Raw genomic sequence first — 57671 nt, 5'->3', positions numbered from 1 at the left:
AAGGCTAAGGAATGTGGCATGAAGCCAAAGGATTATGTCGATGGAATTGTAAAAAACATCAAAAAACTTTGGAAGACTATGGATATTGACTACGACTATTTTGTTAGATCCACTGATGAGGACCACGAAGAAGATGTTAAAAATATTTTCCAAAAACTTTATGACAAGGGAGATATTTATAAGGGCGAGTACGAAGGTTATTATTGCACTCCTTGTGAATCTTTTTGGACTGAGGCACAACTTGGCGAAAACAAAACTTGTCCTGACTGTGGAAGGGAAACTCAGTTAACTCACGAGGAATCTTATTTCTTTAGACTTTCTAAATATAAAGATAGACTTTTAAAATATTACGAGGAGCATCCTGAATTTATTGAGCCTGCCTTTAGAAAAAATGAAATGATAAAAAACTTCTTTGAAGGCAAGGATGGTCTTGAGGATCTTTCTGTATCTAGGTCTACTTTTGATTGGGGAGTTAAGGTTCCTTTTGACGACAAGCATGTTGTCTATGTGTGGATTGACGCTCTTGCTTGCTATTTGACAGCTATTGGTTATGGCACTGATAAGGAAAAATTTAATTCTTATTGGCCAGCTAGTGTCCATTTTGTTGGAAAGGAAATAATGAGATTCCACGTTATTATTTGGCCAGCTCTTTTAATGGCACTTGATTTACCGCTTCCCGATAAGGTTTTTGGTCACGGATGGATTTTATTTGACAACGACAAAATGAGCAAGTCTAAGGGAAATGTTATTTACCCTGAACCAATTATCAAGCTTTATGGCGTTGATGCTCTTAAATATTTTTTACTTCGTGAATTTTCTTTTGGTTCTGACGGTTCCTTTAATATTGAAAAATTTATGCAAAGACTTAACTCTGATTTGGCAAATGACCTTGGAAATCTTCTTTCAAGAACTGTTTCTATGATTGACAAATACAATAATGGTTTGATAGAAGACATGGGCGTAAGAGAAGATGTTGATGATGATTTGGAAAATCTCGCTGTTTCTGTTGTGGATGAAGTCGAAGCAGCAATGGAACACTATCAGTTTTCTGTTGCTCTTGAGTCAATTTGGAAATTAATTAGAAGATCCAATAAATATGTTGATGAAACTGAACCTTGGAAGCTAGCTAAAGATGAAGATAAAAAAGACAGACTTAACACTGTTTTATATAATTTGGCGGAAAGCTTAAGAATAGTTTCTGTTTTAATTTATCCTTTCATTAAGGATACTTCTATAAAGATTAGGGAGCAACTTGGTTTAAGTGATGAAATTAATTGGGAAGATTCAAGAGTCTTTGGTTTATTAGAAGACGGTACAAAGGTCAACAAGGGTGAAGTTATTTTCCCAAGACTTGATATTGAGGCTGAAATCGAAAGATTTAACGAAGAGAACACCGCTCTTTTAAAATCAAGAACTATGACTGAAGCTAAAGAAGAGGTTAAAGAAAGTATAAAAAAGGAAGTTAGTATAGAAGATTTTGCAAAACTTGATATAAGAGTTGCAGAAATTGTTGATGTTGAAGATCACCCTAATGCAGATAAGCTCTATGTTCTTAAATTAAAAATAGGAGATATGGATAGACAAATTGTTTCTGGAATTAAGGAATACTACAAAAAAGAAGATTTAGTTGGAAGAAAAATTTTAATGATTTTAAATCTAAAGCCAATTAAATTAAGAGGCGTTGAATCTAATGGCATGCTACTTGCAGCAGCAGATGACGAAGGAAATTTAACACTTGCATCAACTTTATCTGACATTAAATCGGGAGCAAAAATTAGTTAGGAGAAAATATGATAGATTCGCATGTACACTTAGATGATGAAGCTTTTGACGAGGATCGTGATGATTTAATTAAAGGTTTAAGTGAAAATGGAATAGAACTTGTAATAAATAATTCTTCAGACTTGCCATCTTCAGAAAGGTCAGTGGAATTGGCTAATAATTATGAAAATATTTACGCCGCCATTGGAGTGCATCCTCATGATGCGATAACCTATGACGATGATGTAGAAAAAAGGCTTATTGAGCTTTCAAGGGACAAAAAAGTTGTTGCAATTGGAGAAATTGGACTAGATTATCATTACGACAATTCACCGAGATATGTGCAAAGGGTAGTTTTTAAAAGACAAATTGAGCTTGCAGTGAGTTTAAAGAAAAACATTGTAATTCATTCTCGTGATGCAGCTAAGGATACCTTTGATATTTTAAAAGAAGCCCACGAAAAATATGATTTCAAAGCCTTGATTCATTGCTTTTCTCAATCTGTGGAAATGATGAGAGAATATATAAAAATGGGCGATTACATTGCCCTTGGCGGTGTAGTTACTTTTAAAAATGCAAAAACTCCTAAGGAAGTTGCAAAGGAAGTACCACTTGATAGACTACTTCTCGAAACAGATTGTCCATATATGACTCCAGTTCCTTATAGAGGAAAGAGAAATGAGCCAAAGTTTGTGAAATTCACTTGTCAATACATTGCTGACCTTAGACAAATGGAAGCATCTGAAATTGAAAAAATTACAGCAGAAAATACAAAGAGGTTTTTTGGAATATGAAAATGACAATTAAAGAAGTAATTGTCGCAGAGGGCCGTGATGATGAGATTGCTATCAAAAAGGCTGTGGATGCTGAGATTATCACAACTCATGGCTTTGCCTTTGGCAAAAAATTAATAAATCTTTTAAAAGAAATAGAAAAGAAAAAGGGAATAATCATCTTCACAGACTCAGATTATATGGGTTCTCAAATTAGAAAGAGAATTGCAGATGAAATTCCAAGTGCAAAACACGCCTACCTTTCTCAAAATGTTTCCACAAAGCATGGAGATATTGGAGTGGAAAATGCGTCGCCTGAAGAAATTTTAAAGGCATTAAAGGCGGCACGAGCTACAAAAACAAAGGTAGTCAGCGAATATACTATGAGTGATTTAATTGAAAATCGACTTATAAATTCTGATGATGCCAGCGCTAGACGTGAAAAACTTTCTGAAATCTTAAAAATAGGATATGGAAACGGAAAAAAGACTCTACACAAATTAAATTCCTTTGGGATTACAAGGGATGAATTTGAAGAGGCCATGAAGGAAGTGAATTCTTATAGATAGATTATATAAACCAAGCAAACTTTCAGAAATTCTTTCAAAGTATGGATTTAGATTTACAAAGTCCTTAGGACAAAACTTTTTAATAGATGGAAATATTGTCAGAAAAATTGCTGATGCAGCTGAAATAAGCGAAGAGGACAATGTACTTGAAATTGGTCCTGGAGTTGGAACTTTAACAGAAGAACTTGCCCTTCGTGCAAAAAAAGTTGTGGCAGTAGAGATTGACGAAAAGTTAAGAGAACTTCACAAGGAAACTCTTAATATAGAAAATGTAAAAGTAATCTACGGAGATTTCCTCGACTTAGATCTAAAAAAGCTAACAAAAGAAGAGTTTGGTGACGAGGGTTTTAAAGTAGTTGCAAACCTACCTTATTACGTTACAACACCTATAATAGAAAAGTTAATTTTAGCAAATGTAAATTTAATTTCCATTACAGTAATGGTACAAAAGGAAGTTGCAAAGAGACTTTCGGCGGAACCTGGCAGTAAGGATTATAGTTCACTATCTGTTTTTATAAATTATTACACAGATTGCAAGTATAAATTTCAAGTGCCAAGTTCAGTTTTTATGCCAAAGCCAAATGTTGACTCAGCTGTTGTCAACTTGAAAATGAAAAAAAGAGAAGAAGTGGATACGGAATTCTTATTTAAAGTTGTGCGTGCTTCCTTTACTACAAGGCGAAAGACTATTTTGAATTCTCTTTCCAATTCAAAATTAAATTACACTAAAGATGAAATAAAAAGGGCTCTTGAATTAAGTGGCATTGATGAAAGAAGAAGAGCAGAAACTCTTAATCTTGAAGAGTTTATTATTTTAAGTGTAAATTTTAAAAGTGTGGGGTAAATAAAAATGAATGATAAGTATATAGATGAAATTCCCAAAAAAATGGAGAAAGATATTTTTAATTTTAACAAGGAAGAGGATTTAATAGAAATAATTTCTCAAATATTCAAAGCTTTATCTGATCCGACAAGGATTAAGATTATTTATGCGCTCATGAATGGACCATTATGTGTATCTGATATTGCAATTTTACTTGATATGAGTCAATCTTCAATATCACATCAACTTGCACTTTTGAGGAACCAAAACTTAATAAAAGTGAAGAGAAAGGGCAGAAGAGCCTATTATTCATTAGACGATGAGCACGTCCTATGCATCTTTAAAGATGGATTAGACCATGCAAAGCATAAATTATAAGAATATTAAATGTTTGTAAATAATTTTAAATAATTTGATTCACTTATACTATTGGAGTATAATAAAAGAACTGATGAGGAGGAATAAAATGAGTAAAATAACAGTATATACAAGTAATACTTGTCCTTATTGCACAATGGCAAAGGACTATTTAAAAGAAAGAGAAGTTGAATTCGAAGAAAAGAATGTTCAAACTGACAAAGAAGCAAGAAATGAATTAATGGCAATGGGATACACTGGAGTACCAGTAATCTGCGTTGGCGACGAACAAATTGTTGGATTTGATAAAAACAGATTAGATGAATTAATTAAATAATTTTTTGAAATTAGAAGTAAAATAGATGCTGAAAGGCATCTATTTTTTTGGGAGTGAAGATGAATTTAGTATCAGTATTTTTTATTGGAGTTGGGCTTTCTATGGATGCCTTTGCAGCAGCAATATGTAAGGGGCTTTCCACAAAGAAAAATTTTTTAGAAAAGTCTTTTGTGATTGCACTGTTTTTTGGAGTTTTCCAAGCAATAATGCCCTATATAGGTTATTTATTGGGTTCAATTTTTGCGGAAAAGCTTCAAGCTGTGGATCACTGGATAGCTTTTGTACTTTTGTCAATTATTGGGGTTAATATGATAAGAGAATCAAAAGACAAAACCTGTGAATTTGAAGAAGATAGACTAGATTTTAAAAATTTATTAATGCTTGCCATTGCAACATCAATTGATGCACTTGCAGTTGGAGTGTCCTTTGCTTTTTTGAAAATAAAAATATATCTTGCGGTTTTTGTAATTGGTATTACAACTTTCGTAATTTCATTTTTGGGAGTGAGAATAGGAAGAGTTTTTGGAATTGCTTTAAAGGACAAGGCACAAGTAGCAGGTGGATTAATACTTATTCTACTGGGATTAAAGATTTTAGTGGAACACCTTGGACTTATTACATTTTAATTATTATAATTTCATAGAAATCATTTTAAATATAAAATATCTGTTGGAGAATAAATCTATAGCAGATATTTTTGTTTGCGAATATTGCTCATATAAAAATAATCCTAAGCCAAAAAAAATATTACCTAAATACAAAAAGTGAAATTATAAATTTGTCTGCTTAAAAAAATGATTTTATCTTACTTGAAATTGAGAATAAAAATTTTAACTTTCAATAAATAAGGCGATTTATTAATTATCATATTATATATAACAGCTCTTTTATAAAACAATTACAAGTACAAAAAATTTATAAAACATAAAAATAAATTTTATTTATTTTAGAGAAAAATCAAAGTTTCATATAGTCAAAGATTTTGCTTCAAAAATTAAATTTTCTAAAAAAATAAATTATAATTAACTCTTTTTTTAACAAATGTAATTATAATTAAAAAATAGTTAAATATTTTTTATTTTAGTTGAATAAATAAAAAGGGTTTCCTTTATTTTACTCATTTTTTCATGTATAATTAACTTAGAAAAGATTTAGATTAATTAATCATACATAGATATTTTAATTGAATTAATCCTAGGTCTTTGTTATAATAATCTTAAAAGCTGGAATGGATTCCGCAATATGAAACCACATTGGGAGGTGTTATAATGTTAGGAGATGTTACTCTTACCCTTGGAGAAGCCTTTGGTGTAGCATTGACAGGACTTACAGTAGTATTCTTGGCCCTTATTTCTTTGTTAATAGCAATAATGATAATTAGTAAAGTAGTTGGCGGTATACAAGGTAAACAAGAGCCAAATCAAAGTGCAGCGCCTGCGAAAGCAGTACCGCAAAAGAAAGTAGTTGATAATTCAATGGATCCTGCGCTATTAGCAGCAATCATTGGAGCTATTAGCATGGAAGAAAGATCAAGAGTTGAAAGTTTTAGAATTGTTTCTATAAACGAAAAAAAATAAATTATTTTAAATTATTCTATTATTTATGAAAAGGAGAAATTAATGAAATATCAAGTTAAAGTAGATGGAAAAGTTTTTGAAGTAGAAGTAGAAAAAGTTGGCGCTGGTTACCAAACACTTACACCAGGATCACTTACATCAGCACCAGTTCAAGCTGCACCCGTAGCTCCTCAAGCTCCAGCAGCACCAGCTCCTCAAGCAGCACCTGCACCAGCTCCTCAAGCTCCAGCAGCACCTGTGGCATCAGGCGGAAGTGGAGATGTAATTTCACCAATGCCAGGAACTGTTCTTAAAATAAATGTTAAAGATGGAGATACTGTAGGAGCAGGAGATGTAATTCTTATTCTTGAAGCTATGAAGATGGAAAATGAAATCGTAGCTCCATGTGCTGGAAAAGTAACACTTAACGTAAAAGCGGGAGAAACAGTAGATACTGACGCATTACTAGCAAGTGTTCAATAATAGGAGGTCGAAATATGTTATTAGAAACATTACAAGGGATTCTTGGTGAATCAGGGTTTGCAGCATTACAGTGGCAAAATGTAGTAATGTTTATCGTATCTTTTATTCTTATTTATTTAGCAATAAAAAAAGAATTTGAACCACTATTATTACTCCCAATTGCCTTTGGTATGCTTTTAAGAAATTTACCATTAGCAGGCTTAATGGAAGTTGGAGATCCATGGCAAAGCTCTGGAGTTTTAGCTATTATGTATAACGGAGTTAAGTCAAACTTATTCCCATGTCTAATTTTTATGGGCGTAGGAGCAATGACTGACTTTGGACCACTTATTGCTAATCCAATTTCATTACTTTTAGGTTCAGCAGCACAATTTGGTATTTACGTTGCATTTATCGTAGCTGTAAAACTTGGATTTACTGGACCAGAAGCAGCATCAATTGGTATTATCGGTGGAGCAGATGGACCTACAGCTATATTTACAACATCTCAACTTGCACCACATCTATTAGCACCAATTGCAGTAGCAGCTTATTCATACATGGCACTTATTCCAATGATTCAACCGCCTATTATGAAGGCACTTACTACTGAAAAAGAAAGAAAAACTGTTATGACATCACTAAGAAAGGTATCTAAACTAGAAAAAATAATTTTCCCAGTTGTAGTAGTACTTTTCACATCACTACTTCTTCCAGACGTAGCACCACTTCTTGGTATGCTTATGCTTGGAAATCTATTTAAGGAATCAGGAGTAGTTAATAGATTATCTGACACTGTACAAAATGCGTTAATGAATATTGTTACTATTATGCTTGGTACAACAGTAGGAGCAACAGCAGACGGAACAACTTTCCTACAACCTGCAACTATTAAAATTATTGCTCTAGGACTTATGGCATTCTGCTTTGCAACAGCAGGCGGTGTTATTTTTGGAAAAATTTTATACATTGTAACAGGTGGTAAAATCAATCCGCTTATTGGATCAGCTGGTGTATCAGCAGTTCCAATGGCAGCACGTGTATCACAAGTTGAAGGTAGAAAATATAATCCTACTAACTTCTTACTAATGCACGCAATGGGACCTAATGTTGCGGGAGTTATTGGCTCAGCCGTAGCAGCAGGTGTATTCTTAATATTATTTAGTCATTAATTAATTTATTCAGCTCCACCGTGGGCTGAATATTTATGCAATCAAGTTATATTTAACAAAAGGAGGTTTTAACTTGAGTAAAGTAATGAAACTTAAAGACGCCATAGCAAAGTATGTTGAAGATGGCGATGTAATTTCACTAGGGGGATTTACAACTAATAGGAAGCCTTACGCAGCAGTAAATGAAATTTTGCGTCAAGGTCAAAAGGATTTTATCGTTGAAGCAGGACCTGCAGGAGGAGACTGGGACACATTAATTGGAGCAGGCAGAGTAAAGGCATACATAAATTGCTATACTGCTAACTCAGGATACACAAATGTTTCAAGAAGATTTAGAGCAGCAGTTGAAAAGGGAGAACTTCTTATGGAAGACTATTCTCAAGATGTTGAAATGCAAAGAATTCACGCAGCTGCACTTGGTCTTCCATACTTACCATGTAGATTGATGATGGGTTCAAGTTTAGTTGACGAATGGGGAATATCTAAAGAAGAAAGACAAAAGATTGACAAACTTCCAGATGACAAATTTATATATGTAGAAAACCCATTCAAAAAAGGCGAAAAACTTGTTGCAGCACCAGTTCCTGAAATTGACACTGCAATAATCCACGTACAAATGGCTTCTCCAGATGGAACTACAAGGATTCTTGGAAACACATTCCATGATGTTGACATTGCAATTGCAGCTAGAAAAGTTATTGTAACTTGCGAAGAACTTGTTTCTGACGAATACATCAAAAACTTTGATGCAGCTGACAACAAAATCCCAGGATTCTGTGTTGACGCAGTAGTTCACGTACCATTTGGAGCTCACCCTTCACAATGTTATGAATATTATGATTACGATGCTGATTTCTACAAGATGTACAATGTTAAATCAAAGACAGAGGAAGATTTCAACGCATTCTTAGATGAATGGGTTTATGGTGTTGAAGATCATGATGCATACCTTAACAAACTTGGAGCTACAAGAATAATTGGTCTTAGAAATGTTCCAGGATTTGGTTACGCAACAGACGTACTAAAGAAGGGAGAAGAAAAATAATGGCTAGATACGATAATTATACAAATAAGGAAATGCAAGCAGTAACAATTGCTAGACAAATTAAGAATGGTCAAATAGCAATTGTTGGAACAGGACTACCTCTAATTGGCGCTTCTCTTGCAAAAGCAGTTTACGCTCCTGACTGTTATCTAATCGTAGAATCAGGACTTATGGATTGTGACCCAATTGAAGTTCCAAGATCCGTTGGTGACAATAGATTTATGGCACATTGTGGAGTTCACTGGACAAATGCAACTTATGTTGGTTTCCAAGCTAATGAATGGAGACATGACAAGAAGAGAATGATCGCATTTATCGGTGGAGCTCAAATCGACCCATTTGGAAATGTTAACTCAACTGTAATTGGCGATTATCATCACCCTAAGACTAGATTTACTGGTTCAGGTGGAGCTAATGGTATTGCAACTTATGTAAATACTATTATCATGATGCAACATGAAAAAAGAAGATTTATAGAAAAAGTTGATTATATTACTTCTCCTGGTTGGATAGATGGTCCTGGTGGAAGAACTAGAGTAGGTATTCCTGAAAATGTTGGACCACAAATGGTTGTAACAGATAAGGGTATATTAAAATTTGATGAAGATACTAAGAGAATGTATCTTGCTGGATATTATCCTTCTTCTTCACCAGAAGATGTTCTTGAAAACACAGGATTCGATATTGATGTGTCTCGTGCAGTTGAACTTGAAGCACCAGACGAAAATGTAATTAAATTAATAAGAGAAGAAATAGATCCAGGCGAAGCTTTCATTAAGAGACCTGTAGAATAATAAGGAGGACTTATGACTCAATATTCACTTGCTTCATATTTTCAAAATATGAAGACAATTGGAAAGCCATTAAAAGCAGTTGATGAAGACAATTTTAATCAATTAAGAGAAATTGAAGAAGAAATTAGAGAGTTTGCAGAAAAAGCTCTTGCTGCTGGAAAACCAGATGAAAAAGTAAATGAACGTGGTGAAATGACAGCACTTCAAAGAATTGCTGATCTCATCGATGAAGGTACATGGTGTCCACTTAACACTATTTACAACCCTGGAGATAATGACCACGGCACAACTGGTGTTATTAAAGGACTTGCAAAAGTCGATGATAGATGGGTATATATTGTTGCTAGCGACAACAAAAAGCTTGCAGGTGCATGGATTGCTGGACAAGCTGATGACCTTTTAAGAGCATCAGATACAGCTGAAAGACTTAGAATTCCACTAGTTTATATACTAAATTGTTCAGGTGTAAAACTTGATGAACAAGAAAAAGTTTATCCAAATAGACGTGGAGGCGGTACTCCATTTTATAGAAATTCAAGACTTAACCAATGTGGCGTTCCAGTAATAGTTGGTATTTATGGTACTAACCCTGCTGGTGGTGGATATCACTCAATTTCACCTACAATTATAGTTGCACATAAGGATGCAAATATGGCTGTTGGTGGAGCTGGAATCCTTGGCGGTATGAATCCTAAGGGATATATCGATGAAGAAGGGGCAAATCAAATTGCAGATCAAACTGCAAATGCTAAAAAGACTACTCCTCCAGGATCAGTTGGAGTTCACTTTGCACAAACTGGTTTTATGAGAGAAGTATATGTTGAAGAAGAAGGAGTTCTTGAAGGAATTAGAAAATATCTTTCAATGCTTCCAAAATACCAAAGAGAATTCTTTAGAGTAGATGATCCAAAGAACCCGCTATACGATCCTAACGATATGTATTCACTAATTCCTCTTAACGGTAAAAAAGCTTACGATATTTATGATGTAATTGCTAGACTTTTTGACGGTTCTGAATTTATGGAATATAAAAAGGGTTACGGAAGAGAAATGGTAACTGGACTTGCAAAAGTTAATGGACTTTTAGTTGGTGTTGTAGCCAATGTACAAGGTCTATTGATGGGTTATCCAGAATACTACAATGATCCAAAGCATATTTCTATTGGTGGTAAACTTTATAGACAAGGTCTAATAAAGATGAATGAATTTGTAACACTTTGTGCTAGAGATAGACTTCCTATAATCTGGCTACAAGATACTACTGGTATTGATGTAGGCGATGATGCTGAAAAGGCTGAATTACTAGGACTTGGTCAATCACTTATTTATTCAATACAAAAATCTGATTTGCCACAATTGGAAATCACAATGAGAAAGGGAACTGCAGCTGCTCACTATGTACTTGGTGGACCACAAGGAAATGATACTAACGCATTTTCATTAGGAACTGCAGCTACTGAAATCAATGTAATGAATGGAGAAACTGCTGCTACTGCAATGTATTCTAGAAGACTTGCAAAGGATAAGAAAGCAGGAAAAGATCTTCAACCAACTATTGATAAGATGAATGAATTGATTCAAGATTATGCAGAAAAATCAAGACCATTCTCTTGTGCTAAATATGGTTTAGTTGATGAAGTTGTAAATATGAACCTTTTGAGAAATTATATAATTGCATTTACTGAAAGTGCATATCAAGATCCAGATTCAATTTGTCCAGTTCACCAAATGCTTACTCCAAGAATTATTAGAGATTACGACAGATTAAATAACATTAAATAATACAAAATATGACATTTTATTGGATAATCTGTAAAAGGATTATCCAATATTTTTATTGACTTCAAATTTGTTTACTATAAGTAAATTATACTTTTTAAAAGTAATAAATAGTAAAACATAAAAGCTCTTAAAACATTGAAAAATCAACTATCTTGGCTTGCTATTTTTGACAAAGATACATAATTATAGTAGAATTAAAAAGAGAAAGATATTTTTGTTAAATTAAAGAGGAGATTGTATGGCAGAAGCTATTTATACAATGGGAGTTGACATTGGCTCAACTGCTTCAAAGAGTATTATTTTAAAAGATGGTAAAGAAATTATTTCAACTTCAGTTATTGATGTAGGAGCTGGAACAAGTGGTCCATCAAGAACTATTAGTGAGACTCTTAAAAAGGCTAACATGAAGAAAGAAGACATTGCTTATGTTATGGCAACTGGTTATGGTAGAGCTGCTCTTGAAGAAGCTGACTTCCAAATGTCTGAACTCTCTTGTCACGCTAAGGGTGCTTACTTCTTATTTCCTAATGTTCGCACAATTATTGATATCGGTGGGCAAGATGCCAAGGCTTTAAAAATTGGAGACAATGGTATGCTTGAAAACTTCGTTATGAATGACAAATGTGCCGCAGGGACTGGAAGGTTTTTAGATGTAATTGCAAAGGTTCTTGAAGTTGATGTTTCTAAACTTGAAGAGTTAGATAAATTGTCTACAAAAGATGTAACTATTTCTTCTACTTGCACTGTTTTTGCTGAATCTGAAGTTATTTCGCAACTTGCAAGTGGAACTAAGATTGAAGATATAGTAAAGGGGATTCACGACTCCATTGCTGCAAGAGTTGGCTCTCTTGCAAAAAGAGTTGGATTAAATGATGACGTAGTATTCACAGGTGGCGTTGCTCTTAACAAGGGTATGGTTAGAGCTCTTGAAGAAAACACTGGTCATAAAATATTGACTTCACCACTATGTCAGCTAAATGGTGCATTAGGAGCAGCGCTATTTGGATATCAAAAATGTAAATTGCAAAAATTAAAAGAAGAAAAGGCTAATGTATAATTTATTTTAGGAGGTAAACTATGGCTGAACAAATTCAAAAAATACCTGGTAAAAAACCAAGACCAATCGAAGGACATATCCCAGCAGCTCAAGCTCTAAGAAATGTTGTTGATAGAGTTTATGGAGCAGCATGGGATGCAAAAAAAAGAGGAGAACTAGTTGGATGGTCATCATCTAAATTCCCTATTGAACTTGCAAAGGCTTTTGGATTACACGCAGTATATCCAGAAAACCATGCAGCTACTACTGCAGCTAAAAAAGACGGACTAAGACTTTGTCAAGCTGCTGAAGATATGGGATACGATAACGACATTTGTGGTTACGCAAGAATTTCACTTGCTTATGCAGCTGGAGAACCAACTGACTCAAGAAAGATGCCACAACCAGATTTTGTACTTTGCTGTAACAATATCTGTAACATGATGACTAAATGGTATGAAAACATTGCAAGAATGCACAACATTCCAATGATAATGATCGACATTCCTTTCCAAAATACTGTTGATGTTCCTGAAGAAAAAGTTGATTATTTAATGGGACAATTTGAATACGCTATTCACCAACTTGAAAAATTAACTGGAAAGAAATTTGATGAAAAGAAATTCGAAGAAGCTTGTAAAATTGCCAATAGAACAGCTGCTGCATGGCTTAAAGCTTGTTCTTACATGGCTTATCAACCATCTCCACTTTCTGGATTTGACCTATTCAACCACATGGCAGATATAGTTGCTGCAAGATGTGAAATTGATGCAGCTGAAGGATTTGAACTTCTAGCAGCTGAATATGAGCAATCAGTTAAAGAAGGAACTTCTACTTGGGAATATCCTGAAGAACATAGAATTTTATTTGAAGGAATTCCTTGCTGGCCAGGACTTAGACATTTGTTTGAACCACTAAAACAAAATGGAGTTAATGTAACTGCAGTTGTATACGCACCTGCATTTGGATTCCAATACACTACTGTTAGAGAAATGGCTGCAGCTTACTGTAAGGCACCTTGTTCAGTATGTATCGAAGATGGTGTTGAATGGAGAGAAACAATGGCAAAAGAAAATGGAGTTTCTGGAGCACTTGTTAATTACAACAGATCATGTAAACCATGGTCAGGAGCAATGCCTGAAATCGAAAGAAGATGGAGAGAAGACCTTGATATTCCAGTAGTTCACTTTGATGGAGACCAAGCTGATGAAAGGAACTTCTCACAAGAACAATACAAGACTAGAGTTCAAGGTTTAGTAGAAATTATGAATGAAAGAAAAGCTGATAGAATTGCTAAAGGCGAAGAAATCTACACTAATTTCGAAAACACTAAAGAAACTGACTGGTCTAAGACTACAATTTAATTGAGGTGCAAAATGACTGATATAAAAGAATTATTAAAAGAATTTAAATATATTGCAGAAAACGGAAGAGAACAAATTGACAAATACCTTGCTGAAGGCAAAAAAGTTGTTGGTGTATTCCCTTACTACGCACCTGAAGAAATTATTTATGCAGGTGGACTTGTACCTTACGGAGTATGGGGAGGTCAAGGTCCAATTGATAAGGCCAAAGAATATTTCCCAACATTCTATTATTCACTAGCTCTTAGATGTTTGGAAATGGGTCTTGACGGATCTCTTGATGGACTTAGCGCATCAATGATCACAACTCTTGATGACACTTTAAGACCATTCTCTCAAAACTATAAAGTTTCTGTTGGTAGAAAAATTCCAATGGTATTTTTAAACCATGCACAACATAGAAAAGAAGATTTTGGTAAAATATACAATGCAAAAATTTTTAAACAAGCTGCAAAAAGATTAGAAGAAATTTGTGATGTTAAAATTACAGATGAAAATCTAAAGAAAGCTTTTGAAGTTTACAATGAAAATAGAGCTCTAAAGAGAGAATTCATCAAACTAGTTGGAGATCATTCAAAGACTATAAAAGCATCTGACAGATGTAATGTTTTAAAATCTTCTTACCATATGCTAAAAGATGAACACAATAAAATGCTTAAAGAACTTGTAGAAGCATTAAAGGCAATGCCAAAAGAAGAATGTACAGGACCAAGAGTAGTAACTTCTGGTATTATCACTGACAACCCAGCACTTCTTGAAGTTCTTGACAACTTTAATATTTGTGTAGTAGCAGATGACGTTGCAAGTGAATCAAGAGGACTTAAAGTTGATGTTGATACATCAATTGAAGATCCATACATGGCTCTAGCTGATCAATTTGCAAGAATGGATGAAGACCCAATTCTTTACGATCCAGATATTTGGAAAAGACCAAAATATGTTGTCGACCTAGCAATTGATAATAATGCTGATGGATGTCTAGTATTTATGATGACATTTAACGATACAGAAGAAATGGAATATCCATCACTTAAGAATGCTTACGAAAAAGCTGGCATTCCTCTAATTAAAATGGGTTATGACCAACAAATGACTGACTTTGGTCAAGCTAAAACTCAACTTGAAACATTTAGCGAAATGGTTGAACTTAACAGAATGTAATAAAAATAAAAATAGATTTTGACGCCGAGTAATCGGCGTTTTTTTATTGTTTTTAAACTTTACATTTCATTTGTTATAATAAAAGATATAGAAAAATTTTTAGGATTAAAATAGAAATAAATTTGGAGAGAAGGTTGAAATGGAAATATTAATTTTAAAAGAAAGAGATATTTTAGAGGCTGTAAATATAAAGGACATTATTGAGGCAGACAAAGAGGCGCTAAAAAATTATAGTGAAGGAAAGTGCGACATTCCTCTTAGGACTATAATTGACGTTGATAAAAAAAGTTCTAGCACGGCAATTTTTATGCCAGGCTATGTGGAAGATAAGAATGCCCTTGGAATGAAAATAATCGACATATATCCACAAAATATTGAAAGGGGCTTAGTAACATCGCCATCAACTATGATCTTAATAGATAAAGAAAATGGATTTGTAAAGGCAATTTTAGATGGAACGATTTTGACTAGGCTTCGCACAGGAGCAGTATCAGGTGCCGCTACGGAAATTTTATCAAATAAGGATGCAAATAAATTTTTGCTCATAGGAACTGGAGGACAAGCAGAAACGCAACTTGAAGCAGTCCTAGCAGTTAGACCAATTGAAAAAGCATATGTATATGATTTGAATTTTGAAAGAGCAAAAGAATTTGCAAAAAACATGGAGGAAAAATTAAGAGATTACAGCGCAAAAATTATTGCAATAGAAAAAACTGAAGAAGTAATAGAAGATGTTGATGTCATTACAACTGTTACTACTTCAAAAAAGCCAGTCTTTGATGGCAAAAAAGTTAAGAAAGGAGTTCATGTAAATGGAGTTGGCTCCTACACCCCTGATATGCAAGAGACTCCAGAAGATTTTTTAATTCGCGCCGATAAAATTTTTACGGACACAAAGGAAGGAGTTTTAAAGGAGTCAGGCGATGTAATAATTCCAATTAAATCGGGAATATTAAAAAGAGAGAAAGTTTCACACGAACTTGGAAATTTAATTTTAGGTAGAGAAATTGGAAGAACAAGTGAAAATGAAATCACTTGGTTTAAAACAGTTGGATTTGCAGGGCTTGATTTGGTAGCAGCAGAAAAAATTTATGAACTAGCAGTAGAAAAAAACATTGGTACAAAAATAGAAATGTGATTTTGAATATTAAAAAAGCTGTCACTTATGTGGCAGCTCTTTTTTTTAAAACTGCTGCTTAATAGCAACAGCTAAAAATAAATTTAATTATACTCTTTTAACAACAGTATTTTCTTCGAATGCTCTTTCGTCAAATTTTTCCATACCAGCAGGTACTTCAACTTCCATTATGTTATTTTTTCTGAAAGCATACATGTCAATTTCCTTGATGTTTTTAGGTAATTTAATTTCTTCAAGTTTATTTTTGTAGAAAGCACTTACGCCGATAAATTCAACTGAATCAGGAATATCAATTTCTCCAATTTCGTTTAAAGAAAAAGCATTGTCGCCAATGTATTCTAAGTTTTTAGGCAACTTAACATCAGTTAATTTGTTTCTGTAAAATACATAAGCATCAATTTTTTTAACTGAATCAGGAATTTCTACTTCAGTTAAATTGTTAACTCCAAAAGCTTCATATTGAATTTCTTCAACAGTATCTGGAATTACAATAGAGTTAAGTTTTCTTCTGAAAAAGCATTGTTCTCCAATAACTCTAATTTTAGTTCCATCTGGGCCTTCCGCAGGCACTACAATATCAAATAATTCTTCGTTTTTGATTTTGTCTTTGCCCTTTCTTGTCATTCCTTTAAGCACATCGCCATCAAATATAAAATCGTCAAACTCCCAAGATTTTTCCATAATATGTATCCCCCTCCACATAAATTTTTCTTAATTACATTATAACATAGTGGCGAGAATTTATAAAGGAAGGTTGTAAAATAGAGAAAGGATAAACATTTTTCAAAAATAAAAAGAAGTTTTTTACTAAAAGTTTGAATTAAATAAAATATGTTACGAAATATAAATAATAGATTGTTTTATTGGGTAATATTAATATAGAAAAAGAATTTGAATGTAATTCGTGTCAAGGATAGCTAAAATTTAAAATATTTTAAGGGAAAAGGTAGTCCTCATTTGACTACATAAAAATTTATTGTTATACTTTATTAAAGTATAAAATCGTGAAATATTAGTGGAATAATATTTAAAAGGAGGAAAAAAATGGCAAATAAAAACTTTTTTGAAGAAATGATGGATATGCAAAAAAATATTTTTGAAAACCAAAAGGAAGCTTACAACAAATTCATGGAATCTTTTAAGTTCGGAGACTTTAAACCCTTTGGTGCAAATATGTTTTTGAATAACTTTAAAAATCCAATGGAATTTTTTAATAATTACAAAGAAATTAATGAAAAATTCCAAGATAATTTTAAAGAATTTTTTTCACAAGTTCCAGGATATGAAGATTCATTGGAAAGCTACAAAAAAAATATGGAATTTTTAAATAAACTTTATTTTGCATATGACGATTTTTACAAGGATTTAGACCTTGTAGCTGCACAAAATAAATTAATTGAATTGTTTGAATTGTATAGCGATGAATTAGTTGAAATGTCTAAAAAATATTTCTATAAATTAATTCCAGATAGCTATTACAGAATTCTTGAAAACTTTAATTTGGAAAAATTCATTAAACCAGTTATTGAAAATTCAAAGAGATCTATTGACTTTTATGAGAATGCTGTAAAAAGTAGACCAGAACTTTTAGTGTCAGATGTAAAAGATTTTTATCAAGGAATTTTAGATAAGATTTTTGAAATGCCAACTATTGGTGTAAGTCCTGAAGAAAAGGAAAAATCAAAAAGAGAATTGCAAAATTATCTTGACCTTGAACTTAAACTTTTAGATTTCAATTTGTTCCTTGAAAAGAAAAATCAAGAAACAGCATTAAAGGCACAAAGAGCTTATATTGATGGACTTGAAACTGAAGCTTCATTAGAAGATTTTGCAGATTTTTACAAATTCTATATGGACAATTTTAAGAAAGCTTACGCAGAACTCGTTAATTCAGAAGAATATAAAGAAAAAGCACAAGAAATTTTAGATATAGTTGAAAAAAATAAAGAGGCATATAAGGAAAGACTTGTTGAAAAATTAGCAGATTTTCCAATTGCAACTGAAAAGGATGCAGAAAATTTAACTAGTGAAGTTGAGGGACTAACTAAGAAATTTGATGACGAAAAAAGAGCTAAAACAAGCTTAGAAAGAAAAGTTACTAAGATTAAAACAGATTCTGAAAAGGAAATCAAGGCTCTTAAAGAAGAAGTAGAAAAATTAAAAGAAGAAAATGCAAAGAAAAAAGTAGAAGCTGATGAAGCAGTTAAAAAGGAAATCGAAGAATTAAAGAAAGAAATAGCTGCTCTTAAAAAAAATAAGTAAAATAATTGAATAGAAAATAAAAATCTTCTCCTAAAAAGTCTGTGGAATATTCTGCAGACTTTTTTGTTTTTAAATTTATATTTTAATAAAAAGTTTTATTAAAAGACATAATGAAAAGTCAATAATTATTAGAGAAACTTGTAAAGAGATAATGCTGGTAGTGATTTTGAAGATATTGGTAAAATACGCAATAATTTTGCTTTAGAAAATAAATTAATAGAGCTTGATAAACCTATTTTTTAAAAGGTAGTTTGTTTTATGAGAATTTATCGAAAAACAATAAATAATTATTGAGAAACATAAAATAACGTGGTATATTTATGAAAAGGGAGGCAATTATGAAATCACTTAGAGTTAAATTTATAAAGTCACTTTTAATCATTGCAATTGTAATTTTGGCTGCGGCATCCTATGGAATTTTTAAATTTGCAAAGGTCATGGGAGAGATTTATCCAATGTTTATGAATATGAAATATCCAATGCTATTTTTGTGCGAAGGGATAATTTTGGCATTAATTTTTGCAATTTTATTTGGAATTTTTGCCCTAAAAAAATATGAAGTTGGAAGTATTTTTGAAAAGAAAATGCTTTTTGACCTTCAAGTCATTTCATTATGCTTTATTGGAATTTTTTTCCTTTCTATTCTTTCGATAATTTACACAAATTTTAACTTAGAGGGCTCAATTACAAATTTAATTTTCATAGGTTGTGGAATTCTATCCATGTTAATTGCACAAATTTTTCTTCTTCTATGCGATTTAATAAAAGAAGGCATTGCCTTAAAAGAAGAAAATGATCTTACTATTTGAGGTGCAGTATGGGAAAAATAATTGTTGATTTAGATGTTGAACTTGCAAAAAATAAAATGTCTCTCACAGAATTATCTGATCGCGTGGGCATAACTATTGCAAATTTATCTATTTTAAAGACAAATAAGGCAAAGGCAATAAGATTTTCCACTCTTTCAGAAATTTGTAGAGTGTTAAATTGCGACGTAGGCGATATTTTAAGGTATCAAGGAGATAAAGATGAGTGATAAAAGTTTTAAAAAAGTTTTGATTTTAATGTTTGCAGTTTTTTTAGCTTTGATTCCTATTTTATTTTTACTTTCTGACAATAGAGAACAGTCTGTAAAAGAGGTGGAAAATGAGTTTAAAATTAAATTTCCATCTAGTGTAAAGAGAATTAGAGAACTAAGAAAAGAACCAAGTTTTCATGGAGATGGCGAGGCTGCAATTTTATTTTCAGTAGATAAAAATGATATTGACAAAATAAAAAGTGAACTAAAAGATTACAAAGTTACGAGGGATAGCTACAAAATTGATGTAATAGAAACGTGCTATAATAGTGTTAAGAAGAGGGGATTTGACACTTCAATAGATCTAAGTAATGAGAAATATTTTAAATCTACCAATGATAATAATTTATATGGAAATTACATTGCTCTTGTAATTGACAATGAGAAGTGCGAGATTTTATTTTTACAATGGGATACTTGATAAAAGACCATCATGGTCTTTTTATTTTATAATTTTATATTTTAACAAAAATTCTTCCACAGAGTAAAACATTGTTAAAAAATAATCTATTATTCAAATATAATCATTATGAGTTTTAAATTAGTTTTGAGGGGTATTTTTTATATGTAAGCTTTTTATGATGTATTAAATTAAAAATAAGGAGTGTATTATGAGTAGACCAAAAATTAATTTAGATAAAAAATACGAACTATTTATAGGTGGAGAATTTGTCCCAGGAGAAAGTGGAGAAATGCTTGATGTATATTGTCCAGCTGATGGCGAGCGTTTAGCTAGCATTACACAAGCATCTGAAAAGGATGTGGACAATGCAGTTAAGGCTGCTTGGGAAGGATTTAAAGAGTATAAAAAGACTAATAAATATGAAAGAGCAAAAATTTTAAATAAAATTGCAGATATAATTGACGAAAATGCTGAACATCTTGCAATGGTTGAGACATTAGACAATGGCAAGCCAATTAGAGAAACTCGAAATATAGATATTCCACTAGCATCTGAACACTTTAGATATTTTGCAGGTGCAATTTTAGCGGAAGAGGGAACTGCAAATGCAATTGATGAAAACACGCTTTCAATAGTTCTTCGTGAGCCACTTGGAGTTGTAGGTCAGATTATTCCATGGAATTTTCCATTTTTGATGGCAGCATGGAAATTATCTCCAGCTCTTGCAGCGGGAGATGCAGTTGTTATTAAACCATCTTCAACAACTTCTCTTTCACTTCTTGAATTAATGAAGCTAATTAAAGATGTTGTGCCAAAGGGAGTTATAAATGTTGTAACTGGATCTGGTTCAAAATCTGGCGAATATTTGCAACACCACAAGGGACTTTCTAAACTTGCCTTTACTGGTTCAACTGAAGTTGGGTACAAAATTGCAAGTGCTGCAGCAGAAGGACTAATTCCAGCGACACTAGAGCTTGGCGGAAAGTCAGCAAATATCTTTTTCGATGATTGCGACATGGATCTTGCAATAGATGGACTTGCTATGGGAATTTTGTTTAACCAAGGTCAAGTATGTTGTGCAGGTTCAAGAGTTTTTGTTCACGAAAATATTTACGATGAATTTATTGAAAGGGCAATTGAGAAATTCCAAAATATTAAAGTTGGACTTCCTTGGGAAGAAGATACTCAAGTAGGTGCACAAGTAAATAAAGCTCAAATTGAAAAAGTCTTAGGCTATGTTGAAATTGCTAAGAAAGAAGGAGCAACAATTGCCGTTGGTGGCGAAAAAGCTACAAAGAATGGTACAGAAAATGGATACTTTACAATGCCAACTCTTATAACAAATGTAAGGAACGACATGAAAGTTGCAAGAGACGAAATTTTTGGACCAGTTGCAGTTGTAATTAAGTTTAAAGATGAAGATGAAGTTATAAAAATGGCAAATGATTCAGATTATGGTCTTGCAGGTGCTGTTTGGACTAAGGACATCAATAAGGCAATTAGAGTTGCTAGAGGAATTGAAACTGGAAGAATGTGGGTTAACACTTATAACCAACTTCCAGCAGGAGCACCTTTTGGCGGATATAAAAAATCTGGTATAGGTAGAGAAAATCACAAGATGATGCTTGATGCTTATTCACAAGTTAAAAATATTTTTATAAATATTTCTGAAAAACCATCAGGACTTTATTAATACAAAATAAAAAGTAAAATTTAAATAAAGGGCTAGTAGTCTAAACTATTGGCCCTTTTAAAATGTTTGAATTTAATTTTAAAATCTTTTTCCTCATAAAAATATTTGGAGATTCATGATAAATATAATTATTAGTTATTTTATCGAAAATTTTAATCATAAAGCAACAAAATAATATGCAAAAAAAGATGCCAATTAATTTAATATAAAATTATAAAAATACTTTCACTTAATACTATACAAAAGTACAAAAAGTAAAGATTATGTGATAAAATAAAAATAAAATAAGTACAAAAAATAAAAATAGGAGTGATATCATGAGTATAGTTAAACCTTCAACCCTTCCGGGATTTATGGAACTACTCCCAAAAGACCAAATGCTTTTTAACGAGATGAGAGATATAATAAGAGAAAATTTTGAGAAGCACGGTTTTTTGCCAATAGATACGCCAGTTATAGAAAAATCTGAAGTTCTACTAGCAAAGGGTGGCGGAGAAACTGAAAAACAAATTTATAGATTTAGCAAGGGCGACACTGACATGAGTCTTAGATTTGACCTGACAGTTCCACTAGCTAGATACACTGCAGAACACATGAACGACTTGTCCTTTCCTTTTAAAAGATACCAAATAGGAAAAGTGTATAGAGGTGAAAAGGCTCAAAAGGGACGTTTTAGAGAGTTCTACCAATGTGATATTGACACAATTGGAATGGGAGAGTTGTCCCTTGTAAATGACGCAGAATTTCCAGTTGTAATATATCATACCTTTAAGGATTTAGGATTTACTGATTTTACAATTCACATTAACAATAGAAAAATTTTAAAGGGCTTTTTTGCTTCTCTTGGCATTGAAGACTCAATGAATGTTTTAAGAGTTGTGGATAAAATCGACAAAATTGGCGAAGAAAATGTGTTATCTGAGCTTACAGAACTTGGCGTTGACAAAGAATCTGGCGAAAAAATTCTAGATTTTATAAAAATTAAGGGAAGCGTAGACGAAATTATTAAATCATTAGAAGATTTAAAGATTGAGAATAAAATTTTCCTCGAAGGACTTGATGAAATAACACAAGTAATTGGTTATATGAGGGATTTTGGAATTGATGAAAATTGCTTTGACATAGATTTAAAAATTGCAAGGGGATTAGATTATTACACTGGAACGGTTTATGAAACTACCCTTGATAATTATCCAAAGATTGGCTCAGTTTGCTCTGGTGGAAGGTATGAAGACTTAGCAAGTTACTACACAGATAAAGTTCTTCCAGGAGTTGGACTTTCCATTGGACTTTCAAGACTTTTTTATCAGTTAAATGAAGCAAAGATTATTTCTAGTGAAGAAAAATCTTTAGTCGATCTTTTAATAATTCCAATGGATGATTGTATACATGACGGGATAAAACTACTAAGTGAACTAAGGGAAAAGGGACTAAAAGTTTCTGTGTATACAGAATTTGCGAAGCTAAAGAAAAAATTTAAGTATGCCGATCAAACTAAGGTTAACTATGTAATTGTTCTTGGCGAAGAAGAAGTAAAAAATAGAAGATACAGTTTAAAGAACATGAAGAGTGGAGAGCAAGTTGAAGTTTCTTTTGATGAATTAGTTGAAAAATTTAAAAATTAATTGGGACTAATTTTAATAAAATCCCAAATTATACAAGAAAAGCTGCAACTTTTGTTGCACTTTTTTTTATTTAAGATTAAAATAGGATAGAAGTTTGAAGAAATGAGATGAGATTTTGAAAAGAGAAGATATTAGAAATATAGCAATTATTGCCCATGTCGATCATGGCAAGACTACACTTGTAGATGCACTACTAAGACAATCAGGCATTTTTAGAGAAAATCAACAAGTAAATGACAGAGTTATGGACTCTAACGACATTGAAAGGGAAAGAGGTATTACTATCCTTTCCAAAAACACTGCCGTAAATCACAATGGTGTTAAGATTAACATAATTGATACTCCAGGACACGCTGACTTTGGGGGAGAAGTTGAACGTGTGTTAAAGATGGTTAATGGCGTTGTTTTATTAGTTGATGCCTTTGAAGGTCCAATGCCACAAACTAAATTTGTGTTGAAGAAAAGTTTTGAACTAAACCTTCCAGTAATTGTCTGCATAAACAAAGTTGATAGACCAGAAGCGAGACCACTTGATGTTGTAGATGAAGTTTTAGATTTATTTATTGAACTTGGTGCAGATGGCGACATATTGGACTGTCCTTTTGTATTTGCATCAGCAAAGCAAGGTGTGGCTGCACTTGATTTAGATGATAAGATGGAAAACATGGATCCACTTTTTGAAACTATTATAAAATACATTCCAGCACCAGAAAATAGAGACGACGAACCTTTTAAACTATTAATTTCAACAATTGACTACAATGAATATGTTGGAAGAATTGGCATTGGAAAAATTGAACAAGGCGTTATAAAAGAAAATGACAAACTTGTTAGAGTAAATAAATTAAAACCAGACTTCAAAGAAAATATTAAAATTGCACAAATTTATGAATTTGAAGGGCTAAATAGAGTAGAAGTTAACTCATCAAGATCTGGATCCATTGTTGCAGTTACAGGAATTGAGGGAATCAACATTGGAGATACTATTACATCAACTGAAGATACTGAAGGACTTGAATTTGTAAAAATTTCTGAGCCAACTATATCTATGAATTTTTCTGTAAACAATTCTCCTTTCGCAGGAAGAGTTGGAAAATTTTTGACATCAAGACAAATCAAGGCAAGACTTAATCGAGAACTGCAAACTGATGTAGGACTAAGAGTTGAAGAAACAGATACTACTGATTCTTTTAAGGTAAGTGGCAGAGGAGAACTTCATCTTTCTGTACTAATTGAAAATATGAGACGTGAAGGTTACGAATTTCAAGTTTCTAAACCACAAGTTCTTTATAAATATGACGAAAATGGTAAAAAGCTTGAACCAACTGAAAGAGTTACTATTGACGTAGATAGTGTTTACGCTGGATCTGTAATAGAAAAACTTGGAAGAAGAAAGGGCGAACTTGTAAACATAGTTGAACCTAATGGAGGTTATCAAAGACTTGAATTTATAATTCCTTCAAGAGGACTTATTGGTTATAGAACAGAATTTATGACTGATACAAAGGGAAGTGGAATTTTAAATTCTATATTCGAAGGTTATGTACCTTTTAAGGGCGAAATTCCAAGAAGAGTTAATGCGTCAATTGTATCCTTTGACACAGGTGTTGCGTCAACTTATGGACTTAACAATGCACAAGAACGTGGAACTTTATTTGTAGAACCAGGCGAAAATGTATATGAAGGTCAAGTTGTGGGCGAATCTCCAAAGGGAATTGAAATAGAAGTTTCCGTTACAAAGGCAAAGAAACAAACTAATGTCAGAGCTTCAGGTTCTGATGATGCCTTAAGACTTTCTCCAGTTAAAAAGATGAGTCTTGAAGAAGCGCTTGAATTTATAGAGGATGACGAATTAATAGAAATAACGCCAAATGAATTTAGACTTAGAAAGAAAATTTTAGATTCACAACAAAGATATAAATCAAAGAAAAACAAATAATAGAGGTGTTTAATGTTTAGTGCCTATTTTGGAATGTTAAAAAACTTTGCTCAGATATATTCTTTACTATTTATAGCAAATGTATTAATTTCAGCATTCATAGTTTTATACGACAATAAAAAGCCAGTTTCCACATTACTTTGGGTAATGGCGATAAACTTTTTGCCAGTAATAGGATTCATCTTATATCTATTTATAGGGCAGGACATTTCAAAATCTAAGATATTTGCTGGAAAAAGCATAGCCGATAAAATTTTGGAAAAGGAATCAGTGGCACAGCTTAAAGCAATAAAAGATGGGACCTTTGTCTACTCTAAGGAGAGGACAAAGAATCACGTTGACATGATTGAGATGTTTAATCGTGCAGAAGGGGAAATTCTTTACACAAATAATAGAGTAAAAAAATATAACGAAGGCAAAAGTAAATTTAAAGATTTATTCGAAGATTTGAAAAATGCAAAACATACAATTTATGTTCAGTATTATATTTATAAATCTGATGAGCTTTCCACTGAGTTTACAAATATATTAAAAGCAAAAGCAATAGAGGGCTTAGACGTCTATCTTTTAATTGACGGAATGGGCATTAGGAAAATGACACTAAGGGATAGAAAAGATTTAAGAAAAGCAGGAGTAAAGCTTGCAATATTCTTTCCAGGGGTTTTTTATAAAATTAACACTCACATGAATTATAGAAATCACAGAAAAATAGTAGTTATAGACAAGAGAATTGGCTATGTAGGTGGTTTTAATGTCGGCGATGAATATGTCTCAAAGGGGCCAATGGGATTTTGGAGAGACACACATCTTAGAATTGAAGGACCGGCAGTAAATGGACTTGCATGGAGATTTTTCTTAGATTTCAAATTTGCATCAGATGATTATACAAAGGGATTTACCACAGAACTTTTCCCTGAAATAGAAGATGGCATCGATATAAACATTGTTACAAGTGGACCAGACACTAAGGCAGACTCCATAAGAAATGGATACGAAAAGTTAATAACATCAGCTAGAAAGGAAGTATATATCCAAACGCCATACTTTGTGCCTGACGAAGGACTTTTAAAAGCCTTAAAGGTTGCGGCATTAAGTGGAGTTGAGGTTCATCTAATGTTTCCAAAAAAGAGAGATCATGTATTTGTACATTGGGCATCACTATCCTTTATGGGAGAACTTTTAAAATGGGGAGCACATGTATACCAATATGAAGGTGGATTTCTTCACGCAAAAGTAGTTATATCAGACGATTATCTAGCAAGTGTTGGTACTGCAAATTTTGACATAAGATCCTTTGAACTAAATTTTGAAGTAAATGCCTTTTTATATGATGAAGAATTAAATAAAAAATTAAAGGAAGACTTTAAAGAAGATTTAAAATCTTGTACAGAAATAACTCCAGAAATGTATAACAATAGGTCGAGATTCACAAAGTTTAGAGAGTCCATATCAAGACTATTGTCTCCGATTTTATAAAATGGAAATAGAAATAAATAGAAAAGATATAAAAAACCTTCGAATAAAAGTAGAAGATGGTATAATAAAGGTATCAGCACCAAAAAAAACAAGTGAAAGAGAAATAAAAAGTATTATAAAAAATAATTTAGATACAATTGAAAAACTAAAGGAAGAGGACTCTAGTAAAAGTAGATACAAAAACCACTTGTTTGGAGAAAAATTAGAGGCAAAATCTGAAAAAGAAATAGAAAAAATTTATCGCTTAGAACTAAAAAAAGTGCTAGAGGGTATTTTTGAAAAATACGAAAAAATCACGGGACTTTCGCCAAAAACAGTTCAAATACGAAAAATGAAAGTAAGATGGGGTACATGTTATCCAAAAAGTGGTAACATAAAGATAAATCTTTATCTTGCAGAAAGACCAATCGAACAAATTGAAGCAGTGGTGCTACACGAACTTGTGCATTTAAAATATTTTTATCACGACGAAAAATTTATTAGTGAGTGCAAAAAGTATATGCCAAATTATGAAGAAATTGAAAGAGAATTAAAGAGATAGGTGATAAAATGAAAAAAGCATTGAAAATATTAGCAATAATTGCGATAGTGATAATACTTATGAAACTTTTTAATATTTCAATATTTATTGGCAATCAAAAAGTTGATAAACACCTAATAATCCAAAGCATAAGAAATTTTAACCTTGGCGACCTCTTTGATAAAATATCAAATTTTTTAAGTGAGCTTGTATCTGGTATAAAAAAAGCAATAAATAGTTTATAAAATAGCACGCGTGTTGTGCTGTTGGGGCTCTACAATGTCTGTTGAAATAACGGACATTGTAGAGCTCTTTTAATTAAACTTAAAATATTGGGGGAGTAATCGCAAAAATTATAGAACATGTATCTGAATTTGGATTTCTCCATTTATGTTTTGTTCCTTTTTTTATGCGAACACTATCACCCTTTTCTAAAAGGTAAATATTGCTTTCTAAATGTAGTTCAATTTCTCCGAGAATGCATACAGCTACTTCCTCTCCTGCGTGAGAATTAAAATCCTCAGAATTTTTTTGATAGGATGCGAGTGTCATTTCACATAGTTGAATGTCACCTTTTAAATCGGGGCTTAAAAGATCATAACCTAGCTCGTATTCTTGACTTTTTGAAGATCCACTTCTAATTCTGATTCTATCATTTTTTCTTACAATTATTGTATTATTGATATCATCATCTACAAACAAGCTAAAGATTGGTACATTTAATGTCTTAGATATTAAATGTAGAGTATTTAAAGAAGGATTTGCTAGTCCTCTTTCTATTTGACTAAGCAAAGAAGAAGATACATTTATTTTTTCAGCAAGTTCTTTTATTGATAAATTTTTTTCTATTCTAATACTTTTTATTTTTTTTCCTAAATTTTTGATTTCTATTTTTATTCACCTCTCTATTTATATTTTAGCATAAAATAATTAATCAGTTGATAAAACAATAAAAATATTTTTTCACATAGTATTGCTTTATCACGTAACAAATAGTATAATTAAATTAAATTTAATCAAATTAAATATAATTTAACAAAAATTGAAAGGAGGATCAAGTGAATTTAAAAAAATTTATTAAAAAAGAACCAGTTTTAAGAGATGTGAAAGACTTAAAGGAAACAGTATGGATTAATCCCAATAAAATACTTTATGGGGATAAGGTGTGGCAAAATATTGACTTAGATGAGAGCGATATAAAAGATGCGGAAAAAAGATTACAAAGATTCGCTCCACTTATAGAAAAATATTTTGAAGATACTAAAGAGACCCATGGTATTATTGAATCTCCACTAAAAAAAATTCCCAAAATGGAGAAATTGTTAAAAAGAAGTACAAATTTTAGAGGCAGTTTGTATTTAAAAATGGATTCACACTTAGCTATTGCAGGTTCAGTTAAAGCAAGAGGAGGAATTTATGAAGTTCTTTATCATGCTGAGAAACTTGCACTAGATGAAGGATTTTTAACACTAGATGATGATTATAGAAAACTCGCAAGTGATGAATGCAGACGATTTTTTAAAAATTATACAATTCAAGTGGGGTCAACAGGTAATTTAGGACTTTCTATTGGTATAAGTTCAGCTGTCCTTGGATTTAATGTAGTTGTTCATATGTCTAGAGATGCGAAACAATGGAAAAAAGATTTACTTAGATCAAAAGGTGCAATAGTAGTTGAATATGATGGAGATTTTTCAAAAGCAGTTGAAGAAGGTAGAAATAAATCTAGCAAAGATCCAAATAGCTATTTTATAGATGATGAAAATTCTATAAATTTATTTTTAGGTTATGCAGTCGCTGCAAATAGATTAAAAAAGCAAATTAAAAGATGGAATATAGAAATTGATGAAGCCCATCCTTTATTTGTTTATATACCATGTGGAGTTGGGGGTTCACCAGGAGGGATAACTTTTGGACTAAAAAAAGTATTCGGAGATAAATGTCATATTTTCTTTATTGAGCCTACACATGCACCAAGTATGTTAATAGGAATGGCGACAGGACTTAATGAAAAAATAAGCGTTCAAGATTTTGGAATCGATGGAAAAACCGAAGCTGATGGTTTAGCGGTTGGTAGACCTTCAAGTTTTGTTGGAAAAGTAATGAAAAATATTTTATCAGGTATTTTTACAATTAATGATAATAAGCTATTTGATTATATGAGAGATTTAGATAAAAGTGAAAACATAAGAATTGAACCATCATCTTGCGCTGCATTTGAAGGACCAGTAAAACTTTTTGAATATGAAAATTGCAAGAAATATTTGGAGGAGAATAACTTGTTAGATAAAGTTGATAATATAACTCATATTTCATGGGCTACTGGAGGAAATCTAGTGCCTAAAGAAGTTATGGAAGAATATTTAAAAAGAACTTGAAAATTCGATATGATAGGAGAACAAAATGTTAGATTTGATATTTAAAAATGGAACAATAATCGATGGTAGTGGTAAAAAATCTTATAAAGGTGATGTTGGAATTAAGGATGGAAAAATTGTACTTAATTGTACAAATGTTGAATCGAAAGAAGAAATTGACATTGAAGGATTTGTAATAACACCAGGATTTATAGATGCTCATTCACATGGAGATTTAATTTTAGGAACTAAAGACGCAGCTTTATTTAAAATTACACAAGGGATAACCACTGAATATACTGGACAATGCGGTTTATCTATAGCACCAATTAAAGAAAAAAACTTAAGAGATATACAAAATATGCTGTCTATGGGGACTACCTTTTTCCCAAAGGAAATGAAAAACTGGGAGAAATTTTCAAACTTTATTAATTATGCAGATAGTCTAGACCTATACTTGAATAGTAAAATTTATGTAGGTCATAGTACATTAAGAATTTCTGTTATGGGCATGGAAAACAGACCAGCTACAAAATTAGAATTAGATAAAATGAAAGGAATTCTCAGAGAAGCTATGGAGTCGGGAGCAGCAGGTTTTTCTACTGGATTAATTTATACTCCATCAGTCTATGCTACTGAGGATGAAATTATAGAATTAGCAGAAGTAATTGAACCCTTTGATGGAATTTATGCTAGTCATATGCGAAATGAGTCCAATAAAATAGTAGAAGCAGTTAAAGAAACAATAAATGTAGGAAGACAGTCAGGTGTTAGAGTAGATATTTCACATCATAAAATGTTAGGAAGGCCAAATTGGGGAAAACAAAAAGAAACACTTAGACTAATAGATGAAGCAAATAATGAAGGTATTTTTGTTTTTCACGATCAATATCCATATACAGCAAATATGACTACTTTAAATGCGACAATGCCACCATGGTATTTATCAGAAGGATTTGACGCGATGACAGAAAAATTAAAGGAAAGAAAATTCAGAGAACAACTAAAATTAGAAATGCAAGATCCAAAAACAGATTATGACAATTATTACTTAAATGCAGGTGGTTGGGATGGAGTATATGTTTATTCATCTCCTAAAATGCCAGAAGCAGAAGGAAAATTCATAAGTGAATATGCAAAAGAATTAAATAAAGATCCTTGGGATTTGTTCTTTGATATTTGTGTAGAGAATCATTGTGAAACGGGTGGTGTATATTCCAGTATGTCAGAAGAAGATGTTTGTGAAATTATAAAAAACAAATATTGTATAGTAGGAAGTGACGGATTAACGAGAGCTTGGTCAGAAAAAGGACATCCAAGAGCAAGCGGAACTTTTCCACATGCAATTAACTATTTTGTAAAAGAAAAGAAAATTTTAACTCTTGAAGAAATGATAAATAAAATGACGGGAAAGTCTGCTGATTTTTTGAGAATGCTAAATAAAGGGCTAATAAAGGACAATTATGATGCTGATTTAGTTATATTCAAGTATGATGAATTAAAAGATACAGCAACTTACGCGAAATCTAATAGTATAACTGAAGGTATAAAATATGTTCTGGTGGACGGTAATATTGTATATAAAGACAAAGAATTCACTGGTTTAACACCAGGTAAATTATTAAGACATTAAATCTAAGGAGTAAAGTATGAATACATTATTAACTTTTTTTATGGTTATGATAATATTATTTATAGGATTAATAGTGTTCAAAATTAGTCCAGGGATAATGCTTTTTGTTAGCGCAATTCTTATGGGAATATTAACAAAAATGGAGATTTCAGAAATACTTAAGTTAGTAACAAGTGGTTTTGGAAATATGATGACAAGTATAGGACTTTTGATTATATATGGGGGTGTTTTTGGCTCTATGCTTGGTGATTCTGGTGGAATGGAAGAATTGGCTAAGGGATTTTTAAGAAAATTTGGAAAAAAGTTTGATATGTTAGCCTTAAATTTGACAGGTTTTATTATCTCAATACCAGTATATTTTGGTTCAGCTTATATTACCTTAAGTCCATTATTAAGTAGCTTACAAAAACTAACCAAAAAAGACACCTCAGCATATGTTGCAGCTTTATTTACGGGTCTTTTGTTAACTCATTGCATAGTAGCTCCTACACCAGGACCATTGGCAGTTGCAGGTCAACTTAATGCTAATATAGGATGGTTTATAATATATGGAATATTGGTAGCGTTACCAGCATCTTTAATTTGTGGTTGGAAATATGGAGATTTATTAAATAAAAGAAATCAAAAAAACGAGAAAATTATTGGAGGTCAAATTTCTGAAGAACTAATAAAGGCTGATAAAAACAAGCCTTCCGCAACATTGGCACTTTTATTAATTGGTCTTCCCATTATGTTAATAGTAATAAAATCTATTGTTACTTTAATTTTAGATAAGCAAAATTTGATATATAAAATATTTTTATTTTTGGGGGATAATAATATTGCTTTATTTATAGCTATGATAATTTCAGGATTAGTACTTCAAAAATATCTAGTGAACGATAGTGTTGAAAGTTTATGGAAATATATTGATATTGTGTCAGATAAAGTAGGAAATATTTTATTAGTAATTGGAACAGGCGGAAGTTTTGCAAGTGTTCTTCAAGCTAGTGGAGTAGCAGATTCGCTAGTGGATCTATTAACAAGTATGAATTTACCAATATTAATACTAGCGTTTTTACTAGCTATGATAATACGTGCAGCAGTTGGGTCTGCAACAGTAGCAATGTTGACAACAGTAGCTATAGTAGGTCAAGGTGCTGTAGCACATGGTTATTCACCAATTATTGTAGGTCTAGCAATTTGTATAGGTACTGTAGGTCTTACATTGCCAACGGATGCTGCATTTTGGTTGCCAGCAAGATATAATGATTTAACAGTTAACCAAGCTATTCAAGGCTCAACAATACCAAATACAATTGCTAGCTTTGTAGCTTTTATAATATTAATGATATTACAAAATTTTGCAACTCAATTACCAGGAATGTTTTAAGTTTCATAATTTATAGTATTATCTAAAAATTAATTAGATTATTCATTATTAGAATGAAGTAATATATGGGTGTAAAAAAACACAAAAAACTGACCACCAAAAAGTTGGACTAAAAATCAACTATGAGAGGTCAGTTTTTTTATGGAAAAAATATATTAATAATACAAATTTATAAAAAAATTTTAAATATCAAAGGTTTTCATGAAAATTTAGCCTTGTCTTTTGCAAAACTATTCATTATAATTAATACAATTTACTTTTTTACTTAAGTAAATAATTTTGAAAGAGGAGGACGAAATGAAAAAAATTTATAATTTTTCTGCAGGACCATCTACTCTACCAGTAGAAGTTCTAGAAAAAGCACAAAAGGAAATGTTAGACTATAAAAACTCAGGAATGTCAGTTATGGAGATGAGTCACCGCTCCTCCCTTTATGACGAAATTCATAATGAAGCTAAAGAGGACTTAATGGAATTAATGGGTCTTGATGAGGACTATGAACTTTTATTCTTGCAAGGTGGAGGGTCAACTCAATTTGCAATGATTCCTATGAATTTGTTAAATAAAGATGATATTGCATCTTATTTAATCACTGGTTCTTGGGCTGACAAGGCTTATAAAGAGGCTAAAAAATTTGCAAAACCTGAAATTCTAGCATCTTCTAAGGAAGATATTTATACCTATATTCCAGAAATTGATGAAAGTAAAATGAATGAAAAGTCAAAATTTTTATATCTTTGTGTTAACAACACAATTTATGGAACGAGAATTTCTCCAGAAAAAATTGGGAAGCTAAACAAGCCACTTGTTGCAGATATTTCTTCAAATATTTTGTCTGAAAAATACGACTATAATAAATTTGATTTAGTATTTGCAGGCGCTCAAAAAAATCTCGGGCCTGCAGGCGTTACAATTGTAGCTCTAAAAAAAGACTTAATTAAAGAAACTAGGGAAGAGATTCCTACAATGCTTTCTTACAAAACTCATGCCGACAAAAACTCACTTTACAATACGCCTCCATGTTTTGCAATTTATGTTACAGGACTTGTGGCTAAGTGGATAAAAAAAATGGGTGGAGTGGAAGCAATGGAAGAGATAAACAAGGAAAAGTCAAAACTTCTCTATGATTTTATAGATAATTCTTCTCTTTACAAAAATAATGTTAAACTAGAAGACCGCTCACTTATGAACATTGTATTCGTAACAGGAGATGCTGAACTAGATGCGAAATTTGTCAAGGGAGCAAAGGAAAAGGGGCTTGAGAATCTAAAGGGACATCGCACAGTTGGTGGGATGAGGGCAAGTATTTATAATGCCATGCCAATAGAGGGCGTAAAGGCTCTTATAGATTATATGAAGGATTTTGAGAGGGAGAATAGGTGATAAAATTGGGACAAATTTACAAAATTAAAACAATAAATAATATTTCTAATAAGGGACTTAAACTTTTGCCAGAAAATTTTAAATATAGTGCAGAGGAAGAAAATCCCGATGCAATATTAGTTAGAAGTGCCGACCTTCACGATGTAGAATTTCCTAAAAGTGTGAGATACATTGGTCGTGCTGGAGCTGGAACAAATAATATTCCAGTAGATAGATGTGCTGAAGAGGGAATTGTAGTTTGCAATGCTCCAGGTGCTAATGCCAATGCTGTAAAAGAACTTGCTCTGACGGGAATGCTCCTTGCATCAAGAGATATTATTGGTGCTGTTAATTGGGCAAACAATCTAGAGGGTCATGAAAATATAAAAAAAGATGTGGAAGCTGGCAAAAAGGCTTTTGCTGGGCCTGAACTAAAGGGCAAAACACTTGGAGTAATAGGACTTGGTGCAACGGGACAACTTGTTGCATCAGCTGGTGTTGAAATGGGAATGAAAGTAATTGGATACGATCCCTTTCTTTCAATTAAAAACGCACTTCATTTAGACACTAAAGTTAATTATACAGAGGACATAAAGGAAATTTTTAAAAATTCAAATTATATTTCTCTTCACATTCCTTATAGCGAAGCAACTAAAAATATAGTAAATGGAGAGCTTCTTGAAATTGCAAAGGATGGTCTAGTGTTACTTAATATTGCGAGAGGTGGACTTGTAGATATTACTGCTCTTAAAGAATATTTGGAAAATGGCAAAGTTAAAAAGTATGTATGCGACTTCCCTGACGAGGAAACAATTACACTTCCAAATACAATTAATCTGCCTCATATAGGTGCATCAACACCAGAGTCAGAAGAAAATTCTGCAAAGATGGTTGTTGAAGAATTAATAGACTATTTAGAAAATGGAAATATAAAAAATTCTGTAAACTTTCCTAATATGGATATGGGAACTTGTAACAGTGTCCACAGGATTCTCGTGCTTCATAGAAATATACCAAGCATGATTGCACAAATTACTACAATTCTTGCAGATGAAAAGGTAAATATTTCTGATTTATTAAATCGCCACAAGGGGAAATTTGCAGCGACAATGATTGATATAGATTCAGAGGTTGATGAAAATCTTAGAAAAAAACTATATGCAATTAAAGGCGTCCTTAGAGTTAGGCTAATCAAGTAGGTGCATAATGGAGATAAAAGCATTTAAAGCCATTAGACCTAAGAAAGAATTGGCAAGTGAAATTGCAGCACTTCCCTACGATGTCTATTCTGTAAAAGAGGCTAGAGAAATAATAAAGAAAAACCCAAAATCCTTTTTGCAAGTGGATCTTCCGGCGGCAACTGTAGATGATGAAGTTAAAAATTTAAATGAAATAGCCCTTTTAAATTTTAATAATTTAAAAAAGAAGGGATATTTTTATAAAGAAGATAGGGATAAACTATATATCTATTCTCTTACAATGAAGGGAAAGACTCAAGTTGGACTTGTCGCCTGTGCATCAATAGATGAATATTTAGAGGGCAAGATTAAAAAACACGAATTTACTAGAAAAGACAAGGAAGCAGATAGAGTAGATCATGTTGACAAGCTTGATGCAAATACGGGGCCAATATTTTTGACATATAAGTCTTTAGATGAAATAAATAAGATAATATATTCAGAAATTAAGGAAATACCTGAAATAGACTTTAGGACGGAAGATGGCGTAAATCACAAAATTTGGACAATAGAAGATGAAGATACAATAGAAAAATTAATCACTTTATTTAAAAATGTAGAAAATTTTTACATCGCAGACGGACACCATAGATGTGCTTCTGCCGTAAAAGTTGGACTAAAAAGGCGCGAAGAAAAGAAGAATTACACAGGTAATGAAGAATTTAACTATTTTTTATCATTAATATTTCCTTCAAGGGAAGTTGAAATTATGGACTACAATAGAGTCGTAAAGGACTTGAATAATTTCACTGAAAAGGAATTTTTAGAAAAGTTAAGGGAAAATTTTGAAGTAGAAGTAGCTAAAACTTCACCCTATAAACCAGAAGGCAAGGGTTACTTTGGAATGTATCTAAATGACAAATGGTATAAATTAAAAGTAAAAGATGAATTTGTAAAAGATGACATAATAGAAAAACTAGATGTTTCAATATTACAAAATCTAGTCCTAGATAAAATTTTAGGAATAAAAAATCCAAGGACAGATGAGAGAATAGATTTTGTTGGAGGAATAAGAGGGCTTCATGAACTTGAAAAGAGAACGAGAGAAGATATGAAAATAGCATTCTCACTATATCCAACATCACTTGAAGAACTATTTGAAGTTGCAGATGCAGGCGAAGTAATGCCGCCAAAATCAACGTGGTTTGAACCAAAACCCCTCTCAGGTCTTTTTATTCACGAACTAAAATAATATAATTATAATTTAAGCTGACCTCCAAGAGTTGAACTAAAAGTCAACTAAGGAGGTCAGTTTTTTAATGGGCTAAAAGAAAAAGGAAGACCTTCAAATATACTAGAGGGATTGGCGGCAGTTCTGCACTTGTGCGTCTTATTTTATCTTAGCATTTATATTTATTTCAAAGGAGTTTTCATCTAAAAATTCTTCTCTAAGTTCCACAGCTTCGGTGAAATAAATTTCTGCACCATCTAAAAAATATATTGGATGGATGCCGTCGGCAAATTTTAATTCTTTATTCATTCTCACATCGGCATAGGAAATTATGTTGCCAACTGCGTGGTATTTTAAGAGAAGAGTTTCGCCAAAATTTTTTATGTAGCTTGGTTTTTTGTAATCAATGGACATTTCACCTAGCGTGGAAATTATTTTTTCATCTAAATTTATATCCACACTTTTTAATTTTTTCATAAACTCTTCTGTTTTATAATTATTTACATTTATCATATAAGAGTCAAAATTAAAAATCATTTTATCACCTCGATTTTTGCATTAAGATTATTATAATTTTTCTAAGGATTCATAAATAAGTTTTGATTCATTATTGTAAAAAATTTCAAGAGAGGCATTTTGCCATTCTTCTTTATCATCAAAGTCTGTTACTATGCCAAAAAATCTCATGTAGCCGTAACCAAAGGATTCATTAATTATTTCAAAATTAAGTTTTAAAAATTCTTCAATTGAAATCTTTTTGTATTTTCCATCTTTTAAGAGATTTATCTCCACAGAATCCATTATTTCGCCTTCAATGTCATCTATTTCAATGTTTTTGTCAAAATCAGAATCAAAGGCATGGATAATATTCTCTATAACTTCTTCAAGTTCTTCCTTTGTAAAGCTTGTATCAGTTTTTTCTAGTATTAACTTGGGATTTGTCATAATATAATCTACTTGTTTTTCGGCTTTCTTTTCAAAGTAAATTCCCTCGTCAAAGGATAAAATAACTTTGTCGTCAAAAACTTCAAGATTTGTCAAATGAAAATCATGAAAGGAAAAAATTTGATTTAATAAATTTAGTTTCATATGGACCTCATTTGTGATAGGGGTGATTGTTTATTATTCTAAAGGCTCTATAAATTTGTTCCATTAAAATTACGCGCATAAGTTTGTGTGGGAAAGTCATCTTCGAGAAGCTAAGTTTGTAATCGGCTCTATTTAAAATTTCTTCAGATAAACCGAGACTTCCTCCAATTATAAAAGTTATGTTAGAATAGCCGCCTATCATTAAATTATTTATTTTGCCTGCAAATTCAACTGAGTCAATGCTTTTTCCATCTATGGCAAGGGCAATGACATAGGCGCCTTCCTTTATCTTTGATAAGATTTTTTCGCCCTCAGTATTTTTTACTCTCTCCATGTCTTTTTCAGACAAATTTTCGGGGCAAGGTTCGTCCATAATTTCAAAAATGCTTAAATCGGCATAGGATTTAAGCATTTTCTTGTACTCATTTATTGAATCTTTAAAATAATTTTCCTTGATTTTGCCAAGTGCAATTAAATTAATATTTATCATTTTAATTTTTTAACTTCTTCAAGAGCCTTTTCAAAGTTTACTTCGTGAGTTACTTCAGGAACATATTCAACATATGCGACCTTTCCATCTCTGTCAACAATTACAACACCACGAGCAAGGAGCTTAAATTCTTTAATCATGAATCCATATTTTTCGCCAAATTCTCTGTAATTGTAATCAGAAACAATGTCTGCATTTTCAATTCCCTTTACTGAACAGAATCTATCTTGTGCAAAAGGAAGGTCAACTGTTACAGTTACGATTTTTACATCGTCAGATAATTTTGTAGCTTCTTCGTTAAAAGTAGTTGCTTGAATTGCGCATACAGGTGTGTCAATAGATGGAGCAACTGAATAAACTACAATTTTGCCCTTTAAATCAGCTGAATTAAATTCAGATAAATCTCTTTTTACAGCTTTAAATTCAGGCGCCATATCTCCTACTTTAATTTCTTTACCTTCTAAATTAACTTTATTTCCACCAAATGTTATATCCATTGTAATACCTCCAAAATATTATTTTTTAATTTACACCTTATTTATATCCAATTCTATTTAATCCTAACAAGATATTGAAATAAAATAATAAATTTGGGTAAAAATTATTTCAAGAAAATTTATTATTTTAAAACAGAAGGGAGGTACTTATGAAAAAATTTTTTAAAACTTTGATTTTTATTATCGTAATAGGATTAATGGGAACTTTTTTATCATCTTTCCAAGATAAAAGGGAACTTCTTCCAGACAAAAAAATTTACAATGTCAATTGGACCATTGAAGATATGACAAATACAGATACTGGCACAAAGGTAGATAATGACATGACAATTAAATTTGATAAGAAAAATTTTATTTTAACTGATAGAAATAATGCAATAGATTATAAGGGAACTTATAAGTTAAAAAAGGCAGGCACGGGCTACGAAATTATAATGAAATTTGACGACTTAAAAGATCCTGTCATAGGTGGATATGGCACGAGGACTTATAAAGATAAGAACTCTGCACCAGATTTATTGTTTGAATATAGGGATCGCATGTATTCTTTTATTGGCGAATATGAAGATAAATAAAAAACTGTTGTGATTTTCAACAGTTTTTGATATTTCCTATGAAATTTTAAAAATTATTTTTCTTTAAAAAATTTAAGCATTATTTTCGTGGAGATGTAAAAGAGAATCAATACTGCAAAAACTCCTGCAAGTCCCCACACTGCTACTTCTAAACCCTGCATAAATATATTCATACATTCACCTCTACATAAACATTGGCACAAGAGCCAAGATCATTGAACCTGCCACTACTGAGCCAAGTTGTCCTGCTACATTTGCCGACATTGCTTGCATTAGCACAAAATTCGTCGGGTCTTCCTTTGCAGCCATCATTTGTACCACTCTACCACTCATTGGGAAGGCAGAAATTCCTGCTGCTCCAATCATTGGATTTACTTTATTCTTTAAAAATAAATTTAAGAATTTTGCAAACAAAACACCGCCTGCTGTGTCGAAAATAAAGGCAACAAGTCCCATTGCAAGTATCATCAATGTGTGAAGATTTAAAAAGGCGTCAGCAGACATTGTGCCGCCAATTGTAATTCCAAGTAAAATTGTAACTAGATTTGAAAGTTCATTTTGTGCTGAGATTGAAAGTCTTTCAAGGACTCCACACACCCGTATTAAATTTCCAAACATAAGCGCACCAATAAGTGCAACAGACATTGGCGCAATAATTCCAGCTATAACTGTAATTACAATTGGAAATAAAATTTCAACTTTTTTGGGAACGTGAACCGTAGTGTATTTCATTCTAATTTTTCTCTCTTTTTCAGTAGTTAAAAGTTTTATAACTGGTGGCTGAATTATTGGAACGAGAGACATATAAGAGTATGCAGCAACAGAAATTGGTCCAAGGTAATTTGGAGCAAAGACCTTTGCGACATATATTGATGTAGGACCATCAGCTGCTCCTATTATTCCAATTGACGCTGCTTCGGGAAGAGTGAATTTTCCTGTTGAAATTGCAAAGAGCATTGTTGCAAAAATTCCAAATTGTGCCGCTGCCCCAAAAAATAACATAAAGGGCGATGAAATAAGTGGTTTGAAATCAATCATAGCACCTACTGCTATAAAAATTAATACTGGGAAGAGTTCCGTTGCAATTCCAGCATTGTATAAAATTGTCAAGAAACCGCCCTCTCCAACTGCAGATGATAGTGGAATATTAGCAATAATTGATCCAAAACCAATGGGAAGAAGAAGTGAAGGTTCATATTCTTTTTCAATGGCAAGATAAATTAAAATTCCACCAATGACAAACATAATTAGGTGTTTAACTTCGAGATTTAAAATTCCAGATAAAAGTGTTTCCATTGTGCCTCCTAAACTTTTTAGATGACAAGTAATATAACATAAATACTAAAAATATTCAATAAATGTAGAAATTATAGAGAAAAACAATTGTAAGGCTACAAATATTTTCTTGATAAAAAATGCTTTATGTGATAAATTTTAGGCAAATAAGACCTTATTTAGTAAAAAAAGGTTATTTGTATAGCAGTAGATACCATGCTTTAATGTCTTGCTGTTTTGGCATCTTTATTATGGTTTTTCTTACTTATTAGAACTAAACTTCAATTACTTAAACATATTGTGTTAAAGTCAATACAGATATAGACAGTATAAATAATAATATTCAAAGATATTAAATAAAATTAAAGACTTAGGAGACTATTTTGAAAAAATATATAAATTTTATAATTTCATTTTTCTGTTTTCCAATTTTAAACCTAGCTTGTTTAAAAATTTTTGGATACATCAATGAAAAAATTCAAGCAACATTTGATATAAAATATATGATTGTGTTAGCTATTGTTAAAATTATAATGATTTTATTTTTGGGATTTATGCTCGCCTATTACTTTAATTTTGCAAGTAAGCTATCAAAAAGGACTAATGTAAAATTTTTATTGATTGAAATTTTAATATTCATAATTTATATGGTAATAAAAAAATATTATTCCATTGAAAATATTATGTTTATTTATGACTTTACTGTATTCTATTTTTTATTGATATTTGGTGAAAATATTTTTTTACTTTTAAATAAAAACTCATAATTTCTGTTTACATTATGATATCTAATTACATTGATGCGTCAAATAAAGATATATCAATATTTTAAACTCTGAAAATAATTTCTGTGTCTTTAAGTTCAAAGACAAAAATGGGCTATGGATATTAATCATATAATAATATTTAGGAGGTTATGAATGATATAAAACATTTTTAAATTTTTAATAATTGCATCTGTAGGTTCTGTAGTAGTTTTCAGTTTACCTTTTGGCATTTCAATGTATATAATGCTAATAATTCAACACATTATCTTTAACAAAAAGTTTGATGATATGTTGAAAAAGCTTGATAATTTAGAAAAAGAATTAAATGAAAAATCCATAAATAATAAATGAATTTGAGGTAATTATATGAAATATATAATAAAAATATTTTTATATCTGTTTTTAAACTTCATATTGGTACTTATAATTGGACAGAATTTTAGTGAAAACGATTCTGATTTAATTATTTCTATGTATATTTTTATTGTAGTTGTTTTTGTTGTTCTAAATGAAAAGTTAAATACTATTTTAGAAAAATTAGATAAGCAAGAAAAAGAATCTAAGGCTAGTGAAAATGAAAAGATTGAAAAATAATTTTAGTAAAGAAGGCTCTTCTCATAATGAAAAGAGCCTTTGCTTTGCAAAATATTTGTAATTGAATTTTATAAAATCTTTTGATTACATAAGTTTTGATACATTTCTAGCATAGGAGATTGGATCTTTTATGTCAAGACCTGCCATTAGTCTTGCACCATCGTAAAGCAATTCTGTGTAATTTTTAAATTCTTCTGAATCTTTGTCCATGTCCTTTAATTTTTTTACTGCAGGATGATTTGGATTTAATTCTAAAACTTTGTCGGCTTTAAAACCTTGGTTGTTAGGCATATGGCTTAGAGTTTTTTCCATTTCAATGGAAATTTCGCCTTTGCTTGATAGATAAGCTGCATCATCTTTTAGATTTGGATTTTCCCTTATTGATGAAACTTCGCCAGATAAGATGTCTTTCATTTTCTTTACATAATCATCAAGATTTTTTTCATCTTCTTCTTTTGTGGCATCAGTTTCTGAAATTGATTTGAATTTTTTGTCGTCATACTGATCCATCATTTTTATTACAAATTCATCAATTGGGTCTGTTAGTGCAATAACTTCAATGTCTTTATCTATAAAGTGCTTTATTTGTGGAAGTTCCTTCACGCTTTCTATGGAATTTCCGTTTGCGTAATAGATAAATTCTTGGTCAGGTGTCATGTCTTTTCTGTATTCATTAAAGGTTATATTTTCTCTCTTTGTAGTCGTGTATATAAATAAATCTTTTAGCTTGTCTTTGTCTGCTCCATAATTTTCGTAGGCACCAGATTTTAAACTTACGCCAAAGTTTTTGAAAAATTCGGCATATTTTTCTCTGTCGTTTTTAAGAATTTTTGCAAGTTCTTCTAGGATTTTCTTTTCAATGTTTTTCTTTATTAATTGAAGTTCACGAGTTTTTTGTAGCATTTCACGAGATATATTTAGTGAAATATCTTCTGAATCTACGACTCCCTTTATGAAGTTTAGATAATCAGGAAGAAGGTCTTCACATTTTTCCATTATTAGAACTCCATTGGAGTAAAGTTCAAGTCCACCCTTTCTATCTGGATTTAAGAAATCAAAAGGTCTTCTTGAAGGAATGTATAAAATTGCCTTAAAGGAAATCACGCCTTCTACGCTAATGTGTATGTGAGCTAGGGGATCTTCAAATCCAAAATGTCTTTGTCTAAAGAAATTATTATAGTCATCTTCCTTTAGTTCATTTTTATTTTTTCTCCACATTGGCACAGATGAATTTAAGATGTCATCTTCTCTATAAGATTCAAATTTTGGGTCATCTTCTGTTGAGTCAGCTGCAGGTCTTTTCTTTTCAACTTCCATTTTTATTGGATAGCTAATGTAATTTGAGTAATGGCTTACAAGTTCTCTTATTTTGTATTCATCAAGGTATTTATCATAATCTTCATCCTTAGAATTTTCTTTTAAGTGAAGAGTAATAACAGTCCCATGAGAATCCTTTTTACCACCTTCAATTGTGTAGCCCTTTGCTCCCTTTGATTTCCAAATATGAGCCTCATCTTCTTTATAGGATCTTGTCAAGACGCTAATTTCATCTGCAACCATAAAGGCAGAGTAAAAGCCTACGCCAAATTGTCCAATAATTTCGTGATCTTCATTTTTTTCATTTAATTTTTTAAAATCAAAAGAGCCTGACTTTGCAATTGTACCCAAGTTTTCTACTAGTTCATCTTCAGTCATGCCCACTCCGCCATCTTCTATTGTAATTGTTCTCTTGTCCTTATCTGGTGTAATTCTAATATAATAATCTTCGTGGTTAAATTTTACATTGTCATCATTAAGAGCGATGTAGTACATTTTATCCATTGCATCAGATGCATTTGAAATTAATTCTCTTAAAAATATTTCTTTATTTGTGTAAATGGAATTAATCATTAAGTCCATTAATCTTTCTGTTTCGGCATTGAATTTTTTATTTTTCATATAATCACCTTTCTTTATTAGCACTCAATCTATGCCTCTGCTAATAATATATATCTTTTCTAAAAATTAGTCAAATTTTAATAGTAAAGTTTTATTAAAAAATTTATTTTTTTAAAAATATTTTAATTAAAAATTTAAAATAAAATGTAGGTTTTAACTCACTAATTATAATATTTTTAGAATTTATGAAGGGAAAAGTATATTGCAATTGTTTTCAATTTTTTGCAATTGATGTATAATATAATTGGTCTTTTAGAAGGGAGGAGAAATGTACACAGAGGTAGAAACAGGCAACAGAATAAAAATTATTACAGGACACTTTGGCAGTGGAAAAACTGAATTTTCAATTAATTATGCTTTATATTTAAAAAAGTATTTTGACAATGTTGCGGCAGTTGACTTGGATATTATTAATACATACTTTAGACTAAGAGAGAAAATGGATATTTTAAGCGAAAAAGGCGTGGAATCATTTTCATCTAGTATGCGTGAAAAAAATGCCTTGGACATACCAGCAGTTGATCCAGCAATTTTAAAGCCACTTGAAAATAAAAATTACATGGCAGTATTAGATGTTGGAGGAAATCCAAAGGGCTCCCTTTCTCTTGGAAGGTATAGAGATATTTTAAAAAGAGAGGGTTATGACCACTATTTTGTAATAAATAGAAATAGACCAGAAACTAAGGACTTTAAGTCCGTGCGAGATTTTATCGGACAAGTTGAAGGTCATTCACAAACTAGGGTTACGGGGATTATAAATACTACTCATTTTTTAAAAGAGACCACAGCTGATGATATTTTGTATGGTGATGAGCTTGCAAGGGAAGTTTCAGAGAAATTAAATCTTCCCTATGTATATGCAGTTTGCCTAAGGAGTATTGAGAGTGAAGTTAGAGCTTTAAATTTAGCAGCGGAAGTTTTTCCCATTGACTTATTTTTTAGAGAAGATTGGATGTTATAGGAGGTAAATAATGGCTAAAGGTAGAGTTGAGTTTGAAAGTGACAGATGTAAGGGTTGTGGATTATGCGTAACTGTATGTCCTAAAAATGTAATTGAAATTGACATGGACACTATTAATAAAAAAGGTTATGCACCTGCAATGGCAAAAAGACCAGAAGATTGTATTGCTTGCCAAAACTGTGCAATAACTTGTCCTGATTCAATTATTACAGTTTATAAAATTTCTTAAGGGGTGTTTACATGACAAAGGTACTTATGAAGGGAAACGAAGCAGTTGGTGCAGCAGCTATTGAAGCTGGTTGCAAATATTTTTTTGGTTATCCTATTACTCCTCAATCTGAAATTCCTGAATACTTATCAAGAGAACTTCCAAAGATTGGCGGATGTTTTTTGCAAGCTGAGTCTGAAGTTGCAGCTATAAATATGCTATATGGTGCTGCAGGATCTGGAGCAAGAGTTATGACTTCATCTTCTTCTCCTGGAGTTTCACTAATGCAAGAAGGTATTTCTTATATGGCAGGGGCAGAACTTCCTTGCGTAATAGTAAATATGATGAGAGGTGGTCCAGGACTTGGTTCAATTCAACCTTCTCAAACAGATTATTTCCAATCAACTAGAGGTGGCGGAAATGGCGATTATAGAACTATTACTTTGGCACCATCTTCTGTGCAAGAACTTGTAAATTTAATTGAACTTGGTTTTGATTTAGCTGACAAGTATAGAAATCCTGTTGTTATTATGAGTGATGGTGTACTTGGACAAATGATGGAACCAGTTGAATTTGGAATGCAAGAAAAAATGGTTCTTCCTGAAAAAACTTGGGCAACAAGAGGCAAGGGTAAAAATCACGGAAAAAGAAATATTATAAATTCACTTTATCTTTCTGCTGATGAACTTGAAGAACATAATAAACACTTAATTGAAAAATATAGACAAGTTACTGAAAATGAAATTAGAGTAGAAATTGACGGCATCGAGGATGCAGATCTTGTAATCAGTGCCTATGGAACTACTGCTAGAATTGCAAAAAGTGCAATTGAACATTTAAGAAAAGAAGGCTATAAGATAGGACTTATTCGCCCAATTACTTGCTGGCCATATCCATATGAAGCTTTCAAAGGAATAAATCCAAATTGCAAAGACATTTTAGTTTGTGAAATGAATCAAGGTCAAATGACTGACGATGTTAAGATTGCAGTTGAAGGTAGACAAAAGGTTCACTTCTTTGGAAGACAAGGCGGCGTAATTCCAAATGTGGAAGAAATTAAAGAAGCTGCTCTTAAAGTTTTAGGAGGTCTCAAATAATGGAAAAAACTAATGAACAAGTTTTATATAAATATTCAGAAGGTTTGACTAGAGCTGAAACTCACTATTGTCCAGGTTGCACTCACGGTGTAATTCATAAATTAGTAGCTGAATCCTTAGTTGAACTAGGAGTTTTAGATGATGCAATTGGAGTTGCACCAGTTGGTTGTTCAGTTCTTGCATATAAATATTTTAATTGCGACATGCACGAAGCAGCTCACGGAAGAGCACCTGCTGTTGCAACTGGAATAAAAAGAGTACATCCAGATAATTTAGTATTCACATATCAAGGCGATGGCGACTTGGCATCTATTGGTACTGCAGAAATAGTTCAAGCAGCACATAGGGGAGAAAATATTTCAACAATTTTCGTAAACAACGCAATATACGGAATGACTGGTGGACAAATGGCACCTACAACTTTAGTTGGTCAAGTTACAACTACATCTCCTTATGGAAGAGATGAAGCATGGTGTGGTAAACCAATTAAAGTTTCTGAAATGCTTGCTACAATTGACGGAGCAAAATTTGTTGAAAGAGTTTCAGTAGACACTCCAGCAAATATTAGAAAGGCTAAGAAAGCAATTAAAGAATGTTTTAAATATCAACTAGAAGGCAAGGGCTTTGGAATAGTTGAAGTATTATCATCTTGTCCAACAAACTGGGGACTTCCTCCTGCAGATGCACTTGCATGGTTAAGAGAAAATATGATTCCATATTATCCACTTGGAAACTTTAGGAGGGATGAATAATGGCTACAAGAAATATTATTGCCGCAGGATTTGGCGGACAAGGTATTATGGCAATGGGTCAACTTATAACTTATTCAGGAATGCTTGAAAACAAATTCGTATCATGGCTTCCAAGTTATGGTCCAGAAATGCGTGGAGGTTCAGCAAACTGCTCAGTAGTAGTTTCAGACGAACCTGTTGGTTCTCCAGTAATTTCACAAGCGACAGATGTAGTAGTAATGAACGAACCATCTTTAGAAAAATTTGAACAATATGTTGCGCCAGGCGGAAATTTATTTATAAATTCATCCCTTGTAAAAAGAACACCAACAAGAGATGATGTAAATGTTTTTTCTATTCCAGTAAATGATTTGGCAAATGAACTTGGAAATGCAAAAGTAGCGAATATGGTAATGCTAGGTGCATTTTTACAAGTTACAAATACGGTTAAGACAGAATCAGTTATAAAAGCTTTTACAAAAGTTTATGGTGATGCAAAGAAAAAACTTCTTCCAATAAATGAAAAAGCAATTGCACTTGGACAAAATTCAATTAAAGAAGCAGGTTGCGTAGGTGGGGTATGTCAAATTCTTCCAGAAAAGACTAATTCACAAGTTAAGAGCTCTTATTCAAGACAAACTGCCGCTAATGTTGAACTTAGTGGGACAGATCTTGAAAACATTGAATACCTAAAGACGATCAAAAAATATTCAGCAGAAGATGACGAAAAAATTTTTGAAAATGAAATGACAATTGTTGATGAAGCACTTTTCATTGAAGAAGAATCTATTAAATTCTGTGACAAGGCAGCTGAAATTTTAAAGGGAGACGATGCAGGAAAAATTTTTGAATCACTTTCAAATCAATCAGAAGAACATATATCTTATTTAAAGGGACTAAAAGAATCTTTGAAGTCAAAGGACGAAACATCTTTTGTAGATAAAATGAAGGCAAAGCTTACAAATAGAGAAGATTATGATTGGGGAAAAGTCGACCAAGAAAAGGCAAGACTTGCACTTAATGTATTTGCTATTGCAAAGGATATTAAAAATTCTTCCATTGCTTTTTATAAAAAGGCGAAGGAAAATACAAATGATAAAAATGCAAATAAGTTATATGATGAACTAGAATATTGGGAAAATTTTCAATTAGAACAAGTGACAGGTCAGTACGAAATCTATAAGGAAGAATGGTGGGCCGACCAAATGTTCTCAAAAATGTAATAGTTTTTAAAGGAGCATCCGCGAGGTGCTTCTTTTTTACTTTTATGAAACTAAACATAAAATTCACAAAAAATTTAAAAGCCAATAGACTTTGCAAATACAAAAGCATTAGTTTTTTAGACTTAATATATAAAAAAGTAAAAAAATCCTTGACAAAATTTTTAGATGAGTTTATATTATTATTTAATAAACTGATAAGGAAGAGTAGTAACTTCTTATGAACATCAAAGAGAGCGACTTAATTGGTGAAAGAGTTGTATGTGATTATTAAGTGAATGGACTTCTGAGGGCGGGAAGAAATAAATTTTTTAATTTAGAGTAATGCCCGACGGGACTTAGCCGTTAAAATAAGACCAATATGTTAGTATTGATGAGAGGGTGCTTTATGCAAAATTGGGTGGTACCGCAGAAGTTTAGACTTTTGTCCCATTAGGGATGGAAGTCTTTTTTTATTTCCATCCTTCTCTCACAGTTTGAGGAAAAGGAGAAAAAAATGAAAAAAATTTTGTTAGTATTGTCATTATTGTTGTTAGTAGGTTGTGCAAAAGGCGGAAAAGATGAGAGTGCTTCAAGTGGAGAGGATGTTTTAAAAATTGGGATACTTCAGTTTGCGCAACATCCATCGCTAGATAATTGCAGAGAAGGTGTAATTGAAGGGCTAAAGGAAGAAGGATTTGTTGAAGGTAAAAATTTAAAAATTGATTATCAAAATGCGCAAGCAGACATGGGAATTTCTGCACAAATTGCAAATTCTTTTGTGTCAAATAAAGTTGACATGATAATTGCAATAGCAACACCAGCTGCTATGAGTGCTTATAATGCAACATTAAATACAGATATACCTGTTGTCTACACAGCGCTTTCCGATCCAGTAGCGGCACAAGTTGCAGATGAAAATAAAAATCCAGTGGGAAATATTACTGGTACAAGCGACATTCTTCCCGTAGAAGAGCAATTAAAGATGATTAGAGAAATTCTTCCCGATGCAAAAAATATTGGAATTCTTCACACATCAAGTGAGGCAAATTCTGATTCAATGTTAAAAATTTATAAAAATCTTGCAGGAAAGTATAATTTTAAAATTGTCGATGAAGCAATAAACACTACATCAGACATACCACTTGCCACAGATAATATTTTGTCAAAGGTTGATGCAATTACAAATCTTTTGGACAACACAGTAGTAAATTCACTTCCAACTATTCTCGACAAGGCAAATGAAAAGAAAATTCCTGTATTTGGTTCAGAAATTGAGCAAGTTAAAATGGGTTGTCTTGGTTCAGAGGGCATTGAGTACATCTCTCTTGGAAACCAAACTGGAAAGATGGCATCAAAAATTTTAAAGGGCGAAAAAAAGGCAAAGGATATGCCTTACGAAACAATTTTAGAACCAAATTTATACCTTAATTCAAAGGTTGCAGAAAATCTTGGAATAAAAATTCCAAAGGATCTTGTTGATAGAGCAGTAGAAAATTTTTCTGAAATAAATTTAGCAGAAGGTAAATAAATAAAATGGATATTTTAATGGGAGTAGTGGAACAAGGGTTAACTTATAGTTTCTTAGATTTTGGTCTTTATATAGCTTATAGCATTTTAGATTTTCCAGATTTAACTGTGGACGGCTCCTTTCCACTTGGTGCAGCCATAAGCGTTATTACAATTTTAAAGGGAATAAATCCAGCATTTGCACTTTTAATAAGTTTTATTGGAGGTGCAATTGCAGGTTCTCTTACTGGACTAATCCACATAAAATTAAAAGTAGAGGATCTTTTAGCAGGGCTTATAATGCAAACTGCACTTTGGACAATTAATTTAAAAATTGCAGGTAAAGCCAATGTTCCAATTTTTAACAATAGCACTATTTTTACTATGGGAATGGCAAATTTTATTCCCGAAAAATTATCAAAGTTCACAGTATTACTCATTATGATTCCTACAGTTATAATTATAAAAATTTTATTAGATGAATTTTTAAAGACAAAGGCAGGTTTTATTTTAAAAGCTTGCGGAGATAATGAGATTCTTGTTAGGACAATGGCAGTGGATCCAGGGACAGTAAAAATTTTAGGACTTTCCTTTTCAAATGGACTTGTGGCATTAAGTGGCGGAATAGTAGCTCAGGAGCAGAGATTTTTTGAAGTTTCCATGGGAACGGGATCAATGGTCATGGGACTTGCGGCAGTTGTCCTTGGGATAAAACTTTTAGAAAATTTAAGTTATATTAAAGATTCCACAAAAGTTTTAATTGGGTCAATTTTATACAAAGCATCCATTGCCTTGGCAATTGCAATAGGATTTTCAGCAAACTCAATGAAACTTATAACAGCAATTATTTTTCTTGTAATTTTAATCGCGGGAAGAAGAAAGAAGAGGGTTAAAAATGCTTGAACTTAAATCAATTGACAAAACTTTTAATATTGGAACAATAAATGAGAATAAATTATTTCAAGATTTTAATTTAAAAGTTGAAAAGGGAGAATTTGTATCCATAGTCGGTTCCAATGGCTCAGGAAAGTCCACACTCTTAAATATTATTTGCGGCTCCATAAGGGAAGATAGTGGAGAAATATTAATAGATGATGAAAATCTTAAAAAAATTCCTGAACACAAAAGATATAAAAAAATTGGAAGAGTATTTCAAGACCCAAAAGTTGGCACATCTCCTAATATGACAATTTTAGAAAACTTGTCAATGGCAGAAAATAAAAATAAATCATGGAATTTAACTCGTGGAATAAATAAGAAGAAAAAAGAAATTTATAGAGAAATGCTAAGTGAAATTGGACTTGGACTAGAGGACAAGTTAGATGACAAGGTTGGGCTTTTATCTGGAGGTCAAAGGCAATCCCTTGCGCTACTTATGGCGACTCTTGTGCCCATAGAGTTTTTAATCTTAGACGAGCATACAGCAGCACTTGATCCAAAGACTGCAGATGTAGTCATGCAAATCACAAATAAAATCGTGAGAGAAAAACATTTGACGGCATTAATGGTAACTCATAATTTAAAATATTCCTTAAAGTATGGAGATAGGTTAATTATGATGCACAAGGGAAATAAAATTATGGATAAATCGGGAGAGATTAAGAAAAATCTAAAATTAGAAGATATACTAGATAAGTTTTACGAAATAAGTATAGAAGTTGGAAACTCTTTATAAAGCATAAATATCTCAAAAAACCTCTCAATCACAAGAAAGAGAGGTTTATTATTTAATCGTGAAAATTAAGGCATACTTTAGCGATTATTAGATTGTGGATAGCTAACAGTTACTATTAGACCATCGTAATCATTATAGGAATTACGGGATAAAGTAGAATCAAAATCATTTTCAAGAAGCTCTCTGCATTTTGAATCTAATATTTTGTCAATTTCTTCAATAGATTTATCGCCAAAAATTTTTGATTGATCTTTTAAAGAATAACCAACAGTAACAATTTTCTTTACTTTAGGACTTTCTGCATTTTTATCTTGAGCGAAAGCTATGCAAGGCAAACTAATTAAAAGCACTAATAAAAAATAATAAAATTTTTTCATACTACCACCTCCAATAAAATTTTAAATATAATAACTCAAATAAATTTTTTAGATATAAAACAATTTTCTAAAAATTAAAATATTTTTCACATTCTAAAACATAGAACTATGAATCGACTTTTAAATTTTTCATAAATTTTTCTAATTTGTGGAATTCTTCTTCGCTATTTTTAATATCATCTAAACTTTTATTACATTGAGCAGATAAAAACACATTTGCTATTTTTTTATCGATACCAAAAAATGAACCTCTTTTATTTTCGAAATTGATATCATCAGCATTTGTCAAGATCAATAAATAAACTCCATTTACAAAATAAGGTTTTAGATTGGCATTAAAATAATCTATATTATTGTCAAAAATTATAGTAATTGTCTTATCTTTTATTTCTATTTTGTAGGAATCCTTATTCTCCCAATCCAATTGATTGATTAATTTCTCGACATTTTCCTCGTGGCTTAAGTCAGTTTTTAAAGAATATAAATTAGCTTTTGAGCAAGCCATTGTAAAAATTAAAATAAAAGTCAAGATGAGAACTTTTTTAGTCATATTATGCTCCTTTGATAAAAATTTACTAGTTTATTTGATTAAATCATAGCGCTTTCACAAGTTGTTGTCAATTATTTTTAAGTATTTCCATAAAAATACCCTCCTTACTATTTTGTTAAGTAAAGAGGGTAATCAATAAATAAGAGATATTTGTATTAAAATTTATTGAGGGATGTATTTTTTATTTTCCTTGCCCAAGATGTGTTGCGCCATAGTTGATACAACTGTGTAGACTAAAATTGAAGCTAAGTTAGCAGTTACAGAGTCGTGGTCAAACCTTGGAGAAACTTCACATATGTCAAAACTAATTGGCTTTCCAGTTGAAAAGACATGTTTTAGAAGAAGTATTACTTTTTCTGGGTCAACTCCAAGTGGTTGTGGTGCAGAAACTCCTGGTGCAAAGGAAGATGTGAAACAGTCCATACAAATTGTAATGTATAGGTGATCTTGTTCGTGGATGTATTCGTCAAGGTTGTGAATTATCTCAAAGAAATTTCCATTGATTAAATCTTTTCCTAATACATATTTTACTCCTAAATCATCAGCGGTTCTAAAAAGCGCAAGAGTGTTGGAATGTTTTTGAATTCCAATAACATAGTATGCGTAATCAGTTCCCTTTTCACGAGTGTAGTCGGCGATTTGTCTAAACATTGTTCCACTTGTTCCAGTTCCCTTTTCATAAGGTCTTAGATCAAAGTGAGCGTCAAAATTTAAAATTCCCAGTTTATTGTCTTCTTTATCGTCGAGATATGTGCTAATTCCTTTGTAATGACCAAAGGCAGTTTCGTGTCCGCCTCCTAAAACAAGTGGGAATAAATTTAATTCTAAAACTTTTTTTACAGCTTTTGCAAGTTCATCTTGGCTTGCCTCAAGAGTTGTGTTTTTACTTGTAACATTACCGCAGTCATAAATTTTAAGGTCCTTAGAAAACTGACAAGGAAGTTTTGCAAGTTCCTTTCTTATTGCAGCAGGACCTGCAGCAGCACCAAATCTGCCCTTATTTAGTTCAATACCTTGGTCTGATTCAAAACCAATTATTCCAAAACCAAGCTTGCCGTCAAAGGGAGTTAGGCTATCGTCATTTAAGTCAAGGGGCTTAACCCATTGATGCCATCTAAAGCTTTCATAATCATTTTCGTCGTCAATTCTACCTGACCAAATTTTCATTTCTTGGGGACTGTAATAATTTATCATTCTACACCTCAGTTTACTTTGTTCTTTGGAGTTTTTCCATTTTTAAAATCAATTAAATTATCCTTTGCATTTTCACCCATTTCTAGTCTTGCTTCAAAAGTAGCATTGCCAAGGTGAGGAGCAAGGATTACATTGTCTAGGTCTATTAGTTTTTCATTTACTTTAGGTTCTTCTTCATATACATCGAGAGCAGCTCCCGCTATTTTTCCTTCTATTAGGGCATCAGCAAGGGCATCCTCGTCTACAACTGGACCTCTTGAAGCATTTATTAATATAGCACTTTTTTTCATCATTTCCAGTTCATTTTTAGAAATCATATGATGTAGTTCAGGCACATAGGCAGTGTGAAGACTCAAAAAGTCAGAATTCTTAATTACATCATCATTTGATCTATATTCAATTTTGTATTCACTTTCAAAATCTTCTTTTCTAGTGCGTGAATAATAAATTACATTCATCTCAAAAGCCTTTGCTCTTTTTGCGAGATTTTTGCCAATATTTCCAAGTCCAATTATGCCAAGAGTTTTTCCTTTAAGTTGACTTCCAAGGTAAAAAGTTGGTCTCCAACCATAAAACTCTCCTCTTCTTGTAACTTTGTCGCCTGACACAATTTTTCTTGCAGCGCTAAGCATTAGTCCAAAGGCAAGTTCCGCAGTGGAAACGGCAGACGCAGGTGCCGGTGCATTTGTAACCACAATATTTTTTTCACGAGCGTAATTTATATCTATATTGTCAAAGCCAGCACCGTAGTTTGCAATAATTTTAAGGCAGTCTCCTGCGTCAATTACATCCTTATCAATTTTATCGGAAAGAGGGCATAGTAGTGCATCTTGACCCTTTATCTTCTCAATAATTTCTTCCTTTTTTAAAGGCACATTGGAGTCGTGATAAGTTATCTCGAAATTTTTATTTAGTTCGTCATAAATTTTTTCTGGAATATTACTTGTAATTAATAATTTCATTAAAATCACCTCATAATTTTATTTTAACACTAAATGATTATTGTATAAAGTAGGCTGGAAAACAATTAAAAAAAATGAATTGACAAAAAAATTCAATACTATACAATTACGTTGTCACATAAAGATTATATAGTATTAGTATTTAGTGACTTTCTTAATTGAGAAAAATTAAATCTAGAGATGAACCAGGGTTGTGATAGTATTAGGTTTGGAAGGTGGTATTTTGAAGAAGAATAAAACGCTAATATTTTTAAATTTTATATTTTTAATTTTTACTGTTATATCATTTTTTAAAAGAGGTCGGAGTATATTTTTGCTATTTACTTTTGCATTTTTTGTTCAGATTTGTTATTGTTTATACGATATTCATAAAAATAAATAAGGTTAGGTGAAAAAGTTGAAGAAATTTACTGTTGTTTTTTGGTTATAATTATGTTATTTTTAAACGCATCAAGTGTTTTTGCATATAGTGATACAGAACCTGTTAGTATGAATGGCAGATGCAGGGGCAGGTGCATTGCTAACAACAATTCCCTTTTCTCTGGCGTAAGATATGTCTATGTTGTCAAAGCCAGCACCGTAGTTTGCAATAATTTTAAGGCAGTCCCCTGCGTCAATTACATCCTTATCAATTTTATCGGAAAGAGGGCATAGTAGTGCATCTTGACCCTTTATCTTTTCAATAATTTCCTCCTTTTTTAAAGGCACATTGGAGTCGTGATAAGTTATCTCGAAATTTTTATTTAGTTCGTCATAAATTTTTTCTGGAATATTACTTGTAATTAATAATTTCATTAAAATCACCTCATAGTTTTATTTTAACACATATATTATAGAAATGATAAATAAGGAAAACGTATTGATGAAAAAAGAAAATATTTTATAATAATAATATAGTTGTTTAAAAAATTTGTTAAACTTAGTAAGTATTAAAGGATGCTACGTCTATAAGAGATTATACATAATTAGGAGTATAACTATGAAATTAAAAAATGCTATTAACATCTGTTTTTGCAACTCACTAAAAGAAGTATTAAAAGATAGCGATAAAAAATTAAAAGTTCTCTCAATTCCAATGGTTTTTGATATAGGTAATCTTCATGAATTAGAAAATTTTAAAGTGCAAAAATATTTAGGTTACTCTAATGATGATTTTGTAGAAATACAGAAAAATTTAAGAGAAGTTAATAAAATAATAAATAGTTCTAAAGTTAAAAATATTGTAGTTTGGTATTCAGAAGACTCAAATGATTACTGTGTTATGCTATATTTTTTTCACAAATTAAAGGAAAACAGCGATAAAAACATTTATTTAATTAATTGTAGCCAAAAGTTATTTTCAAAAAATTCTATTATAGAGATTAAAAAAAACTCAGAAATTAGGAAGGAGTTTATTCCTCTAATTATAAAAAAAGTAAAAAAAATAAGTTATATGGATAAGCAAAAATACATCAATGAATTTGAGCGTAATTTTGATAAGCCAGGAGCTATTAGAGTTTACTACAATAATAAAATATTAGAGGTATCCTATTTAAAATTAAGTGAATTGGTTTATAAACATTTGAAAATTGGAAAATCCATATATCTTAACAAATTTTTAATTGAAGATAGATTTTCTTTTAGTCATAATGTCATATTTTTTATAATAAAAGGTTTAATGGATAGCAAAAGAATAGAGGTGAAAAAGGATATAATTATAAAGAAAAACTAATTTTAATGTTGGAGTGTTGTAAGTAGTTTGTTTTATAATTTTATCAGGAAGTAGTTGCTTTGCTAGAGGATATTATGATTTTAATATAACTTTGAGAGTACAATGTTTCATGATGAGTTAAATTAAAGAAAGTAGATAATGATATGAGTTTACAAAAAATTTATAAAATATTAAAATATTTTTTATATTTAATTAGTTCTATAGTAATGATGCTATTTGGAAGTAGTGGATTAGGTTTTGGTTCTATAATTTATTTTATAAATCATATTGCATGGAAAATCACAGGAGATATAAGTCAAAGCATAAAGTATTTAGCTTTTTTTCAAATTGTTGAAAATATAATAAGTCTTATTGGTATAGTCTTATTTTTTTACATTAATATAAAAATAATATTACTTTTAAAAGAAAAAGACTAAAATTAGTTTTAAGAAGTTGGGAAATTATAATTTCTAACTTCTTTTTAAATTGCATAAACTTTAAAAATTTTAAAATCTAATATATAATAGATAGGCTTGTAAAAAACAAGTTAAAAAAATTAAGGAGTGATTAAGTGCAAAACAAAGAAAATAAGTTGGGAACAATGGCAATCCCAAAGCTTTTATTTCAAGTATCCTTTCCTATTGTAGTTTCTATGTTTATACAATCCATGTATAACTTAGTGGATTCTTACTACATTGGAAAGATCAACGAAGAAGCATTCACTGCCATATCTATTGCCTTTCCAATCCAAAATATAATGATAGGAATTGCAGTAGGCACTGGCGTAGGTATGAATTCCTTAATATCCAGATACTTGGGAGAAAAGAATTTTAAAAAATCAGACAGAATTGCAGAGACGGGTTTAGCTCTTGCAATAATTTATGGAATAATACTTTTAATAATTTCAAGGTTTCTGCCAAGACCTTTTTTGTCAGCACAGACGACAAACGAGAATATAATAAATTATGGAGTAGATTATCTTCAAATTGTAATGGGTCTGTCCATGGGAGTTTTTATGCAAATTTTTCTCGAAAGGCTCTTGCAGTCCACGGGAAGATCAATATTTACAATGCTCACACAACTTACTGGAGCTATATTAAATATAATCCTTGATCCTATTTTTATATTTGGATATTTTGGATTGCCTGCCATGGGAGTAAAGGGAGCAGCGATAGCGACAGTTATTGGACAAATAATCGGCGCATTATGTGGATGTTTCTTTGAACATAAATTTAACAAAGAAATTACAATAAAAAAACCTGTACTAGATTTAGGTATAGTAAAGAGGATATATGCAGTTGGAGTCCCTTCTATGATTACAATTACAATTCAGTCCTTTACAATTTATGTATTAAATAAAATGCTTTCCAATATATCAACTTCTGCAATTGCAGCACTTGGAGCGTATTTCAAAATTCAGTCTTTTGTATTTATGCCAGTCTTTGGTGTGAATAACGGATTGGTGCCAATAGTCGCCTACAATTATGGTGCAAAGAATAAAGAGAGAATTTTAAAATCAGTAAAACTCGCCTTTATAGCAGTAATGGCAATGATGGTAATTGTATCGTCAATTATAATAATTTTTCCACGAGAATTACTTTCTATTTTCTCAGCAAGTGGAAAGATGCTTGAAATTGGAATACCAATGTTAAGAATATGTGCACTATCCTATATATTTGCTGGCATATCAATCGTTGGAGTGGCAGTTTTCCAAGCCTTTGGCAACGGAATTTTAGCACTATTTGATTCTATATTAAGACAAATAGTTGTGCTTCTACCTGTGGCATATATTGCAATAAAATTTTTCACAGTCAATGAAATATGGTGGGGATATGTAATAGCAGAATTTGTTTCAGTATTATTTGTAATATATTTTATGAATACCTTTGTTAGAAAAAAATTAGAGCTTATTTAAGTCTTAAAAATGGCTTAAATGTTGAAAAAAATTTGAATTTGATGTATTATGAACTTAATTTAAAAAATCCTAGGAGGAATAGCATGGCTAAAGCAAAATTTGAAAGAAATAAACCACAC

60 protein-coding genes and 1 other annotated feature (1 of these 61 running past the window's edge) are annotated in these 57671 nt (G+C 31.6%); of the genes, 46 read left to right on the top strand and 14 right to left on the bottom strand.

Going from position 1 to position 57671, the window contains the following annotated elements; genetic code table 11:
* The 17 genes from metG to ACQRC6_RS03875 all read left to right on the top strand — a co-directional run.
* Positions 1-1782, top strand: the 3' portion of a protein-coding gene (gene metG / locus ACQRC6_RS03955; protein ID WP_320849845.1) for a methionine--tRNA ligase. It extends 177 nt beyond the left edge of the window; only the last 1782 of its 1959 coding nucleotides appear in the window; its start codon lies beyond the left edge, outside the window; the stop codon is at positions 1780-1782.
* 8 nt (positions 1783-1790) lie between these two features.
* Positions 1791-2555 (top strand): TatD family hydrolase, encoded by a 765-nt coding sequence (locus ACQRC6_RS03950; protein WP_427847839.1) that lies wholly within the window; start codon positions 1791-1793, stop codon positions 2553-2555.
* Positions 2552-3103: a ribonuclease M5 gene (gene rnmV / locus ACQRC6_RS03945; protein WP_427847838.1), complete on the top strand. Its 552-nt coding sequence runs from the start codon at positions 2552-2554 to the stop codon at positions 3101-3103. Before ACQRC6_RS03950 ends, rnmV begins: the two co-directional genes overlap by 4 nt.
* Positions 3090-3947, top strand: a complete 858-nt coding sequence (gene rsmA, locus ACQRC6_RS03940; RefSeq protein WP_427847897.1) for a 16S rRNA (adenine(1518)-N(6)/adenine(1519)-N(6))-dimethyltransferase RsmA — start codon at positions 3090-3092, stop codon at positions 3945-3947. Before rnmV ends, rsmA begins: the two co-directional genes overlap by 14 nt.
* A gap of 6 nt (positions 3948-3953) precedes the next feature.
* The gene (locus tag ACQRC6_RS03935) at positions 3954-4304 is read left to right on the top strand and encodes an ArsR/SmtB family transcription factor (protein WP_427847837.1); all 351 of its coding nucleotides are present in this window, start codon (positions 3954-3956) and stop codon (positions 4302-4304) included.
* Between the two features lie 88 nt (positions 4305-4392).
* Positions 4393-4620: a glutaredoxin family protein gene (locus ACQRC6_RS03930; protein WP_427847836.1), complete on the top strand. Its 228-nt coding sequence runs from the start codon at positions 4393-4395 to the stop codon at positions 4618-4620.
* A gap of 59 nt (positions 4621-4679) precedes the next feature.
* Positions 4680-5246 carry a manganese efflux pump MntP family protein gene (locus ACQRC6_RS03925; RefSeq protein ID WP_427847835.1) on the top strand — a complete coding sequence of 189 codons (567 nt, stop codon included), beginning with the start codon at positions 4680-4682 and terminating at the stop codon, positions 5244-5246.
* Between the two features lie 642 nt (positions 5247-5888).
* Positions 5889-6197 carry an OadG family protein gene (locus ACQRC6_RS03920; RefSeq protein ID WP_427847834.1) on the top strand — a complete coding sequence of 103 codons (309 nt, stop codon included), beginning with the start codon at positions 5889-5891 and terminating at the stop codon, positions 6195-6197.
* Between the two features lie 42 nt (positions 6198-6239).
* Complete coding sequence (locus ACQRC6_RS03915; protein WP_427847833.1) at positions 6240-6659, top strand: biotin/lipoyl-containing protein; 420 nt, start codon at positions 6240-6242, stop codon at positions 6657-6659.
* Positions 6660-6673: 14 nt separating this feature from the next.
* Complete coding sequence (locus ACQRC6_RS03910) at positions 6674-7810, top strand: sodium ion-translocating decarboxylase subunit beta (RefSeq protein WP_293558842.1); 1137 nt, start codon at positions 6674-6676, stop codon at positions 7808-7810.
* Between the two features lie 73 nt (positions 7811-7883).
* Positions 7884-8855 (top strand): glutaconate CoA-transferase subunit A, encoded by a 972-nt coding sequence (gctA, locus tag ACQRC6_RS03905; protein WP_427847832.1) that lies wholly within the window; start codon positions 7884-7886, stop codon positions 8853-8855.
* A complete protein-coding gene (gene gctB, locus ACQRC6_RS03900) occupies positions 8855-9649 on the top strand; it encodes a glutaconate CoA-transferase subunit B (protein WP_293558846.1) in 795 nt (264 codons plus the stop codon). The genes gctA and gctB overlap by 1 nt, the downstream gene beginning before the upstream one ends.
* A gap of 12 nt (positions 9650-9661) precedes the next feature.
* Complete coding sequence (locus ACQRC6_RS03895; protein WP_427847831.1) at positions 9662-11431, top strand: acyl-CoA carboxylase subunit beta; 1770 nt, start codon at positions 9662-9664, stop codon at positions 11429-11431.
* Between the two features lie 238 nt (positions 11432-11669).
* Positions 11670-12488 (top strand): acyl-CoA dehydratase activase, encoded by an 819-nt coding sequence (locus tag ACQRC6_RS03890; RefSeq protein WP_427847830.1) that lies wholly within the window; start codon positions 11670-11672, stop codon positions 12486-12488.
* Between the two features lie 20 nt (positions 12489-12508).
* A complete protein-coding gene (locus ACQRC6_RS03885) occupies positions 12509-13831 on the top strand; it encodes a 2-hydroxyacyl-CoA dehydratase subunit D (protein WP_293558852.1) in 1323 nt (440 codons plus the stop codon).
* Between the two features lie 12 nt (positions 13832-13843).
* Complete coding sequence (locus ACQRC6_RS03880; protein WP_427847829.1) at positions 13844-14992, top strand: 2-hydroxyacyl-CoA dehydratase subunit D; 1149 nt, start codon at positions 13844-13846, stop codon at positions 14990-14992.
* Positions 14993-15131: 139 nt separating this feature from the next.
* Positions 15132-16130 carry an ornithine cyclodeaminase family protein gene (locus tag ACQRC6_RS03875; protein WP_427847828.1) on the top strand — a complete coding sequence of 333 codons (999 nt, stop codon included), beginning with the start codon at positions 15132-15134 and terminating at the stop codon, positions 16128-16130.
* Positions 16131-16217: 87 nt separating this feature from the next.
* Here the strand turns inward: ACQRC6_RS03875 and ACQRC6_RS03870 are convergent, their stop codons facing one another.
* The gene (locus ACQRC6_RS03870) at positions 16218-16811 is read right to left on the bottom strand and encodes a leucine-rich repeat domain-containing protein (RefSeq protein ID WP_427847827.1); all 594 of its coding nucleotides are present in this window, start codon (positions 16809-16811) and stop codon (positions 16218-16220) included.
* A 363-nt stretch (positions 16812-17174) separates the two neighbouring features.
* Here ACQRC6_RS03870 and ACQRC6_RS03865 point away from each other — a divergent pair, with 363 nt between their 5' ends.
* The 10 genes from ACQRC6_RS03865 (at position 17175) to ACQRC6_RS03820 (ending at position 27371) form a co-directional block, all read left to right on the top strand.
* Positions 17175-18392 (top strand): poly(R)-hydroxyalkanoic acid synthase subunit PhaE, encoded by a 1218-nt coding sequence (locus ACQRC6_RS03865; RefSeq protein ID WP_427847826.1) that lies wholly within the window; start codon positions 17175-17177, stop codon positions 18390-18392.
* A gap of 338 nt (positions 18393-18730) precedes the next feature.
* The gene (locus ACQRC6_RS03860; protein ID WP_427847825.1) at positions 18731-19201 is read left to right on the top strand and encodes a DUF2975 domain-containing protein; all 471 of its coding nucleotides are present in this window, start codon (positions 18731-18733) and stop codon (positions 19199-19201) included.
* Positions 19202-19209: 8 nt separating this feature from the next.
* Positions 19210-19428, top strand: a complete 219-nt coding sequence (locus tag ACQRC6_RS03855; protein ID WP_427847824.1) for a helix-turn-helix domain-containing protein — start codon at positions 19210-19212, stop codon at positions 19426-19428.
* Positions 19421-19891 (top strand): hypothetical protein, encoded by a 471-nt coding sequence (locus ACQRC6_RS03850; protein ID WP_427847823.1) that lies wholly within the window; start codon positions 19421-19423, stop codon positions 19889-19891. Before ACQRC6_RS03855 ends, ACQRC6_RS03850 begins: the two co-directional genes overlap by 8 nt.
* 190 nt (positions 19892-20081) lie before the next feature.
* Positions 20082-21566: an aldehyde dehydrogenase family protein gene (locus ACQRC6_RS03845; protein ID WP_427847822.1), complete on the top strand. Its 1485-nt coding sequence runs from the start codon at positions 20082-20084 to the stop codon at positions 21564-21566.
* Positions 21567-21883: 317 nt separating this feature from the next.
* The gene (gene hisS / locus ACQRC6_RS03840; RefSeq protein WP_293558877.1) at positions 21884-23191 is read left to right on the top strand and encodes a histidine--tRNA ligase; all 1308 of its coding nucleotides are present in this window, start codon (positions 21884-21886) and stop codon (positions 23189-23191) included.
* Positions 23192-23306: 115 nt separating this feature from the next.
* Entirely contained in the window at positions 23307-25130 is a 1824-nt protein-coding gene (typA, locus tag ACQRC6_RS03835; protein WP_293558879.1) for a translational GTPase TypA, read from the top strand.
* Positions 25131-25142: 12 nt separating this feature from the next.
* The gene (gene cls / locus ACQRC6_RS03830) at positions 25143-26606 is read left to right on the top strand and encodes a cardiolipin synthase (RefSeq protein WP_427847821.1); all 1464 of its coding nucleotides are present in this window, start codon (positions 25143-25145) and stop codon (positions 26604-26606) included.
* A 1-nt stretch (position 26607) separates the two neighbouring features.
* Complete coding sequence (locus tag ACQRC6_RS03825) at positions 26608-27147, top strand: M48 family metallopeptidase (protein ID WP_427847820.1); 540 nt, start codon at positions 26608-26610, stop codon at positions 27145-27147.
* Positions 27148-27155: 8 nt separating this feature from the next.
* Positions 27156-27371 (top strand): hypothetical protein, encoded by a 216-nt coding sequence (locus ACQRC6_RS03820; RefSeq protein WP_293559530.1) that lies wholly within the window; start codon positions 27156-27158, stop codon positions 27369-27371.
* 79 nt (positions 27372-27450) lie between these two features.
* Here ACQRC6_RS03820 and ACQRC6_RS03815 read toward each other — a convergent pair whose 3' ends face one another.
* Positions 27451-27990: a helix-turn-helix domain-containing protein gene (locus ACQRC6_RS03815; protein WP_427847896.1), complete on the bottom strand. Its 540-nt coding sequence runs from the start codon at positions 27988-27990 to the stop codon at positions 27451-27453.
* A gap of 194 nt (positions 27991-28184) precedes the next feature.
* On the opposite strand from ACQRC6_RS03815, the gene dsdA reads away from it, so the two are divergent.
* The 6 genes from dsdA (at position 28185) to ACQRC6_RS03785 (ending at position 36280) form a co-directional block, all read left to right on the top strand.
* A complete protein-coding gene (gene dsdA, locus ACQRC6_RS03810) occupies positions 28185-29504 on the top strand; it encodes a D-serine ammonia-lyase (RefSeq protein WP_427847819.1) in 1320 nt (439 codons plus the stop codon).
* A 25-nt stretch (positions 29505-29529) separates the two neighbouring features.
* Positions 29530-31116 carry an N-acyl-D-amino-acid deacylase family protein gene (locus ACQRC6_RS03805; RefSeq protein ID WP_427847818.1) on the top strand — a complete coding sequence of 529 codons (1587 nt, stop codon included), beginning with the start codon at positions 29530-29532 and terminating at the stop codon, positions 31114-31116.
* Between the two features lie 16 nt (positions 31117-31132).
* The gene (locus tag ACQRC6_RS03800; RefSeq protein ID WP_427847817.1) at positions 31133-32488 is read left to right on the top strand and encodes a GntP family permease; all 1356 of its coding nucleotides are present in this window, start codon (positions 31133-31135) and stop codon (positions 32486-32488) included.
* 297 nt (positions 32489-32785) lie between these two features.
* The gene (serC, locus tag ACQRC6_RS03795; protein WP_075659577.1) at positions 32786-33871 is read left to right on the top strand and encodes a 3-phosphoserine/phosphohydroxythreonine transaminase; all 1086 of its coding nucleotides are present in this window, start codon (positions 32786-32788) and stop codon (positions 33869-33871) included.
* Entirely contained in the window at positions 33868-35049 is a 1182-nt protein-coding gene (locus ACQRC6_RS03790; RefSeq protein WP_235860788.1) for a phosphoglycerate dehydrogenase, read from the top strand. The genes serC and ACQRC6_RS03790 overlap by 4 nt, the downstream gene beginning before the upstream one ends.
* Before the next feature lie 7 nt (positions 35050-35056).
* Positions 35057-36280, top strand: coding sequence for a DUF1015 domain-containing protein (locus ACQRC6_RS03785; RefSeq protein WP_427847816.1), 1224 nt, complete (start codon positions 35057-35059; stop codon positions 36278-36280).
* Between the two features lie 138 nt (positions 36281-36418).
* Here ACQRC6_RS03785 and ACQRC6_RS03780 read toward each other — a convergent pair whose 3' ends face one another.
* From ACQRC6_RS03780 to tpx, 4 genes are read right to left on the bottom strand one after another with little or no spacing between them, the layout of a single operon-like run.
* Positions 36419-36796 (bottom strand): hypothetical protein, encoded by a 378-nt coding sequence (locus ACQRC6_RS03780; protein WP_427847815.1) that lies wholly within the window; start codon positions 36794-36796, stop codon positions 36419-36421.
* A gap of 30 nt (positions 36797-36826) precedes the next feature.
* The gene (locus ACQRC6_RS03775) at positions 36827-37348 is read right to left on the bottom strand and encodes a hypothetical protein (protein WP_427847814.1); all 522 of its coding nucleotides are present in this window, start codon (positions 37346-37348) and stop codon (positions 36827-36829) included.
* 7 nt (positions 37349-37355) lie between these two features.
* A complete protein-coding gene (gene rlmH, locus ACQRC6_RS03770) occupies positions 37356-37835 on the bottom strand; it encodes a 23S rRNA (pseudouridine(1915)-N(3))-methyltransferase RlmH (RefSeq protein WP_427847895.1) in 480 nt (159 codons plus the stop codon).
* Entirely contained in the window at positions 37835-38335 is a 501-nt protein-coding gene (gene tpx, locus ACQRC6_RS03765) for a thiol peroxidase (protein ID WP_427847813.1), read from the bottom strand. The genes rlmH and tpx overlap by 1 nt, the downstream gene beginning before the upstream one ends.
* 149 nt (positions 38336-38484) lie before the next feature.
* Between tpx and ACQRC6_RS03760 the strand changes: the two genes are divergently transcribed.
* The gene (locus ACQRC6_RS03760) at positions 38485-38910 is read left to right on the top strand and encodes a hypothetical protein (RefSeq protein ID WP_427847812.1); all 426 of its coding nucleotides are present in this window, start codon (positions 38485-38487) and stop codon (positions 38908-38910) included.
* Between the two features lie 53 nt (positions 38911-38963).
* On the opposite strand, the gene ACQRC6_RS03755 is transcribed toward ACQRC6_RS03760, so the two are convergent.
* Positions 38964-39083, bottom strand: coding sequence for an OadG-related small transporter subunit (locus tag ACQRC6_RS03755; RefSeq protein ID WP_427847811.1), 120 nt, complete (start codon positions 39081-39083; stop codon positions 38964-38966).
* Positions 39084-39093: 10 nt separating this feature from the next.
* Positions 39094-40206, bottom strand: coding sequence for a sodium ion-translocating decarboxylase subunit beta (locus ACQRC6_RS03750; RefSeq protein WP_427847810.1), 1113 nt, complete (start codon positions 40204-40206; stop codon positions 39094-39096).
* 362 nt (positions 40207-40568) lie between these two features.
* On the opposite strand from ACQRC6_RS03750, the gene ACQRC6_RS03745 reads away from it, so the two are divergent.
* Positions 40569-40952, top strand: a complete 384-nt coding sequence (locus ACQRC6_RS03745) for a hypothetical protein (RefSeq protein ID WP_427847809.1) — start codon at positions 40569-40571, stop codon at positions 40950-40952.
* Between the two features lie 366 nt (positions 40953-41318).
* Positions 41319-41546: a hypothetical protein gene (locus ACQRC6_RS03740; protein WP_293557973.1), complete on the top strand. Its 228-nt coding sequence runs from the start codon at positions 41319-41321 to the stop codon at positions 41544-41546.
* An 84-nt stretch (positions 41547-41630) separates the two neighbouring features.
* Here ACQRC6_RS03740 and htpG read toward each other — a convergent pair whose 3' ends face one another.
* Complete coding sequence (gene htpG, locus ACQRC6_RS03735; RefSeq protein WP_427847808.1) at positions 41631-43484, bottom strand: molecular chaperone HtpG; 1854 nt, start codon at positions 43482-43484, stop codon at positions 41631-41633.
* A 268-nt stretch (positions 43485-43752) separates the two neighbouring features.
* Between htpG and ACQRC6_RS03730 the strand changes: the two genes are divergently transcribed.
* The 8 genes from ACQRC6_RS03730 (at position 43753) to ACQRC6_RS03695 (ending at position 50864) form a co-directional block, all read left to right on the top strand.
* Positions 43753-44445: an ATP-binding protein gene (locus ACQRC6_RS03730; protein WP_293557977.1), complete on the top strand. Its 693-nt coding sequence runs from the start codon at positions 43753-43755 to the stop codon at positions 44443-44445.
* A 10-nt stretch (positions 44446-44455) separates the two neighbouring features.
* Entirely contained in the window at positions 44456-44674 is a 219-nt protein-coding gene (locus tag ACQRC6_RS03725) for a 4Fe-4S dicluster domain-containing protein (protein WP_427847807.1), read from the top strand.
* Between the two features lie 11 nt (positions 44675-44685).
* A complete protein-coding gene (locus tag ACQRC6_RS03720) occupies positions 44686-45750 on the top strand; it encodes a 3-methyl-2-oxobutanoate dehydrogenase subunit VorB (RefSeq protein ID WP_427847806.1) in 1065 nt (354 codons plus the stop codon).
* Complete coding sequence (locus tag ACQRC6_RS03715; protein ID WP_427847805.1) at positions 45750-46502, top strand: thiamine pyrophosphate-dependent enzyme; 753 nt, start codon at positions 45750-45752, stop codon at positions 46500-46502. The genes ACQRC6_RS03720 and ACQRC6_RS03715 overlap by 1 nt, the downstream gene beginning before the upstream one ends.
* Positions 46502-47704 carry a 2-oxoacid:acceptor oxidoreductase family protein gene (locus tag ACQRC6_RS03710; protein WP_427847804.1) on the top strand — a complete coding sequence of 401 codons (1203 nt, stop codon included), beginning with the start codon at positions 46502-46504 and terminating at the stop codon, positions 47702-47704. Before ACQRC6_RS03715 ends, ACQRC6_RS03710 begins: the two co-directional genes overlap by 1 nt.
* Positions 47705-47889: 185 nt before the next feature.
* Positions 47890-48136 (top strand) — a binding site (T-box leader).
* 61 nt (positions 48137-48197) lie between these two features.
* A complete protein-coding gene (locus tag ACQRC6_RS03705; RefSeq protein ID WP_427847803.1) occupies positions 48198-49211 on the top strand; it encodes an ABC transporter substrate-binding protein in 1014 nt (337 codons plus the stop codon).
* A gap of 5 nt (positions 49212-49216) precedes the next feature.
* Positions 49217-50092, top strand: a complete 876-nt coding sequence (locus ACQRC6_RS03700) for an ABC transporter permease (protein WP_427847802.1) — start codon at positions 49217-49219, stop codon at positions 50090-50092.
* On the top strand, positions 50085-50864 hold the full coding sequence (locus ACQRC6_RS03695; RefSeq protein WP_427847801.1) for an ABC transporter ATP-binding protein: 780 nt from the start codon (positions 50085-50087) through the stop codon (positions 50862-50864). Before ACQRC6_RS03700 ends, ACQRC6_RS03695 begins: the two co-directional genes overlap by 8 nt.
* 77 nt (positions 50865-50941) lie before the next feature.
* On the opposite strand, the gene ACQRC6_RS03690 is transcribed toward ACQRC6_RS03695, so the two are convergent.
* The 5 genes from ACQRC6_RS03690 to ACQRC6_RS03670 all read right to left on the bottom strand — a co-directional run bounded on the left by ACQRC6_RS03690 (position 50942) and on the right by ACQRC6_RS03670 (position 54742).
* Entirely contained in the window at positions 50942-51241 is a 300-nt protein-coding gene (locus ACQRC6_RS03690) for a hypothetical protein (RefSeq protein ID WP_427847800.1), read from the bottom strand.
* A gap of 106 nt (positions 51242-51347) precedes the next feature.
* Positions 51348-51791 (bottom strand): hypothetical protein, encoded by a 444-nt coding sequence (locus ACQRC6_RS03685; protein WP_427847799.1) that lies wholly within the window; start codon positions 51789-51791, stop codon positions 51348-51350.
* 162 nt (positions 51792-51953) lie between these two features.
* The gene (hutG, locus tag ACQRC6_RS03680; protein WP_427847798.1) at positions 51954-52985 is read right to left on the bottom strand and encodes a formimidoylglutamase; all 1032 of its coding nucleotides are present in this window, start codon (positions 52983-52985) and stop codon (positions 51954-51956) included.
* Positions 52986-52993: 8 nt separating this feature from the next.
* Entirely contained in the window at positions 52994-53947 is a 954-nt protein-coding gene (locus tag ACQRC6_RS03675; protein WP_427847797.1) for a 2-hydroxyacid dehydrogenase family protein, read from the bottom strand.
* 450 nt (positions 53948-54397) lie between these two features.
* Complete coding sequence (locus tag ACQRC6_RS03670; RefSeq protein ID WP_427847796.1) at positions 54398-54742, bottom strand: hypothetical protein; 345 nt, start codon at positions 54740-54742, stop codon at positions 54398-54400.
* A 184-nt stretch (positions 54743-54926) separates the two neighbouring features.
* On the opposite strand from ACQRC6_RS03670, the gene ACQRC6_RS03665 reads away from it, so the two are divergent.
* Positions 54927-55658 (top strand): DUF1835 domain-containing protein, encoded by a 732-nt coding sequence (locus ACQRC6_RS03665; RefSeq protein ID WP_427847795.1) that lies wholly within the window; start codon positions 54927-54929, stop codon positions 55656-55658.
* Positions 55659-56208: 550 nt separating this feature from the next.
* On the top strand, positions 56209-57552 hold the full coding sequence (locus tag ACQRC6_RS03660) for an MATE family efflux transporter (RefSeq protein ID WP_427847794.1): 1344 nt from the start codon (positions 56209-56211) through the stop codon (positions 57550-57552).
* Positions 57553-57671: the final 119 nt, after the last annotated feature.

This window comes from Peptoniphilus sp. SGI.035, assembly GCF_050315115.1.
Lineage (GTDB): Bacteria > Bacillota > Clostridia > Tissierellales > Peptoniphilaceae > Peptoniphilus_A.
This window is presented reverse-complemented; position numbering and strand designations above follow the sequence as displayed.

Coding starts and splice junctions, on each gene's coding strand:
- ACQRC6_RS03950 (WP_427847839.1), top strand. CDS start 1,791: ATGATAGATTCGCATGTACACTTAGATGATGAAGCTTTTGACGAGGAT.
- rnmV (WP_427847838.1), top strand. CDS start 2,552: ATGAAAATGACAATTAAAGAAGTAATTGTCGCAGAGGGCCGTGATGAT.
- ACQRC6_RS03935 (WP_427847837.1), top strand. CDS start 3,954: ATGAATGATAAGTATATAGATGAAATTCCCAAAAAAATGGAGAAAGAT.
- ACQRC6_RS03930 (WP_427847836.1), top strand. CDS start 4,393: ATGAGTAAAATAACAGTATATACAAGTAATACTTGTCCTTATTGCACA.
- ACQRC6_RS03925 (WP_427847835.1), top strand. CDS start 4,680: ATGAATTTAGTATCAGTATTTTTTATTGGAGTTGGGCTTTCTATGGAT.
- ACQRC6_RS03920 (WP_427847834.1), top strand. CDS start 5,889: ATGTTAGGAGATGTTACTCTTACCCTTGGAGAAGCCTTTGGTGTAGCA.
- ACQRC6_RS03915 (WP_427847833.1), top strand. CDS start 6,240: ATGAAATATCAAGTTAAAGTAGATGGAAAAGTTTTTGAAGTAGAAGTA.
- ACQRC6_RS03910 (WP_293558842.1), top strand. CDS start 6,674: ATGTTATTAGAAACATTACAAGGGATTCTTGGTGAATCAGGGTTTGCA.
- gctB (WP_293558846.1), top strand. CDS start 8,855: ATGGCTAGATACGATAATTATACAAATAAGGAAATGCAAGCAGTAACA.
- ACQRC6_RS03895 (WP_427847831.1), top strand. CDS start 9,662: ATGACTCAATATTCACTTGCTTCATATTTTCAAAATATGAAGACAATT.
- ACQRC6_RS03890 (WP_427847830.1), top strand. CDS start 11,670: ATGGCAGAAGCTATTTATACAATGGGAGTTGACATTGGCTCAACTGCT.
- ACQRC6_RS03885 (WP_293558852.1), top strand. CDS start 12,509: ATGGCTGAACAAATTCAAAAAATACCTGGTAAAAAACCAAGACCAATC.
- ACQRC6_RS03880 (WP_427847829.1), top strand. CDS start 13,844: ATGACTGATATAAAAGAATTATTAAAAGAATTTAAATATATTGCAGAA.
- ACQRC6_RS03875 (WP_427847828.1), top strand. CDS start 15,132: ATGGAAATATTAATTTTAAAAGAAAGAGATATTTTAGAGGCTGTAAAT.
- ACQRC6_RS03870 (WP_427847827.1), bottom strand. CDS start 16,811: ATGGAAAAATCTTGGGAGTTTGACGATTTTATATTTGATGGCGATGTG.
- ACQRC6_RS03865 (WP_427847826.1), top strand. CDS start 17,175: ATGGCAAATAAAAACTTTTTTGAAGAAATGATGGATATGCAAAAAAAT.
- ACQRC6_RS03860 (WP_427847825.1), top strand. CDS start 18,731: ATGAAATCACTTAGAGTTAAATTTATAAAGTCACTTTTAATCATTGCA.
- ACQRC6_RS03855 (WP_427847824.1), top strand. CDS start 19,210: ATGGGAAAAATAATTGTTGATTTAGATGTTGAACTTGCAAAAAATAAA.
- ACQRC6_RS03850 (WP_427847823.1), top strand. CDS start 19,421: ATGAGTGATAAAAGTTTTAAAAAAGTTTTGATTTTAATGTTTGCAGTT.
- ACQRC6_RS03845 (WP_427847822.1), top strand. CDS start 20,082: ATGAGTAGACCAAAAATTAATTTAGATAAAAAATACGAACTATTTATA.
- hisS (WP_293558877.1), top strand. CDS start 21,884: ATGAGTATAGTTAAACCTTCAACCCTTCCGGGATTTATGGAACTACTC.
- cls (WP_427847821.1), top strand. CDS start 25,143: ATGTTTAGTGCCTATTTTGGAATGTTAAAAAACTTTGCTCAGATATAT.
- ACQRC6_RS03825 (WP_427847820.1), top strand. CDS start 26,608: ATGGAAATAGAAATAAATAGAAAAGATATAAAAAACCTTCGAATAAAA.
- ACQRC6_RS03820 (WP_293559530.1), top strand. CDS start 27,156: ATGAAAAAAGCATTGAAAATATTAGCAATAATTGCGATAGTGATAATA.
- ACQRC6_RS03805 (WP_427847818.1), top strand. CDS start 29,530: ATGTTAGATTTGATATTTAAAAATGGAACAATAATCGATGGTAGTGGT.
- ACQRC6_RS03800 (WP_427847817.1), top strand. CDS start 31,133: ATGAATACATTATTAACTTTTTTTATGGTTATGATAATATTATTTATA.
- serC (WP_075659577.1), top strand. CDS start 32,786: ATGAAAAAAATTTATAATTTTTCTGCAGGACCATCTACTCTACCAGTA.
- ACQRC6_RS03785 (WP_427847816.1), top strand. CDS start 35,057: ATGGAGATAAAAGCATTTAAAGCCATTAGACCTAAGAAAGAATTGGCA.
- ACQRC6_RS03780 (WP_427847815.1), bottom strand. CDS start 36,796: ATGATTTTTAATTTTGACTCTTATATGATAAATGTAAATAATTATAAA.
- ACQRC6_RS03775 (WP_427847814.1), bottom strand. CDS start 37,348: ATGAAACTAAATTTATTAAATCAAATTTTTTCCTTTCATGATTTTCAT.
- tpx (WP_427847813.1), bottom strand. CDS start 38,335: ATGGATATAACATTTGGTGGAAATAAAGTTAATTTAGAAGGTAAAGAA.
- ACQRC6_RS03760 (WP_427847812.1), top strand. CDS start 38,485: ATGAAAAAATTTTTTAAAACTTTGATTTTTATTATCGTAATAGGATTA.
- ACQRC6_RS03755 (WP_427847811.1), bottom strand. CDS start 39,083: ATGAATATATTTATGCAGGGTTTAGAAGTAGCAGTGTGGGGACTTGCA.
- ACQRC6_RS03750 (WP_427847810.1), bottom strand. CDS start 40,206: ATGGAAACACTTTTATCTGGAATTTTAAATCTCGAAGTTAAACACCTA.
- ACQRC6_RS03740 (WP_293557973.1), top strand. CDS start 41,319: ATGAAATATATAATAAAAATATTTTTATATCTGTTTTTAAACTTCATA.
- htpG (WP_427847808.1), bottom strand. CDS start 43,484: ATGAAAAATAAAAAATTCAATGCCGAAACAGAAAGATTAATGGACTTA.
- ACQRC6_RS03730 (WP_293557977.1), top strand. CDS start 43,753: ATGTACACAGAGGTAGAAACAGGCAACAGAATAAAAATTATTACAGGA.
- ACQRC6_RS03725 (WP_427847807.1), top strand. CDS start 44,456: ATGGCTAAAGGTAGAGTTGAGTTTGAAAGTGACAGATGTAAGGGTTGT.
- ACQRC6_RS03720 (WP_427847806.1), top strand. CDS start 44,686: ATGACAAAGGTACTTATGAAGGGAAACGAAGCAGTTGGTGCAGCAGCT.
- ACQRC6_RS03715 (WP_427847805.1), top strand. CDS start 45,750: ATGGAAAAAACTAATGAACAAGTTTTATATAAATATTCAGAAGGTTTG.
- ACQRC6_RS03710 (WP_427847804.1), top strand. CDS start 46,502: ATGGCTACAAGAAATATTATTGCCGCAGGATTTGGCGGACAAGGTATT.
- ACQRC6_RS03705 (WP_427847803.1), top strand. CDS start 48,198: ATGAAAAAAATTTTGTTAGTATTGTCATTATTGTTGTTAGTAGGTTGT.
- ACQRC6_RS03700 (WP_427847802.1), top strand. CDS start 49,217: ATGGATATTTTAATGGGAGTAGTGGAACAAGGGTTAACTTATAGTTTC.
- ACQRC6_RS03695 (WP_427847801.1), top strand. CDS start 50,085: ATGCTTGAACTTAAATCAATTGACAAAACTTTTAATATTGGAACAATA.
- ACQRC6_RS03690 (WP_427847800.1), bottom strand. CDS start 51,241: ATGAAAAAATTTTATTATTTTTTATTAGTGCTTTTAATTAGTTTGCCT.
- ACQRC6_RS03685 (WP_427847799.1), bottom strand. CDS start 51,791: ATGACTAAAAAAGTTCTCATCTTGACTTTTATTTTAATTTTTACAATG.
- hutG (WP_427847798.1), bottom strand. CDS start 52,985: ATGATAAATTATTACAGTCCCCAAGAAATGAAAATTTGGTCAGGTAGA.
- ACQRC6_RS03675 (WP_427847797.1), bottom strand. CDS start 53,947: ATGAAATTATTAATTACAAGTAATATTCCAGAAAAAATTTATGACGAA.
- ACQRC6_RS03670 (WP_427847796.1), bottom strand. CDS start 54,742: ATGAAATTATTAATTACAAGTAATATTCCAGAAAAAATTTATGACGAA.
- ACQRC6_RS03665 (WP_427847795.1), top strand. CDS start 54,927: ATGAAATTAAAAAATGCTATTAACATCTGTTTTTGCAACTCACTAAAA.